Genomic DNA, 57,671 nt, shown 5'->3' on the forward strand with positions numbered 1-57,671 from the left:
CTGGTCAGGGCGGATTACAGAAGTCATGGCCGCGTTATGAGCGTCCATTATCTACAGCGCAAGTACGAAATTTACAGCAGCGTTTGACCAACTCAGGTTACGATACCAAGGGCGCTGACGGTATCGTGGGCACCAATACTCGATTAGCGTTCCAGCGCTGGCAAGCAGACAATGGTCAGACTCCAGACGGCTTTATCACTCAGCGTAGTGCGTCATCGTTGGCCTCGTGGTGAAGCAGATTGATAGGACTATTTTTGACTCGTATTGATTCTAATATTACCGTGTTAAAAGAAATTTTTTAACCATCATTTTTGACCGTAATATTTACTATGATGAGCTTAGTGAATAAAATAAAAAAGCACCTTATTAGGGTGCTTTTTTATTTTACGCTATGATTATTTTGCAACAGACTATAATCTTGTCATGTTTTAATAAATAATATGGGCACAAGAAGACAGATACTGTGAATGATAAACGCTACAATATTTATTTATAAACCGGTTATTCATAAGTGCTTCAATTATATTTGTCTGTTCAATCGTATATCATTAGATACAATATACCCTTTATCCTCATAACCAATGGCAACGAGCAATGACATTATGATAGACCAGTCTCTTATGTCAGACATGCTTAGCCCATTTTGGGTAAGTATCAAGCTTGCCAGTGTCACTACCATCTGTCTATTACTGTTCGCAACGCCTGTGGCTTATTGGCTCGCTAAGCCCAGCCGCAGGAAAGTGGTGGCACGTCTTAAAGTCTTGCTTCTGGGTATCATTGCCATGCCATTGGTTTTGCCCCCTACCGTCATCGGTTTTTATCTGTTATTACTGTTAAGCCCTAGTGTCGGTATTGGTAAATGGCTTAGTGAACATAATATCAGCCCCTTGATATTTACCTTTGAGGGTCTGGTCATTGGTTCTATTATTTACTCCTTGCCGTTTTATATTCAACCTGTTTACGCCCAATTTTTACGTATTCCACAAAGCGTGATGGAAATGGCACATTTATTGGAGCCAAGCCGTTTTAAACGGTTTTTCAGAGTCGCTCTACCACAAGTGCGTGTCGGTATTGTGCTCGGCAGCTTAATCAGCTTTGCCCATACTATTGGTGAGTTTGGTGTGGTTTTGATGATCGGGGGTAGTATATCCGATGAGACTAAAGTGGTCTCGATTGCGATATACGAGCAAGTAGAGGCGCTGAATTACGAGGCAGCACACATGATGTCTGGAATTCTAATTATTATTGGAGTGATTATGGTGGCGTTGATCGCTAGTGTGAGCAGGCTGAATCAACGCTCATAAGATTTCAGTTAATACATACAGATCGAGTTAATGAATCAATAAGCTGATTTATCTATTTTTTAATCATATCTAAGTCATTTGAGTAGGCAAATAAAGCAGGCGCCCCGCCAGTATGCCAAAATAAGACACGATCGGTTTTCTTGATTTTGCCAGAACGAATCATATCTATGAGTCCGCCCATCGCACGACCTGTATAGACAGGATCTAAAAGTATGCCTTCTGTTTGGGCCGTCATCGCAATGGCTTCATTTTCTAATGTACCAACCACGCCATAACCTTCGCCCACATAATCAGAGTTGAGTATTAAATCGGTCTCTGAAAACTGATGATCGGCACCGATGAGGGAGGCAGTGCTATTGGCGAGCGCGAGGGTATGTTGATCAAAAGGCACTTTGTCTGTTTCACCTTTATCGATATTGATACCTACGATTTGTGCGGGCGAGTTAAGCATTTTTTTGCCAAGCATCAAGCCTGCTTGTGTTGCACCAGAGCTAGAAGCAAAAACGATATGAGTAAATGATACGTCCATGCTTTCACGTTGCGATTCCAACTCTTTAAAAGCTTCTACAAAGGCTAAAGCACCCAGCTCATTGGAGCCGCCATAGGGTATGACATATGGTTTTCTACCTTGTTTTATTAACTGCTCAAATATTTTAGGAATGTCTTCTCCTTTGCGATTGGCACCTGCCCAGTAAATATGCGATCCAAAAACTTTGTCTAATAAAAGATTACCACTTGTTTGTTCGGGCTCTTCTCCGCCCAATACTAAATAGCAATCAAGTCCCAAGCTTGCTGCCGCCGCCGCAGTTTGGCGACAATGATTTGATTGTGCGGCACCTGCCGTAATGACGCTATCAGCACCTTGAGCAAGGGCATCACCCATGATAAATTCAAGCTTACGGGTTTTATTGCCACCCAATGCCAGACCCGTGTTGTCATCTCGTTTCATAAAAATAGTAGGGCCATCAAGCGCTTTACTCAATCTGCTGAGCACTATCAATGGAGTAGGGAAGAAGCCCAATGACTGTCTGGGTATGTGGTTATATTCCATATTTTGTCCCTTTTATAATAAGAAAATGTTGAATAAGTTTGAAACATATCCATTGATGAAGTCAGTTAAAGATGATTATTTAGCGGATATGAATAGCCAATAATTATACGTCGTAACAGCCTTACAAACCGTATGGATGCGTATCCAGCTTGAGAATCAGTGGAATTCTAAGTGTTAATCCACCAAGTATAAAATGAAAATCCTCATGCAACCTGTCAAGTTTGCATGAGGGCTATTTGTTTTATTAAGAAATAGTTGAGCGTTATTTTAGAACTATTCGTCAAACCAGTTAAACGGTTAAAAATGAAACTTCACTAGAGCGCTAGGCACATTTTGAGTTGTATCACTGCCATACTTATTTTTCCAGTAGCTATATTCCATACCGACTTCTAAGCGATTATCAATGCCTAATATAGGTTGTAAGTTATACTTTATTTGTGGATTGATATGTAGTTGGTTTTTTAAGTCATCGTTGTTAAAAGAGTAGTCTACATAACCATCTACCACAAAATTGTTTTTCTCCCAACCGTAAGTTAAGGTGATTTGCTGGTCATCATCAGTATTATCATTGAAGACATGATACAAGGAAGCTGAGGCGTACTTCATACCTGCGATAGGGACATTCAAATCTGCCCCTAGCCCTATCATATAGTTGTCTTGGCTAAAGCCTTTGCTGTTCGAGCCAAACTCATATTGACCCGCTAGATTGAGCTGCTTGATAAAGCTATCATCGAACGTTGTAAGCTTAAGCTTGGGTGCAAACTCGCCATACGTTTCTTTAAATCTATTGTTTTCAATATCATTTGCGCCTTGATGACGATCGACGAAGAAAAATATACCGCCCCAACTGTGGGTAGATGCGTGCTCCAAAGTGATGGTCGTTAATTCTCCGTCTTTTACCAGTTCATAGTCATTACCATAAAGTACAGAAAGACTGGTATCGGTGAAAAGTACCTTTGCATGGCTGCTGCTCATCGTCCCCAAGGCAACGAGCGCGGCTAAAGCGGTGGTTAATGAGCTGCTGAAAAATAATTTTCTCTTAATATTGGTGCTACATAATTGGCTAGCCAGTGGCAGGTTTGCAAATAAGTGATAACGCACAGTAATATTCCTTTATATATAGTGGGTCATCCTAGCAGGCTGAGTATATGACAGAGACGCGTTTTAACTTCCTGTCAAATCGGGTCAATGCTGCTAAGGATGAAGCGCGGTCAATTTTTGATAGCAATCTAAAACAATGAAGATAAATGCTACAAATATAAGTATTGTCAAAAGTATAAAAAATGCTCTGTTGGCTATATTATTCGTAATAATTCTTAACACTTTGAAACAGTTAAGCATGTTTTATAATGACTGACAACCATAAGCTGGCGCAGAATAATGGTCTATCAAGCGTTCTAAGTATTTGATATTTCCTAAGTTTATGATTTTATTAAATTAACTGACTAAATGGTCAGCTTTATTTTTTGTAAAGAAGGAGATGTGTTGAAGTAGCTGGTAGGGTGGTTTGGGATAAATAATATGAGAGGAAAATGAGTAGGGGTATGACAGAATCAATAGACACAAAAAAACCCCAAACAATCTAATGTTTGAGGCGAAACTTGCTTAAACTCGAAAGTCTAAATTCGTTTTAAATATGGCGCAGCGGACGGGACTCGAACCCGCGACCCCCGGCGTGACAGGCCGGTATTCTAACCAACTGAACTACCGCTGCTTAGGTCGTACTTAGTTTATTTAACCACTTAGCTTACTACTTGAGAGTAACGCCATACTAAATAGTGGTGGGTGATGACGGATTCGAACCGCCGACATTCTGCGTGTAAGGCAGACGCTCTACCAACTGAGCTAATCACCCTTCGAACAATTGCTATGCAATTTATTCAACATCAACTGAGCTCTAAGTTTGTCACTAAGCTCTGCTGCTGTGGGTGTGTATTATATAGATTTACACATGGCTGTCAAACAGTTTTTTAACTATTTTGAAAAATAATTTAAAATACCGTCTGAAAGTTATTATTGATAGTAGTCTGAGGCACGTGTTTACTAACGTTGCTGCCTAAAAACTTATTATGGTTAGTCATTGTTTGATGGTCAAAAACTACTATACTATTGAGGATGTTTTACGACTCATGCTTTATTTTATATTGATTGTTGGAGGCGAGCATAGAAAATTCCACTGTTGAACAAACTTTTACGACCTGGTCTTGGGGAGACTTTGCAGGCTTGGGTCTGGTATTGCATATTGTTCTCATGATAGTAATGACGCTACGTGTTGTATCGGTGCAGCGCAATATCGGTGTGTCCATTGCTTGGATTGCTGTGCTCTATACCTTACCTATTTTTGGTTTGATCGCTTATATATTATTGGGTGAGCCGATGATAGGAAGGCGCTATCGTCAACGGGTGGATCAAGCAAGCCTATTGATGGATGATATGGCACGGCGTGAGCATTTGGTTTTTGATCAGGGACAAGAGCTGCTACCAGTCAACTATCGCGGTGTCAGTCAAATAGGCACGCGTTGGACAGGGCTAGGCGTATTCCCTAATCATAAGATGCAGTTATTGACCGATCCTCATACTATCTTTCAGAATTTAATCGAAGATATCAATGCCGCTCAGAGTATTATCCTGATGGAGTTTTATATTGTTTATCCTAAAGGACAAGTACTAGAGGTGATAGAGGCGTTGTCAGCGGCAGCGCAGCGAGGCGTTGAGTGTCATATATTGGCCGATAGCGTGGGCAGCTTTAGTTTTTTTAATAGTAGCGCGCACCGTACATTGGAAAAAGCAGGTGTTTTTGTCCATCAGTCACTACCAGTGGGTTTATTTAAAACGCTATTTAAGCGCTCTGACTTACGCAATCATCGTAAGATTGTGGTGATTGATGAGCACATTGGTTATATCGGTAGCTTTAACTTGGTCGATCCGAGGTTTTTTAAACAAAATAAAAACGTTGGACAGTGGATCGATGTGGCCATACGCACGACCAGTCAACACTCTATTAGTATTACGACAGCCATGGCGATCGTGGTGGCCACGGACATTGGTGCGGAAAACAATGACAATCTAGACGCGCTCAATCAGCGAGTAAATGGCTATACTCGTAAACTATATGTGATGAATCCAACCATTAATGATTTAAACAGTCGGGTAAAGGTATTGGCTGGTGAGATCGACTATTATGAGCAGCCAAATATTGGCTCGACATCGATTGTGATACCGAAAATGCCGATGGTAGAAGGGGTGCTGGCGCAGCTAATACCTTCCGCACCACAAGTGACTGCCCATGTGATTTACAATACATTGGTGACGGTTATTCATCGCGCCAATAAACGTATTCGCATTACTACGCCGTATTTTGTACCTGACGAAGCGCTCTCGGGAGCGCTAACGATAGCGGCCAAACGTGGGGTTGAGGTGACACTTATTGTTCCTGAAAAGGTGGATTCGTTTCTTGTACAGCATGCGTCACAAGCCTATTATCAAGAGTTACTCGAGGCAGGTGTGACAATTGCCTTATTTAAAGGTGGTCTGTTGCATACCAAAACAGTGGTTATCGATGATGATTATTGTTTATTTGGCACTGTGAACATCGATATGCGTAGTTTTTATCTAAATATGGAAGTGAGCTTGGCCATTTATACACCAGAGATGGTCGCTCAAGTGGCTGATTGTCAAGAAGTCTACTTACAAAGTTGCCGTTTTCTGAGTTTAGAGCAGTGGCAACAGCGCCATGGTGCAGAGCGTTTATTTGATAATGTGGTACGCTTATTTAGTCCTTTATTGTAGCGTTTTCAATTTTAGGGTAAGGTAAACGACCGATGTTGGCTTAGTGCTATGATGACCTTATTTTTATTACTATTAATTTATCCCGATAAAGGATGCGCTTGTCTATGTCTGTATCACCTCTAACGCCCTTTGATTATATTGCAGCAGGCTATTGGCAAGATTTTCTAGCTGATCGTCCTATCGCTGGTGGTATTGCTTACGAAAGCGAGCTTCGTGATTGTATATTAGATGAGTCATTGGTCAGTCTACAGCGAATCGATACGCTACTGTCGCACATACGCCGTGAGATGGTTAAAACTGGTCGATGGCATGAAGAAACATTATTGATCGATGAACGCTATCGTAATTTTATGGTATTTTTGGCATTTTATGCAGGGCGAGTATTGGCACAGCAATGGCAAAATACGCCGCATTGGTATGGACAATTTGAGCTACATAAGCGCTATCCTGAATTGGCTCTCAAAACCGATGATTTTTATCAACATATGGCGGTTATCTATTGTCAGTCGGCTGATACTAATAGCGCTACGTCATTGTTTTTTGCCCTAGAGCCGATAGGTTTGCGGTTATTTGGTCATATTGATCGGCCGTTTGCAGCCGTACAAGGCGGTCAAGTGGCTAGTGGTTTATATCAAGCGGTTAGTGCAAGGCTGCCAAAGCTGAATGATGACCAAGTGGTTAAGTCAGGTACGTCAGTTTCAGTTACTCAAAGCAGCACACAAAATACAAATACAAGCGCTCATGTAGAGCGTATTAAAACGGTTGATAGTCAGAAACCATTGGAAAAAGAAGCGTTATATCATACGCCGAATGATACGCTAGCTGCTATACCAGAACCTAAAGTACTCGCTCAGCCAGAGATCCAAACTAAGCCTGTGCTGTCTAAAACAGAAACAGTGCGACCTCATACGGCCTCAGAAAATACGGTATTGGAGCAGCCACTACCATCGTTAGTGTCTGCTTCTCAAGAACCGCCAACGCCCGCGATTTTTACGCAACTGCTCGTAGAGCTGGAAAACGTAGAGGTCATTCAAACGGCTGGAAATATTGAGTATCAGCAAGCCCATAAAGTGCTGGAGCAATTTGAGCAACACATTTCCAAGCAAAGTAAGCCACGCGCGCAAATAAACTTTTCAGAGAGTCATTTGGCGGCAAAACAGCAAGCGTTATTAAAATTACAGGAAGCAGCGCATGCGGGTAATAGTGCTGCCATGCTACATTTGGCAATGTATGAGTTACTTGGTGAAGGATTAGCCGTTGATAAGCGTGCTGCTACAGAGTCAGGTGCTGAATGGGTTAAGCAGGCCGCCAGCAAAAACGACAGCCGTGCGCAGCGCCTACTAAGCAAGATGTATTACCAAGGCGTCGGCGTGGCGCAAGATATAGACACTGGCAAATATTGGCTAGAGCAAGCAGCGGAAAATGGACACACGGAAGCGGCGAGCGTAGTAGGGCAATGGCAACAAGCGCAAGCGTTGATAACGACGCAAAAACAAGAGCAACATAGTATGAAGCGCTACCAGCTGCTATTCGCAGCCATACTCGTGGTGGCAATACTGATCCTAATTATTGTCTAAAATATTTTATGGCAACACGCTGTAAAGCATATTGTTAAGCGCTAAATTCAGGTAGAATTGGCGCAATTTTTACCGTCACTTTGTTATAGTCGATTTAATTTAAAGAGGTAAAAGGCAACCGAGTGCAGATGTATAGGTCATACTGCAAGCGAGATTAACGCCATCACTCTTTCATGGTGGATTGACTATATTATTTGAGCCATTACTAATCTGGGCGACTTTATGCCATCTTCTCCTATATCCTCTGATTGTGCTTTAGAAGCGACTGACCCAGAATCGTTGCCCAGCCGCACTATTTATAACGCGCCTTTTTATTATCAGTGTGCCATCGGTTTACTTAAGCCGCTATATAGATTGCAAGTCTGGCGACGCTCACACAATCGTGACAACTATCAGCAAGAAGTGGCACAGCGTTTTGGTAAACAATATCCGCCACGGCCAGTGGCTGAAGCGACTAATACGCAAACCAATAAAGGCGTTATTTGGTGTCATGCGGTGTCATTAGGTGAGACCAATACCGTTGCGCCACTATTAGATACATTATTGGCTGATGGCTATCAAATATGGCTAACCAATACCACGCAGACAGGATTTGCTCGCGGTGCTAGCCGATTCGCCGATGAAATTGCCCAAGGTCGAATGAGCCACAGTTATGTACCTGTTGACAGTCCAGCTGTGATTGAGGCTTTTTTAGCGCATGTAAAGCCCATTGTTGCTCTGTTTGTAGAAACAGAATTATGGGCAAATATCTTAACCAAATTATCCGAACACCATATTCCCAGTATCTTGGTCAACGGTCGACTATCAGCGTCTTCTTTCCAAAGTTATCAAAAAATTGCTGCGGTCAGTGCCAGCATGATGAAAAACCTGACTTTGATTATCGCTCAAGACAGTGAGTCTGCTAAACGCTTTCGGCAATTGGGTGCAAATAGCGCGCAAATTCGTGTCGCAGGTTCACTCAAATGGGTGATTAATACGCCTAAAATTGAAGATAAAGCGACTGATATAGAAGATAACTATACAGAAAATCCTAGCGTACCAAACGGACAGTCTGAATCGCTCAAAGAACCTAAATTAGCAGAAGAGATGACTATAGCTGGTCGACCGATTTGGGTAGCCGCAAGCACCCATAGTGGTGAAGAAGAGACGGCACTGTCATTGCATCAACAGCTATTGTCTCATCCAGCGCTCGCTGATGCGCTGCTTATCATTGTGCCTAGACATCCTGAACGTTTTGATGAAGTAGCAGCGCTCATTCAAGCGTCCGAATTAACAATGGCGCGGCGTAGTGCAGAAGATACCATTCATGTTGACACACAAGTCTATCTGGCTGATAGCATGGGCGAGCTGATGGCATGGTATAAGTTGGCAGATGTGGCATTGGTCGGCGGCTCGTTAGTGGATGTCGGTGGACATAATCCCGTTGAGCCAGCGAGTGTGGCAACGCCTGTGCTCATGGGGTGCTATACTCAGTCTTGTCAAAGCGTGGTGGATAAATTGGCTGAGGTCGGCGCGTTATATCAGCCAAACAATATTTTTTATCGTCCGGTTACTGTTAATGCGGCTGCTACTAATACGAGTCAACAATCCTCTCGTAAGAAGCCTGCCCCTAAAGAGGATGCGGCACTCATTTATCAGCAGCTAGTGTCTTGGCTCAGCGATCTTGAGGTAGCGAAACAAGCAGGGCAAGCTGGCGCGCGAATGACGATACAACAGCAAGCAGTATTGACCCGCCAATTTACCATGATTAAAGAGGTTATTGAGCAGCATGTTATTCAACAACCAAGCCAAGAGCTGCTATGAATTGTCTATTATTACCCATTGAAAAATTCTCGTCGGAAGCGGCACATATTGATGAGTTATCGCAAATAGATCATGTCAATAAAGTGCTGATGGCAAAAGTTGGTGATACGCTAAAAATCGGTCAAATGGGTGGTCGTTTGGGCACTGCTGTTATAGAAAGCATCCGCTCTGATGCTATTCAGCTGCGTGATGTCGAGCTCACCATTGCGCCGCCACCTAAGTTAGATTTGACCGTCGTGTTGGCACTACCGCGTCCTAAAGTGCTGCGCCGCTTAATCATGGATATGACTGCGCTTGGTGTACGCGATATTATCCTAATCAACAGTTATCGCACGCAAAAAAGCTATTGGCAAAGTCCGATGCTTGAGCGCCTTGATGAGTTTGTATTAGAAGGACTGCAACAAGGTGTAGATACGATAGCGCCTCGTATCACTTTACAAAAACGCTTTAAGCCATTTGTGGAAGATGAGCTGGCAGGTTTGATAACCAATCGAGCCATCGTGGCGCACCCGTATAGTGAGCTATCCTTTACGCAATATCTACAACAGCAGCCATCGTTAGGATTGCCAAGTCTGGTTTGTATCGGTGCTGAAGGGGGCTGGATTGATTATGAAATAGCACTGCTCGCCGCTCAAGGTTGCGCGGCAGTCACTATAGGCTCGCGTATTCTACGTACCGAAGCCGCTGTCAATGTTATTTTAGGTCAATGGTTGCTGTCGTGAATCAGCAGATAATTGAAAGATGATTAGGACGTGCCATCACTCAAAAAAGGTATAGATTGACCCGTGAAGATCTATAAATTTATCCTTAGAAAGTGACAGTTGAGCCAAGTAAACAGTACATTTCAGAGTTAAACAAATGTATTGATAATTAATATCATTTCTATTAGTATGTTGTTTCAGAGATTATCGCGTGATTGAGCCTTATTATTAGAGGTCTTTAGCGCCGCCTTATCTTATTGTCATCTCGTCTATTTATCTCACCTTTTCGTAGCATCATTATGGGGAAAACCATGTCATTGAATGCCATTAGCGCTAACCTAACTTCTACTAAGATTATCTTGCCTGTTGCCGTATTTGGCATGATGTTAGGACTGGCTGGTTGTAGCAATTCATCTACAACAGAAGAGAGCGCAGAGGCGGAGACATCAGCGGCGGCTACAGAGCAACCAGCTGCTAATGATGGTGCTACGAGTGAAGATGGTCAAACGATTACTATTTATTCTTCGCGAAATGAGCAGCTGATTAAGCCATTGTTAGACCGTTATACCGAACAGACAGGTGTAAAGATTGAGCTAGTCACGGACAGTACAGGTCCGCTCATGGCGCGCTTGCAAGCCGAAGGTCAGAACACGCCAGCCGATATGCTGCTAACCGTTGATGCGGGCAACTTATGGCAAGCGGCTCAGCAGGGTTTGTTACAACCAGTATCCTCTACTGTGTTAGAGACCAACGTTCCTGCCAAATATCGTGATCCAAAAGGTCAGTGGACGGGTTTATCATTGCGTGCTCGCACAATCTTTTATGACCCAAGTAAAGTCAGTGCCGACCAGTTATCTACTTATGCAGATTTAGCTGATCCGAAGTGGAAAGGTAAGTTATGCCTACGTACCTCTAAAAAGGTCTATAACCAGTCACTTGTGGCTAGCATGATGGAGCACTTGGGAGAAGAAAAAACCGAAGAGATCGTCCGTGGTTGGGTGGCTAACTTAGCCACTGACGTATTCAGCGATGATACCAGTATGCTAGAAGCCATCGCTGCTGGTCAGTGTGAAGTAGGTATTGCAAATAGTTACTACTATGGTCGTCTGCTCGATGAAAAACCTAACTTCCCTGTGAAAATATTTTGGGCCAACCAAGGTACGACTGGTACACACGTAAACATTTCAGGTGCTGGTGTGGTTACGGGCTCAGATAATCCAGATGGTACGCTTAAACTGATGGAATGGTTGTCCTCTGATGAGGCACAAGGTGTTTATGCCAGCTCCGATAAAGAATTCCCAGTAAAAGTAGGGGTTGATGAGTCAGAAATGCTCAGATCATGGGGTGAATTCAAAAAAGACGATATCAATGTGCAAAAGTTTGGTGAGCTACAAACCCAAGCAATTCAGTTGATGGACAAAGCAGGTTATAAATAAGGTATTGACAGTCATACCACTCTCAAAAATGACAATGCCTATCAAGTACAAGTATCACTCTTGATAGGCTACATGATAATGTTTATGTTCAAAGCGGACAGTATTTTTGAGTTTGGTATAACGTTATAAGGTCTTTATGCGTATGACACGGTAATAATGATATGATCAAAACGCCAGACGCGTCTGTAAGTCAAAATGATACAGTCAATGATAGTATTGATGACAATAATGTTGATAATAATAGTATTGCTGACAATCAGACTATCAGCCAAGACCATGCCGTCCGTAAACGTATTATCTCGAAATCAGTCTTAGGACTGATTTCGTCGTTTATGCTTTTGCCGATTTTGATTGTGTTGCTATCATGGACACAGCCAATTGCCGATATTTGGACGCACATGGCAGACTATGTGCTGCCGCAAGTGCTTAAAAATACCGCAATTTTATTGCTGATGGTAACGGTCGTGTCTGGCACTATCGGTACAGCCCTTGCTTGGGTAACCAGCATGTACCGCTTCCCTGGGCAGCGGTTTTTTTCGTGGGCGCTGATGTTACCGCTGGCGATACCTGCTTATGTATTGGCGTTTGTCACCATTGGTATTGTTGATTTTAGCGGGCCATTACAGACAGGTTTGCGCGACCTAGGCTTTGACACGGCGATTCCTTCGGTACGTAATGTCTGGGGAGCAGGTCTGGTATTGTCCCTAGCGTTTTATCCTTATGTCTATTTGCTGGCGCGTCAAGCGTTTTTATCGCAAGGTAGGCGAGCGATTGAAGCGGGACAGATGCTGGGTTTAAGCCGAAGCCGCGTGTTTTTTCGGTTGGCATTACCACAAGCATTGCCGTGGATTATTGGCGGACTATTGCTGGCTAGCATGGAAACCTTGGCAGATTTTGGTGCCGTGTCGGTCTTTAATGTTGATACCTTTACCACGGCTATTTACAAAGCATGGTTTGGCTTCTTTAGTTTGACCACTGCGGCACAATTGGCTGCTTTGCTAATCGGTGTGATCTTTATTGTGGTATTGTTTGAGCAGTATTGGCAAACCAAGCGTGGCAATAACGTGACTCAAGGCAGTAGTCAGCGTTTCGATGCCAGTACGTCTGCGAAATTGGGTATGACATTGCTGTGTACCTTGGTGTTTGCCGTCGCTTTTTTAATCCCATTTCTGCAGCTAATCTATTGGACAGCATTGAATTTTCGCCAAGATTTTGATGCGCGCTATATTGATTTTGTGGTCAATAGTCTCACGATTGCGAGTATGACCACGATTTTTATTGCCTTTTTGGCGGTTATTATTGCGTGGATTAAGCGGCAATATCCTGATAAATTGACCAAGCTCATGACTACTTTGGCAAATTTGGGTTATGTGGTGCCGGGTACGGTATTGGCAGTGGGTATATTCATCCCAATTGCTTGGCTAGACAATCAAATGATTGCCTTTGGTATTACCTCGCAGCAAGTGCTATCAGGCAGTGTTATTGTGATGCTATTAGCATTATCGACGCGCTTTATGACGGTGAGTTTTCAGCCAGTCGATCGGCAGCTACAGCGCCTAACGGTCAATCAAGAAGCAGCCGCCAAATTATTAAGTGACAGTCCTTATCAGCGCTGGCGACAAGTGATGTTACCCGTGATTAGTCCAGGAATATTGACTGGATTACTAATGGGGTTTGTTGAAGTCATGAAAGAGATGCCGATTACGTTAATGACACGGCGCCAAGGTTGGGATACGCTGGCAGTGCGGGTATTTGAGATGACCAGCGAAGGCATGTGGGGACGAGCAGCGTTACCAAGTTTATTGATTGTGCTGGTTGGGCTGCTGCCTGTTTGGATATTATTGCGTCAAAGCGATAAGCAAGGTTAAGGCATTGTTAGAGTAAATCTGCATTATCCGCTAGCGCTCCACTTCTATTTTATGGTTGTTTTCACTGTTTTATCTATGGTTTTTTATTTACTAATAGCTAACTGGTACCGTCTATGTACACTGATTCAATGAAAGGCTCAGCAGACTCTAAATCAATCAATGCCAAGTCAATAAAAGCTAAGGCAAGGCTGGAGCATATAAAAAAATCGCCAGTTGCTCAAGTTAAGACACAGCCCGTTCAGCCTAGAAAATCCCTTGAAAGAGGCAGTGCTCTTAGCCAAGATGTTGAGACAGATACTGAGGCAGCTACGGCTACCAGCCCTTATTTTAGTGTGCAAGATTTGATCGTCGGTTATGACGATACGATTATCGTGAATGGTTTGTCACTGGAATTGAAGCAAGGCGAGATTGGTTGCTTTTTAGGTTATAGCGGCTGCGGTAAGACCACGGCACTAAGAGCAATTGCAGGGTTGGAACAAAGCCGTGATGGTATTGTTTTCTTAAACAATCAGTGTCTTACTAATAAAACTGACCGCAACTCGTATGCAGTAGCACCTGCTAAACGCGGTATGGGTATGGTGTTTCAGGACTATGCGTTATTTGGGCATTTGAGCGTGGCAAAAAACATCGCTTTTGGTCTGAATAAATGGTCTGCCGCTGATAAAAAAGCCCGTGTTGCTGAGATGCTAGAGCTGGTTGAATTGTCTGAGCATGCTGACAAACGTCCAAATGAGCTGTCAGGTGGCCAGCAGCAGCGGGTGGCATTGGCCCGTGCGTTAGCGCCAAAGCCGAAATTATTGCTACTCGATGAGCCATTTTCTAACTTAGATGTGGTGCTACGTGAGTCATTGGCAATGAATGTCCGTGATATTCTTAAACGCACCAATACCACGGCAATATTGGTCACTCATGATCAAAACGAAGCGTTTGCACTGGCTGATAAAGTGGGAGTGATGCATAAAGGTAAGCTGGTACAGTGGGCAACCCCAAGCCAGTTATATCATGAACCAATCAGTCCCTTTGTTGCCGAGTTTGTCGGTGAAGGCGCGATGATAGATGGCATCATCAAAGAAGGTCATGTTGAGACGGCATTAGGCGATATCTATCGACGTATGGAAATTTACGATGAATCAGGGTATCCACAGTATTGCGAGTACGATTATCCTAACGGCACACCGATTAAGGTGTTGGTGCGCCCTGATGATATCATTCATGACGATGAGAGCACACAAACTGCTTTAGTGGTTGGACGCGTATTTCGCGGTGCCAACTATTTATATCGCTTGCAACTCGACGACGGGCAAACGGTATTGTCATTAGTTGCCAGTCACCATAATCACGAGATTGGGTCACAGATTGGTATTTTACCTATCTTAGAGCACGTCGTGGTATTTGATGAAAAAGACATCAATGCGACGACTTGGTCAGAGTATGATAGGTCAGAGAGAGTTGAAGACGCAGAGTAGTCTTTATAGTCGAAGCATTTATAAATTATTAAGGTATTAACCTCGCGAAATGCACAAAGTGTACTATTTACGATAGGCTGCCTTGTGCTTACTTTACACTGCTGCGATTATATCAACTAAAAGTCTCTCCAGAAAACAGGCGCTTGCACTTAAGCTTATCGTGTCGCCAATATGTGCAAATAACGTCCCAACCGTTTATACGGCTCTAATTGCGAGTAGCGCAGCTCCATACGTATCACAGCATCTGGGTCATTGTGACCACCACGCTTAAGCGGGGCATAATCATGAAATACGCGCAGACCGCTGGTACGTATGGTCTGATAGTGATGCGCTGCTAACCAACGTTCGACTTCTTCTTTGGCGACAGGATGGTTGGGTGTGAGGCTTTTTTTGCTATCAGCCTTATATTCTGTATTATCGAGTAAGTTAAAATTTCCCATGATCAGGTTGCGATAATCAAAGCTTGCTGGGTTATAAAAGCATAAAGATAGTGCACCCTTATCCGTTAATTGCTGATCAAAAAAGTCCATCACGGCAGCGGGCTCGGCCAACCATTCAAGCAGCGCATGACACATGATTAAATCAAACTTTTCATGCTTTTCTTTGCCTAATTTTTCTGGCAGCTCCTGATAGGGGCAAACATACCATGTGATATCGAGGTTTTCGTCTATCTGCGCGGCACTCGCTTTCGCCTTTTCTAGCATGTTGCCTGAGATATCATTGATGACCAGTGTATGACCTTGGGCCGCAAGCTCTATGGCAATCTGTGCAAGCCCTGCACCCACATCCAAAATACGTAAAGGTCGCCCAAGGCTTTTGCTCATTTGCGCGCTATATTCAAAGATATCACGGCGCAGCACTGCCAATCGAATATCGCCTTTTAAGCCACCGTAGACCTTTTTTTCGAAATGATCTGCAATCGCATCGAAGCTACGATCGGCACGTATATCGCCTGATGCGTCGATTTGTTGTGTCAGATTAAGCGATTGGTTGTCATGTTCTTTTGTACTTTCACTATTGGTTTGCATAAAGCGCTATCTGTATTAGGGTTGTATTTCGGAACATCGTACAACAAAGACAAAATCTAAGCTAGGTTTGACAATAATACTAATTTTACTATCAGGTTAAAGATGCTGTTAAACGCATGTTTTCCAGTAGCTTTTCATAACATTTTACGGTATAAGTAGTAAGGTTTAAGAAGCAATTATTGAGACGGTTTTATTAGAAATGTTTGATATTGCAAAGTACTCAATAAAAACCATTGGATAACAAGAGTCTGCCACTCTAAAGTTTTCTATTGCAAAGGACTCTCAGCAAACGTCTGATTTACCACTGCTAAGGACAGCAACCATGATCGTATCTAAATCTACTACCGCTATAAGTGACAAGTCATCTATCAATACCCATCAATCAATATCCACTAATACAGGCAAGCCGGTGATGCTGCGCTGCCTATTATCGGTCGCCATTGCCAGTAGCTTGCTGCTCGTCGGTTGTGGCGATGACAATGATAATGTCATAGGCTCTGCGACGTCAGTTAAATCAATCAAGTCATTTAACACCGCGCAAATAAATACCCAGTTCGGTCTTGATGGTACGGCAACCCCTGATGCCAAATGCGATATCAAAATCGAAAAAGTCAGCTATCCGACAGTAGGGGCAGCGGGTGAGCGTACCAACGCGACAGCAGCCTTGATGCTACCAAGCGGAGACAGTGCTGACTGTCAAGGCGATCGACCTATCTTGCTATATGCCCATGGCACAACCACTGACAAAGACTACGATTTTAGCCAAGTAGCCAATCCTCAAAATTCAGCAGCTGGTGAGTCGACATTAATCGCCGCAAACTTTGCAGCTCAAGGTTATATTGTGGTTGCACCAAACTATGCTGGTTATGATGAGTCTGATCTTGATTACCATCCATACCTTGTGGCTGATCAACAAGCCACTGATATGGCCGATGCGCTAGATAGTGCCCGTACAATCATTGCAAGACAACAGCGCGCTAATGATCCTGATTACACCAACCTTGATGACTCTGGTGAGTTATTCATTAGTGGTTACTCACAAGGTGGGCACGTGGCGATGGCCACCGCTAGAATGTTCGAGAAAAACGATGAGCCAGTCACTGCAATTGCACCTTTATCAGGGCCTTATGCACTGGCAGCGTTCGGTGATGCCATATTTAGAGGAAACGTCAATATTGGCGCGACTCGTTTTGCACCGCTACTAGCATCTGGCCTCCAAAACGCGTATGGCAATGTCTATAACAGTACTGCTGATATATTTACTGCCAATTATGCAAACACAGAATTACCAAGTTTATTGAGCTTTGGTGAGTTGGTCGCCGCCAATAAACTGCCTGATAATGCGCTGTTTGAAAAAGACCCTGAAAATAATCCCACTCTCGATCTTTTACCACCACCCACCGTTCCCTTTGCCTCTATTGGCTTCGCGGATGACAATTATCTGATCAGAACGGACTTCCGTACCGCTTATATCGCAGATGCGTTACAGAACCCTGATAGCCTAATCGAGATGACGGGTGCATTGCCAGCAGCCAATCCAAAAAATAACTTACGCAAAGCATTAAAACTCAATGATCTACGTGGTTATGTGCCAAAAATGCCAACACTGCTATGTGGTGGCAATCAGGATCCAACGGTCTTTTATGATCTAAACACCAGTTCAATGGCTGCTATTATTCAAGGTAATGTCGCACAAAACCCAGCCCTTACCGTCAACGTGACAGTATTAGATGTTGATGCGACAACAGCCGCTGCTCGTCCTAATACTCCTAACGTTCAACTTATTGGACAGGCGTCCATGAACCAATGGAATATTAATTCTGTTGTAGCAAGTGTTCAAAGTAACTTTGTGCAAAATCTTCAACGGGTAATAGAGGCAGGAGCACAGCAAGGCATACCTGCAAGTGCTGCTGTATTGGGTAACTATCACGGTGGTCTGGTCAGTACTGCTTGTACACAAGCCACACGTGAGTTCTTTAATCAGGAATTTAAACCCGCTTAATAGAGGTCAGCTTAACCGTAAAAAATAGCTTTGCTATCGAAAAAACTGTGTCCACTGGATGCAGTTTTTTCATGAATACCATTTAATAATTAATAGGAGAGAAGTATGAAGTCAATGATGTTATCACTGGTTACCTGTGTCTTTATGATAGCTTCGATCAGTCAAGCACAGGCTAAGAATACACCTTGTTCGGGTAAAATGGGCGGCGTATCTCACTGCTCAAAAGATGGCAAGTTTGTCTGTAAAAATGGCAAAATCAGTCAATCAAAAAAAGTATGCCGTTAAAGTTGTTTTTACTCTTGTTATTAGAGTAAAAAAATCGCTAATCAGCTGTTTTGCTTAATTTTAATAACAGCCAGACGCCCCTAAATCAGCAAATTTGTGCTAAAATAGCTTCTTTAATTGAACATTATTTTTAACAAAAACCGTATCACTATTTTCCTATTGTTTTGCACGTTTGACGGTGCTTTTTTAGGGTCACTATTTTGATAGTAGCTGCGCATTGATGCAGCTATATTTTTGTATAACCCATGAGTATCTTGAACAAACGTGTCAACATTAGAAAAACAATGTGAGTGAAGGAGTGTATATGAGCGAATCGGTCAGTCCTATTGGCATCGTAGATGAACTAAAGCAATCCTATCTGGATTATGCGATGAGCGTGATTGTCTCGCGTGCGCTGCCTGATGTGCGTGATGGGTTCAAACCTGTACACCGCCGTGTGATGTACGCCATGCACGTGCTATCTAACGACTACAATAAGCCGTATAAGAAGTCTGCACGTGTGGTCGGCGATGTCATTGGTAAATATCACCCACATGGCGATAGTGCGGTCTATGATGCGATTGTGCGGATGGCGCAGGATTTTAGTTTGCGTTATCCGATGGTTGATGGTCAAGGTAACTTTGGTTCGATCGATGATGATCCACCGGCTGCCATGCGTTATACGGAAGTACGTATGACCAAGCTGACACATCAGATGCTTGCTGATTTAGACAAAGATACCGTCGATTGGGAAGACAACTACGATGGCTCTGAGCGCATGCCAAGTGTGATGCCAGCGCGTATTCCTAACTTGCTGGTCAATGGTGCGACTGGTATTGCAGTCGGTATGGCGACCAATATGGCGCCGCATAACCTGACAGAAGTTATTAATGCTTGTTTGGCTTATGCAGAAAACCCACAAGTATCAGCTGAAGAGTTGATGTCACACATCTCAGGTCCAGATTTCCCAACGGGCGGTATTATCTACGGTCGCGCGGGTATTTTAGATGCTTATCGCACGGGTAAAGGTCGCCTGCACATACGTGGTCGCTACCATATCGAAGCCATGAGTGATACGGGTGTCAACCGTGATCGCGAGCGTATTGTATTTACCGAAGTGCCTTATCAAGCCAATAAAGCCAAACTGATTGAGCGTATTGCAGAGCTTGTACGTGATAAAAAAATCGAAGGCATTAGCGAGATTCGTGATGAGTCTGATAAAGACGGTATGCGTATCGCCATTGACTTGCGTCGCGGCGAGACTGCTGAAGTAATTGTCAATAACTTGTTCTTGCAAACGCCGCTAGAATCTAGCTTTAGTATCAATATGGTGGCGCTAGATAATGGTCAGCCAAAATTATTAACCCTGCGTCAGCTCATCGCTGCGTTTGTGCGTCATCGTCAAGAAGTGGTGACCCGCCGTACGATTTATGAGCTGAACAAAGCGCGCGTACGTGGTCATTTGCTCGAAGGTCTAACGGTTGCTCTTGCCAATATCGACGAGATTATTGCGACGATTAAAGCATCTGCAAACCGCGGCTTGGCACGTGAAAGCTTATTAAACAACACCTGGGGTTCAGGTAGCGTGGTGGCGATGCTTACCGCTGCTGGTAGCCAATCTGTGCGTCCTGAGTTTATCGAAGGCGAAGATCCTAAAGCGCCGTTTGGTCTTATCGAAGGTGAAGAACGTTATCGCTTATCACTTGAGCAGGTCAACGCGATTTTAGATATGCAGTTGCATCGTTTAACGGGTCTTGAGCAAGACAAATTGACCGAAGAATATCAGGACTTACTACGCGAAATCGCGCATTTAGAGTCTATTCTTGGTGATTTTGATAAGCTAATGACCATTATCTCTAATGAGATGATTGAGATTCGTGATAACTTTGGTGACGACCGCCGTACCGATATTATTGACTCGCGTACTGACTTTAACCGTGAAGATTTGATTCCTGAACAAACGGTCGTCATGACGGTTTCGCGTACTGGTTATGCAAAAACTCAGCCGATTGATGATTATGTCGCGCAAAAACGTGGCGGTAAGGGCAAGTCTGCAACGGCAATGAAAGAAGATGATGTGATTGATCACTTGGTGGTCACCTCAACGCATGCTACTGTATTGTGCTTCACAGATAGTGGTCGTGTCTTCAGCTTACGTGGTTTTGAAGTGCCGATCGCCAGTCGCGGTGCTCGCGGTCGTCCATTAGTAAATTTAATTGGCTTAAATCCTGATGAAACCGTCACCACGATACTGCCAATTCCAAAAATAGTGGAAGATCTATCAATAAAAGGTGAAGCGTCAACAGATGCTCTAATAGATGGGGATGATGATTTATTAGACGACAGCACGCAAGCAGAGCCACCTTTTGTGTTCTTTGCAACTGCCAATGGTACGGTGAAGCGGGTAGAGCTTAAACAGTTTGCTAATATTCGCTCGAACGGTTTAATTGCAGTTGGATTAGAAGAAGGCGATAAGCTAGTAAGCGCTCGTATTACCAATGGTAACCAAGAAGTGATGTTGTTTGCTTCAAGTGGTAAAGCCATTCGTTTTGATGAGAATGATGCTCGCGTGATGGGCCGTACGGCTAAAGGTGTCCGTGGTATGCGTTTGGCGACTAATGAATCTATCAAATCATTGGTTGTGATCGAAGATGATGTACGCGAAATCCTCATTGCTTGTGAAAACGGCTTTGGTAAGCGTACCTTGATCGATGAGTTCAATACCCAAAATCGTGGTGGTGGCGGTGTGATTGCCATCAAGACCAGTAAGCGTAATGGTGCACTGGTACGTGCCACCAAGGTTGACTCTACAGATGATATTATCTTAATTTCTGATAAAGGTACGTTGGTTCGTACGCCCGTTGAGCATGTCGCTAGCTCTGGTCGTAATACGCAAGGTGTTACACTGATTCGTCTGTCAAAAGACGAGAAGCTAGTTGCTATGGCACGTGTTGAGCACGAAGAAGGTGACGATGAGTTAGTCGATGCCATGAGAGAAGACGGTACATTTGATGTGGAAGGTCAAGAGCAGAGAGAGATTGATGCGGCGACTGGCAACACAGCAATGAATGACGTTATGGATATTTCTACTGACAATGAATTAGATATTGACAGTGCAGACGGTGAAAACACAGACGACGAATAAATGTCTCAGTAGTTAGCTTTTTGATCTAGTCTGATATGATTGTTCTAAAAAAAGCCTCTGACGTTATCGTCGGAGGCTTTTATTTTTTCTGTATCTTCTCTATTGTTAGGGTCTGCCTATAAGTTTCTGCTGCTCTAATTTTTTATAAATAATGTACACAGGGTTTTACTTTTAAGGCTGTTGTTATGCTTACGACCAATCAAACCTTTCAGGGAACTGTCGCAGCGGTATCGTCGAGCTTTTTATTCTCGATGATGTTTTTGTTTGGGCTATTTATGCTGCCCTTAACGGGGACGCAGGTGGCCTCGTGGCGAGTGTTGATGATGCTGTTAAGTTTGATCATCTTGCTCAGTTTGACCAAGCAATGGCAGCATGTCTTTGATTATATTAAGACACTTAAGACCTTAAAAGAATGGCTGATATTTATACTACCTGCACCGATCTTGGGCGGACAGATTTGGCTATTTATGTGGGCACCAGTCAATGGCTTTGGTCTGGATGTCACCTTGGGCTATTTTTTATTACCGCTGGTGATGATTGTACTTGGTCGATTTTTTTACCATGAGCATATGAGTGTATTACAGTGGGTAGCCGCGATATTTGCGGCGCTAGGCATTGGTTACGATGTCATTCAGTATGGCTCAGTGTCTTGGGTGACGTTGTTTGTGTGCTTGGGCTATCCGCCGTACTATCTGCTTCGTCGCACACTTTCCGTCCCGCCGATTACAGGTTTGCTGTTTGATTTGACATTGCTAACGCCAGTAGTGCTTATCATGCTTTATGTGACTGGTGGTTTTAGTGTGGCGGCAGAGGACATGAAATTTTGGTATTTATTGCCGCTGCTTGGTGCCTTTAGTGCACTTGCGATGTCTCTGACGATGATTGCCAGTAGCAAGCTGCCAGTGTCTCTGTTTGGCGCGCTAAGCTACATAGAGCCGATGTTGTTATTTGTGCTGTCTATCACAGTTCTGAGTCAGAGCCTTGATGAAGGCGGCTCGCTCTTTATGTATGGGATGATTACGCTTGCGCTACTGGTGATGATGGTTGATAGTGTGACAGGCTATTTTGTCCGTCGCCGTAACGATCATCTGCATGGGTATAGAGAGCTTCAGATTGGCGGCTTCCCTCCGCGCCGCCATTTTATCAATCAGCGTATCGATGGTGTGCTAAAAGCGCATCGTTTTCGCAAAATTCGTCGTTATCAAAAAAAGATGGATAAGATACAGCAAAAAATCGAACAACTTGATTTAAAGTAAGTACTTACATGCATTAAACTTACTCAATGCAGAAGTTGGCAGACTAGATGAACAGTAGCATTGCTTATCTATTCTGACTTTGACATAATGCTGCCATGATGTAAGCACGATACATTAAAAGCGTTTATCTTAGATCGCGCGACGACCTTATATGCAAAAGCCTCAGACGTTCTCGTCTGAGGCTTTTGTTTTTTTTTAAAATTGCCAAGGATGTGCCCCAATCTATAAAGGCTGTTGTAATGCTGACTACTAACCAAACCTCGCAGGGTACAATCACTGCTGTGGCTGCAAATTTTTTATACTCATTGCTGTTCCTATTTGGTTTGCTGCTGCAACCATTATCAGGTACGCAAGTCGCTTCGTGGCGTGTGCTGACGATGTTTTTTAGTCTGGTGCTGCTAGTCAGTTTGCTAAAGCAATGGCAGCATATTTTTGACTATTTAAAAACATTAAAAAATGCAAAAGAGTGGTTTTTATTTATATTACCCACACCGATTTTGGGCGCGCAAATCTGGATATTTATGTGGGCGCCAGTCAATGGCTTGGGGCTTGAGGTGACGTTGGGCTACTTCTTATACCCAATGATCATGATCGTGGTCGGTCGCTTCTTTTATAATGAAGACATGAGCTTGCTACAGTGGGCTGCGATCATATGTGCAGGTCTCGGTATTGCTTACGATATCTTTGAATATGGTGCGATCTCTTGGGCGACTTTGTTTGTGTGCTTGGGTTATCCTCCTTATTATCTGTTACGTCGTAAATTGGCCGTACCGCCTATCACAGGCTTGATCTCTGATCTTGTGTTGTTATTGCCAGTGGTATTGATCGCGCTGTATATGAATGGGGGCTTTGAGGTAGCAATAACCAACCATAAGCTTTGGTATCTGTTGCCGTTATTGGGCATTATCAGTACCGCTGCGATGTCACTGACGATGGTAGCGAGCCAAAAGCTGCCTGTCTCATTATTTGGGACTTTGTGCTACCTTGAACCAATATTCTTATTCGTGTTTTCGATTGCGATTTTGGATCGTAACTTACATGATGGTGGATCCATGCTGATGTACAGCATGATTTTTGTCGCATTGCTTATTATGATTGCTGATAGTGCACTGGGTTACATGGCACGCAAACGTGACGACCGTTTGCATGGCTACAATGAGCCACAAGTAGGCAGTTTTCCGCCACGACGTCGCCTGAAAAATCGCCGTATTAAAGGCGTGCTAATGGCGCACCGATTCCGCCAAATTAAAAAGTATCAGCAAAAGATAAATAAGATGACACGCAAAATTGAAGAGTTACATGCTAAATAACACTTGCTAGTTAAGTCAGATGAGTTGGACTTGGCAGGCAGTGTTTTTCGTCATCGTTCTACAAACTTGCAGTGTTAAAGGAGCGCAAATTACGCTATCATCGAGGGCAGTGCTGTCACTCTTAATTGGAAGCGTGGCACTGTATCAAAGAGATTATGGCTGATTTAAAACAATATATAACTAGGACGGTTTATGTTAACTCTGCATCATTTAAACAATTCGCGCTCGTTTCGTATTTTATGGTTACTAGAAGAGTTGGGGCTCGATTATGAGCTGATCACCTATGAGCGTACTAAGGCGCATCTTGCACCTGAGAGCTTAAAGAAAGTGCATCCGTTAGGACACACGCCGGTGCTTGAAGTCGGTGATCGCGCGTTGGCTGAGTCAGGTTTTATTATTGAATACTTGCTGAGACACTACGATAAGGAACATCAGTTTAAGCCTTCTGATGATAACGAGTCGGCGTGGGAAGCCTATACTTTTTGGCTGCATTTTGCTGAAGCTTCGGCGATGCCACCATTGGTCATGCGTCTGGTATTTAACAAAGTGGTTGAACGATCACCCATGCTGATCAAGCCGATAAGTAAAGGAATTCGCAAACAAGTTGAAGATGGAATGATCAATAATAATATAGTGAATAACTTAAATCTGATGGAGAAGCAGCTACAAGATAGTCACTGGTTCGCTGGTGAAGCATTCAGTGCCGCTGATATCCAAATGCATCTTGCAGTTGTGGGTGCCAATGCTGGTACAGGATTAGATAGCAGTAAATATGCTAATATCTTAATCTGGCTAAAACGCTGTGAAGAGCGCGATGCCTTTAAGCGTGCAGAAGAAAAGGGCGGTCGTTTGCAGTTCTAAACGAGGCGCATTTAATCGTTAATAAATGACTAATTTGATATTAAAACGAAAGGTTTTGTTTATTTATAGACAAAACCTTTTTTAGGATAAAAAATGACAGAGCTGAATAAATCAAATAACAAAAATACCGATACTGGTATTGCTGCTGACGGTAATGTGCATAGCCAGCAAGTATCCATTAAAGCATGGTCACAAAAATTGCTCGTAGTGATTCTATGCATTGCCAGCTTTTATGGCGGCTGGAAATCTTATGAGTCTAATATGGTCAGTGAATGTACGGCCAATGGCGGGAAAATGATTGAAGGTCAAAGAACCATGCTATGTCAGTCGTCATAGAAAATAAGGAATTAGCTAAAAGAGTTTGTCTATGTTAAAGCTAACCTTCTTGGGCACCTCCGCAGGTGTGCCAACCAAACAACGTAATGTGACCGCCTTGGCGATCGAATGCTTGAATCCTAATACTTCTGGGTCACAGCAAGGCAGTCAAAATAAAAAGTCGCGCCCATGGCTATTGATTGATTGCGGGGAAGGCACACAGCAGCAGCTATTGTATACCAAGCTCTCCTTACGTCAATTAACGGCTATTTGTATTACGCACGTCCATGGCGACCATTGTTATGGTCTGCCAGGATTGCTGGCGAGTGCCGCGATGTCAGGTCGCAGTGAGCCACTGACGCTCATTGCACCAAAAGCCATCTCGGCGCTGCTTGATGCCTTTATCCTACATACTGAATTATATCTGCCCTTTACTCTCAATTTTGCGTCGATAGAGGATTTGTTATCGCAAGAAGATAATAAGGGTAAAGTAAAAATCGACTTGGATAATCAACATCAGCTTATGATAGACGTCTATCCCTTATCACATCGTGTGCCATCTCATGGATTCGGTATCACGCAAACCATCAGCCGTCGCACTCTTAACACGGACAAGCTCATAGCAAATGGTATCCCAGCAAGTGCGCTGTGGGGCAAGCTACAACAAGGCGAAGACGTCATCACTAAAGATGGTCAGCACTTGCAGTCAGCAGACTATGTCAATAATAAGACGCAGCGGACAAAAGTGGTGGTAGCAGGGGACAATGATACGCCAGACTGTTTGAGCACAGCGGTTATGGATGCGGATTTGTTGGTGCATGAGGCCACTTATACGCACGAGGTCATGATGGCTATTCAAGCCAGAAACCCTGACTTTGACCCCATGCATAGCAGCGCTCATGTGGTGGGTACATTCGCGCAAAAAATGAACCTGAAAAATATCATTTTGACCCACTTTAGCGCTCGTTATCAGGGCTTTGATAATCCAGATAGCGAAACGCCAAATATGGCATATATTCGCTTAGATGCGCAAAGTGTCTATCAAGGCAATCTATGGCTGGCAGTCGATTTTGACCAATATATGGTAAATGGTGCAGTTGATTTGGAAGACGGTACGAAGAGTAGCCGCGTACAATATTTAGGGTCTGCACGCGGTCGTTAAGCGCTGAGCGCCGTCATAAAAATAACTTTTCATTAAGTTTTACGACTGACTGTCTTCAGCTGCTAATCGTGTCTGTCCTATCCAGTAGCGGCTAAACTGATATGCCACTCGTCCTGAACGTCCACCGCGCTCTGATGCCCAGCGCAATGCTGCTGCTCTGATATTATCAGGTAGTGTATTGTTGGTTGTTTCGACACCAACTTTTTGAGTGTCACTTGCTGTATTATCATTTACTTTAGCGTCATTTGCTTTAACGTCATTCGTATTATCTATACTACGGTTTGGCGAAAGTGATAAATAATGGTGCACGATGTGTAAATAGGTGTTTTGATCCATTGGATGAAATGACAGCCATAAACCAAAGCGATCAGACAGCGATACTGTCTCATCAATAGTTTCATAAGGATTGACTTCATCGGTTTGACCGTTATAAATATTGACATTGTCTTTCATCAGCTGAGGCAACAGATGACGGCGGTTACTGGTAGCATAAACCAATAACTTGTCTTGCTCCGAATCTAGCGAGCCGTCCAATACGCTCTTTAACGTCCGATAACTCTCGTCTTGACCGTTAAATGCTAAGTCATCACAGTAGACCACATAGTGACAACCACAATCCGCTGGTAGCGCATTAATGGCGGCGCGTATTTTATCAAGCACTCGCAGGTCATCACGGGCAATTTCAATAATGCGCAGTCCTTCGCTATGATAGGCTTGTAGCAATGCCCGAATCAGCGATGATTTGCCTGCACCACGTGTCCCTGTCATTAAGACATGATTGGCAGGATGACCCTTTAGAAACTGGCGCGTGTTTTGTACCAGTTTTGCCTTTTGGATATCGATACCATGTAGGTCGTCTAAACTTAAAAATAAGTTAACTGCCAATGGCTCTAAATGTCCATTATGACCACTGACCCAGCGATAGGCTAGTTGAGCAGGATCAATCTCGATAATGGGTGTGACTTGCTCTTGTAAATACTGTCCGAGTAAATCCAATAAATGGTCAGGCAGGGCGTAATTCGTAACAGGCTTAGTGGATTGGGGCATAATACTCAGTCGCTCATAAAAATTAAAATGACGTTCGGCATACTAGCTATATAGAGGTATCACTTTACCATGAAACATAGTGCCAGTAATTCTTCTAATGCAAAAGCGGGTGCAAAACACACAGGTACAGAACGAGCGTTTTTGAAACAAGCATTACAAATGCAAGCTCAGCAAATTCTGCCAACATTGACTACATTATTCTCAAGCTTGAATTATAGCGAGATATCACATCAGCGCATCAGCCAGCAAAGTAACAATAACGAGAATGACTACCAAGGCTTGACGCGTGCCCAGCATCCACAGTTTGGTCGAGTGATGATTAAATGGCAGTTAACGGCTGCTACCAATCAAAATTTGGCTAGCTTAACCCTTGAAGCTAATGTTCTAAAATCTATCAATAATTTATCAACCAATCAAAAGAGATTTCAAGACAGTCATTCTGCTATCGCTCCACCAATACTAGCTTATGAAAGTCTAACAGTTCAAGTATTAGCGCAGTTTTCGCAGCTGATTATATTTACTATGCCGTATTATCTGAATGGTAGCTTGGCAACTCAGCTTAACGCTCGAAATTACTCGTCATTGACCACTCTACGAAAGCATCATTTTATTATGCAGTCTGCGCACCGCATAGCCAATCTACATAGCGCCGATTGGTTACATAATGATATTAAGCCCAGTAATATTTTGCTAGATGATTTTTTGCCAAATCATGCGGATGATAGCAGTATCAAGGCTGATTTATGGTTAACCGATTTTGCCTTAGCAGAATGTCTTAACACCCCTAGTTTGGCAAGTCCTGCTGGTACACCAGCGTATCTTGCCCCTGAGCGCTGGCAGGGACAGAGTGCAACAGTACAAAGCGATATTTATGCGTTTGGCATCATGATGTATGAGATATTAGTAGGTGAGCGACCATTTAATATAGACCCTCAAAGTAATCAGTCCATGACAGATTGGGCCATTCAGCACTGCCAGCAGCCTATTCCAAAATTACCGATAGAATATAGTCACTATCAAGGTATCATTGATAAAGCATTAGCAAAGCAGGTGGAGAGAAGGTATCAAAATATGGAGCAGATACTTTTAGATTTAGAAAGTATTGATAGGTAATGAATCAGAAAATATAAATCCGTAAAACTCTAAATACAAAAAGAACAGACACAAAAAAACCTGCTCAAAGGCAGGTTTTAATATTTGATCTAAGATGTACTATCCGAAAATGGTGGGGCTGGAGAGACTCGAACTCTCACACCTTGCGGCGCCAGAACCTAAATCTGGTGCGTCTACCAATTCCGCCACAGCCCCATTTTCGTTACTCTATCATCAAAAGCGATTAAATTCAAACGCTATCTAGATAGTTAACTGATTCGGTAGTGCGTCTCAGTGGTTGGCTATTATATAGATTTTGAAAAGTTTGGCAACCCCTATTTGCATTTATTTTTAAATATTTATCATTTATTTTCACTTATTTTTATAAGCTATTGATATTAATGGTATTTAATTTTATGGGTTTGCAGTTTTAATAATGATTCTTTTGTCCTTCTTCTGAAGAAATATCTAATTGCTGTAATTTGCGTGTTAGGGTGTTGCGTCCCCAACCGAGTAAATTGGCGGCTGCTATCTTTTTGCCACCACTATGGTTGAGCGCTGCTGTCAATAAAACGCGTTCAAACTCAGGGGTTGCCGTTTGCAAAATATCGGTTTCTCCTGTTTGTAGAGATTGCTCAGCCCAAGCAGCCAATGCTTGTTGCCAACTTAAACGATGGGAATGAGAGCGTATTTGGTCATTTTGAATCATAGCTTGTGAGGGTAGACTTTGCTCTTGATACGCTTCTAAATCAGATGAGAGGTTAGCAAGTAGCTCTGGTGGCAAGTCATCCACCATCACTGTGTCGCCTGTGGCCATCACGGTCAACCAAAGGCAGACATTCTCAAGCTGGCGAACATTACCACGCCACTCAAAAGCCTGCATGATATGTAGCGCCGTCGGATGTAGCTGTTTCTCTGCACTATTCATCTGCTCAGCCGCGCGCTGCATAAAGTAGTTGGCTAATGCTGGAATGTCTTCAGGTCGTGTCCGTAATGGTGGTAACGGCAAACGAATAACGTTAAGGCGATAAAACAGATCTTCACGAAATTTGCCTTGTTTGACCAGTTCTTCTAAGTTTTGATGGGTAGCGGCAATGATGCGTACATTCACTTTGACCGGCTGCTGTCCACCTACGCGAAAAAACTCACCATTGGCCAGTACTCGTAGCAGCCGAGTTTGGGTGCTATAAGGCATATCGCCAATTTCATCTAAAAACAATGTCCCACCATCCGCTTGCTCAAAACGACCTTGTCGCGTCGTCGTCGCACCAGTAAATGCTCCTTTTTCATGACCGAATAATTCAGATTCAATCAAATCATGTGGAATGGCGGCCATATTGAGGGCAATAAAAGGTTGCTGGTGACGCGGTGAATGCTGGTGCAAAGCACTGGCGACTAATTCTTTACCAGTTCCTGATTCACCAGTAATCAAGACGGTAATGGGTGAGTGCGCCAATCTGCCAATGGCACGAAACACCGTCTGCATCGCTTGTGATTGCCCAATGATGCCGCTTGGATTGTCATTGGCGCTGATGGTAGTTTTAACGTTGGTTTTATGGTTGGATGTTTTATTGGTTTTGCTGACCAGAGTAGCCTTGCTAGCAAGCTTGGGTCTGGTATCGGTATAGGGTTTTACCTGTATATTGGATAAAGTATCTGATGAATTTGTAGTGATGGTCTTCGGAGCAGGTTCAGCTGTAGAGTTTGCTACCGCCATATTGGGCTGATAATTAATGGCTTTATAAATCGTTACGACGGCATCATCCAAGTCAAAAGGTTTTGGCAGGTATTCAAAAGCACCTGTTTGATAGCTGTTAATAGCAGAAGTGAGGTCGGAATGCGCCGTCATAATGACAATGGGCAGCTTAGGGAAGTGCTCATGTACCCAATCGCTAAAAGACAAACCATCCATCATGGGCATACGAATATCGGTCAATATCACATCGGGCAACTGAGCGGCTGATTCCTGCTGTTGTAAAATATCGTTGAGGCGTGTCCACGCTGCTTGCGCTTGGGTAAAGCTGATAACGTTTAGACCTGCATCCTCAAAAGTATCTGCCAACACCAAGCGCAATGCTGCATCGTCATCGATGAGCCATAAAGTTGCAGGGTTATCCTCAGGCGCATTATTGACCGTGACTTTTATAGCGTGGTTATCAGATTCTCGTATAGCTGGATTATCTGATGTTTGGGCAGAGCCTTGATTGTCGCTGTTAGGTGTGGCTTTGTCATTATATGCAGTCATTTATCAGGCCTAATAAGCAAGTGATTCAGGGTTATTGTTTCATAGGTTGGTTCAAGGTTTTTAAGTATTGGGCGCTGGCTGATTGAAAGGCAAGTACAGCGTAAAACTGGTGTGTTGATGGTTATGGTCATTTTTAAGGCTGTCGTTCAGGCTTTTTGATTGCTGAGAACTCACATCAATCATACCACGGTGATGACTGATGATATCTTGCACGATAGACAATCCTAGCCCCGTCCCTGCGGCACGGCTGGTCACCATCGGGAAAAATATTTGCCCGATCAGTGCAGGATCGATGCCTGAGCCGTTATCGGTAATGTTGATTTGGAGGACTTGCTTGTGCTGTTGCCCAGCAATGGTATGTTGAAAAGCAATTCGGGTTTGAATATGCAGCGTAGGCTTATAACTGATGCTGTCGTTATTGCTCGTTTGTGAGGTGACAGGTTGTCGAGCTTTAGGCTCGGACAATTCTCTTTGCTGCAGCGTTTGCTCAAACTCCGTCATCGATTCACAGGCATTATTAATCAAATTTAAAAATACCTGTATCAGCTGATCTTTATCCGCGCATAACTCGGGCAATGACAAATCATAATCGCGCTGTAGGGTCACTTGTGGATATTGATTAACGACCAAAGATAAAACATGCTCCAGTGGCTCATGGATATTTAGCGTTTGCCAATTTGGTAATTGATTGGAGCCAAGGAATTTCCCGATAAGATGGGTTAGACGGTCCGTCTCTGAGATGATGATATCGGTATAATTACGCAGTTTTACAGCGGTTTTTTGTAGGTTTTGATCATTATTTAATATAGAGTTTGGATAGGCGGTAACAGCAGAAGGTTGATAGTTAGAAGTAGCCGTGTCACTGAATTTGATAAATTTTCGCTGTAATAATTGTGCAGCACCGCGGATACCAGCAAGCGGATTTTTAATTTCGTGAGCAACCGAGCGTAGCATATGACGGGCGACGCTATATTGTTGCTGCTGGCGTTGCTCTTCTGAGATGCGACTTTGGCGATCCTTGCCCCACATCTCAATAATAAAATAAGGTTGCTGCTCATAAATGACAGGGGTCACGCTATAATCGACTGAGAATAATAAATTACCATTCAGTGGTGTGTTGATAAGGTGATCATGATCGATAAAGGGTTGTTGATATTGCTTTGCTTGCTGAAATCTTTCCTTCAAAGAGCAAGTTTGTTCATGGATATCTGCACCACTACTTTTATCGACAGTTATATTGTTATCACTGTAATGCTTGCTATCGGCTGATTTCAATTCTTCGGATGCAAGCAGTGTCAATATAGACTGACCCAGTAAGCGTCCACTGCTAATAGCGAGGAGTTGTTCGGCTTGGGCATTTAGCCAAGTGATAGATAAGTCATCATTGATCCATAAAATAGCTGTGAACAAATGCTGTGACATAAATGCTAAGTCAGGTGTTGGTTTTGTAGGTATCAAATGGGTTGTCATGGCTATTGCCTAGAATAAAAGAATATGCGATATAATATTTAACCATAAATCAACACTATAGAGCGGCAAAACTGGCGATTTTTGCAAAAAAAACGTACAATGCGCACAGCCAATTTATCTCTAGCAAGGTCAGCCATGCCCAACACTTCTACCGAGTCGGTTAATACGACTGTTACTACCTCACCGTCAACTTCTACGCCAACAGATTCTATGTTAAAAGACACTGCCACCGTTTTTAATCCTGCTAAGCCAAATATAGCGCAAGATAATCAGGCAGATGTCAGTCAAGCAAACACTGCCCAACCTTACCATCATAAAGCCAATCACAATCAAAACCGCAGCATTGAGCAAAGCAGCGATGCAACGTTAGCGACTATTAATGCGCCAGTGAACTCAGCACCAAAGATTGGGTTTGTGTCACTAGGTTGCCCAAAAGCGCTGGTAGATAGTGAGCGCATTATCACGGAACTCAGCCGTGATGGTTATCAGGTCGCCAGTGATTATGAGGGTGCAGACCTAGTCGTGGTCAATACCTGCGGTTTTATTGAATCCGCGGTACAAGAGTCGCTTGATGCCATCGGCGAAGCGATTAGCAAAAACGGTAAAGTGATCGTCACAGGTTGCTTGGGCAAAGAAGCGGACAAAATCCGTGAAATGCATCCAGCCGTGTTAGCCGTGACTGGCGCGCATGCGTATGACGAAGTGATCACGGCGGTGGCGCAGCATGTACCTAGACCCAACCGCAGTCTGGACGCCAACTATGATCCAAAAATAGATTTGATTAATGAGGCGGGTATCAAATTGACCCCAAGCCATTATGCTTATCTAAAAATATCAGAAGGTTGCAACCATCGTTGTACTTTCTGCATCATTCCAAGCTTACGTGGAGACTTGGTTTCACGTCCGATTGACAGTGTGATGAATGAAGCGCTGGCACTGAAAAATGCTGGCGTGAAAGAACTGCTTATTATCTCGCAAGATACTTCTGCTTATGGACTGGACTTAAAGTATAAGACCAGTTTTTGGAACGGTATGCCGCTGAAGTCGAAGTTTTATGACTTGTGCCAAGCCTTAAATGACTTAGGCATTTGGGTGCGCTTGCATTATGTCTATCCGTATCCGCATGTCGATAAAGTGGTTGAGCTAATGGGCGAGAAGAAGCTATTGCCTTATCTCGACATTCCGTTTCAACATGCCAGCCATCGCATTCTAAAAGCGATGAAACGCCCAGCGCATAGCGAAAACACCTTAGCGCGTATTAAAGCGTGGCGTGAGATTTGCCCTGATATCGTCATTCGCTCAACCTTCGTTGTGGGCTTCCCTGGTGAGACCGAAGAAGATTTCCAATGCTTGCTTGATTGGTTAGTAGAAGCTCGCCTTGATCGTGTTGGTGCCTTTACCTATTCAGAAGTCGAAGGTGCAGTGGCTAATGATCTGCCAAATCATGTGCCAGAAGAGATTAAGCAAGAGCGCTATGAGCGTTTGATGACGCTACAACAAGACATCTCAGCGCAAAAGCTACAAGAGAAAGTTGGTAAAACTTTGATGGTATTGGTCGATGAAATCGATAGTGAAGAGGGCATTGCGATTTGCCGTAGCTACGCTGACGCACCAGAGATTGACGGTCACGTCTACGTTGATGAGATTACCACTCAAGTTAAAGTCGGGCAATTCTTAACGGTCACTATTGACGACGCTAGCGAGTATGATTTGTTTGCCAGTTACAAAGGCTAAGCAGTCACTGTAATAGGCGCATGAAAATTGCCCAATCGCGGGCAGTTTTTGCTACAATTAGCGCAATTTAGCCTTTTTACACGTTTGTCATTAGTTGCGGTGTTTCTTATAGCACCTCGGTGATGACACTTCGGGTAAATTCGAAGGCAAACTCTATTTGTGTTTTACCGCTCATTTTAATTATAATTTAATGCTAACAAGGTGACCTCATGTCTGACAAAAACCCGCGTTACTCTCGTATCTTGTTGAAACTCTCTGGTGAAGCCTTAGCTGGTGGCAAAGAGATGGGGATTGATACCGAAGTGCTCGATAAGATGAGCTTGTCTATCGCCCATTTACGCGGTCTTGGCGTTCAAGTGGGTATCGTGGTCGGCGGTGGTAACTTATATCGCGGCGCGCAGTTGCAACAAGAAGGCCTAGTCGGCCGCGTCACAGGCGATCAGATGGGTATGCTGGCAACGGTCATGAACGGTCTTGCCATGCGTGATGCGCTTGAGCGCCGTAATATCAAAACCCGCTTGATGTCAGCCTTGCCGATAGGTGAGGTGACCGAAAGCTATAGCAGTCGCAATGCCATTCGCTATCTCAAAAATGGCGAAGTATGTATTTTTGTTGCTGGTACGGGCAATCCTTTCTTTACCACTGATACGGCTGCTTGCTTACGTGGTATTGAAATCGAAGCTGGCTTAATTCTAAAAGCCACTAAAGTTGATGGCGTTTATGACAAAGACCCAAGCTTACATGACGACGCGGTCAAGTACGACGGTTTGACCTTTGATGAAGTGTTAGAGCAAAAGCTTGGCGTTATGGATTTAACCGCCATTGCATTATGCCGTGAGCACAACGTGCCGCTACAAGTGTTTGATATGACCAAGCCTAATGCGTTATTAAACGTCATCATGGGCGAAAATGAAGGCACACGCGTTTATCACTGATTTGCCTGAATACCCTAAATATTAATACGAGAATGCCAGTCATTAAAATTAGGCCAGTTGCTAACAACTGCCAGTCGTTAATAATTAGTAGTGAACACCCGTATATTTACTAACAAATGAATGATTTATCGACAGCGATAAATAAGGATATCTAATGATCAAAGAGATTAAGCAAGACGGCGAAGCGCGTATGCAAAAAACCTTGGAAGCGCTTGAAAGCACCTTTAGTAAAGTCCGTACAGGTCGTGCGCATCCAGGTATGCTATCAGGTGTGATGGTCAGCTATTATGGCTCTGATACCCCGCTTAACCAAGTGGCTAGTGTCAACGTTGAAGACTCACGTACGCTGATGGTTCAGCCGTTTGACCGTACCATGGTACAAGCGATTGACAAAGCCATTCGCGAAGCAGATTTGGGTCTCAACCCAGTGACCGCTGATGTGATTCGTGTGCCGATGCCTGCATTGACAGAAGAAACACGTCGTGACATGCAAAAACTTGCGCGTGGAGAAGCAGAAAGTAGCCGTGTTTCTATCCGTAATATTCGCCGTGATATGATGAATGACATCAAAGAATTGGCAAAAGAAAAAGAGATCTCAGAAGACGACGAGCGCCGTGCCAGTGACGAGATTCAAAAAATCACTGACAAGTATATCGAGACGATTGATAGCCGTTTGAGCAAAAAAGAAACCGATTTGATGGACGTTTAAAACACTGGTTTTTCGATCGTGTAAGACAAAAACCCGTTACGTCATATCCTTATAATAAGCAGCCAATCTGTCAGTACTATTGGCTGCTTATTATTGTGTAGATGGTACCGATAATAGTGTCAATGTTATATTAATCGGATACGGTCTGTATTTTATAAGCGCTATCTTGCAAACTAAATCACGCCTATAGACGGGTTTATGATAAGTTTGTGAATTGTGGTTATGACGCTTTCTAATCGTTATCGCACCCGTTATTATTATTTTACCTTAACAATAAGCACTTTCGCCTATGTCCACTTCAGCCGTTTTGGCTCCTGATCTTCTTCCACGCCATATCGCTATCATCATGGATGGCAATAATCGTTATGGTAAAGCCAATGATTTGGGCAAAGGCCAAGGGCATGTAGCTGGCAAAGATGCACTCGATCCTATCGTCGAGTATTGCGTTAATACGGGTATCGAAGTATTAACGGTATTTGCATTTTCTAGTGAGAATTGGCAACGCCCGCCCAGTGAGGTGGCACTACTCATGCAACTGTTAACCTCAACCATTCATGAGCAAATACCACGCATGAATGAGTATCGTATTCGTCTGCGTTTTATTGGTGACCGCAGTCAGCTGAGTGATGATTTGCAAGCATTAATGGCGGACGCTGAAGCAAAAACAGCAGACTTTGAAGCTATGACTCTGGTCATCGCTATCAGTTATGGTGGGCAATGGGATATTACCCATGCAGCAAAACAGCTGGCGCAGCAAGTAGAGGCTGGTCAGTTGCGTGCTGATGATATTAATAAAGAATTGCTCGGTAACTATGTACAATTAGCAGATGCACCAGCAGTAGATATGCTGATACGCACGGGCGGTGAGTACCGAATATCTAACTTTTTATTGTGGCAGTCAGCCTATGCCGAGCTATTTTTTACCCAGACATTATGGCCGAATTTTGCAGCAGATGAGCTGGCAGCAATGGTAACAGAGTTCGCTCAGCGGCAGCGCCGTTTTGGTAAAACCAGTGAGCAGATAGTGATAGAGCAAGCCTGTCGTTAATACGTTCATTGTGTTAAGTGTTTGCCGATTATTTTGTAAAGGAAAGAGCTCTTACAAAGCCGCTATCGTATAAGTAGTTAATATTGCTTGTTTGTGAAATAATAAACCGCATTAATGAGTGTCAATTGCTATTAATAGGCTATTGTAGATTAGCTGCTATAATGCACTTTTTGACCATGCGTTTTTCATTATTATAAGGCTCAATAATTATGTGGCAACGAATTAAGACGGCAGTTGTTCTCGTTATTATCGTTGGTATTGCAATGTTTGCGAGCCAAACCCCTATTTTATTTGCACCGCTGTTAGCGATTGGTGTCATTATCGCCGCTCATGAATGGACTAAGCTGATGCCTAAGTGGCGTCAGCCTGCGCTGTTTGTGCTATTGGTTTTGGTATTGACCCTAGTATCACTCATGTTTAAAGTGACATGGCTGTTTTGGTGGGTGGCTTCACTGGCTATATGGCTAATGGCGCTGTCTTGGGTGCGAGTTTTCCCGACTCATACCAACTGGTATGGTAAAAAATTGGCATTGATGGGTGCGGTGATATTGACCGCATCGATTACGGCTATGTTTTATTTGTGGCAACTGTCAGCATGGTGGTTGCTCTATGTGTTCCTATTGGTCTGGTGCGCAGATAGTGGCGCTTATTTTGTAGGGCGTAAGTTTGGTCGTCGCAAAATGGCACCAAATGTCTCACCCAATAAAAGCATGGAGGGGCTGGCCGGTGGCCTTGTCACGGGTTTGCTCGTGGTCATTGCCATCAGTGTGTTTAAGCTACAACTGACTGGTGTGCCGTTAGTCGTATTTGTAGGACTATCAGCGTTAACCATTTTAGCATCGGTACTTGGTGATTTATTTGAGTCGATGCTTAAGCGCCGCGCTGATGTCAAAGACTCAGGTACTATTTTGCCAGGGCATGGCGGAGTGCTTGACCGTATCGACTCGCTGCTATCTGCCACACCGATATTTGCGCTTGGGTTTTGGGCGATACAGCAGTTAGGTTTGATAGTGGTTTAGGACTGAAAAAATGATTCATATATTAAGGTCTGTTGAACATTCAAATATTAGGGCTGCTGATCGCTAAAATCGCACCAAACTAGGCGTAAATCGACGATAATGTCGAGACATTAGTTAGGTTGGCAACAACGTTTGGAGGGGTTTTAGCATCAGCCTTTCAGGGCAGGACTATTTTTTGCTAATACATGGCGAAATTGTCTAACCTAGAATGACTAGGCGTCAAAAATTTCACTGCGTATTGTCTAAAAAATAGCCTCTGCCAGTACCATATTTGAATGTTCAACAGACCCTAATTACAGTAGTTAAGATGAATGACTAATTTGAGTAAGTATTTTACTCTGATTGATCGCTGCTTATAGTCAATACACTTGATATCGTTCACCTCTTATTTATCAGACGTTTTATCGATTTCTTATTTAATTTTTTAGAGTATCATTTACAGGCACCGATGGTTATGACGCAACGCATCGCCGTACTAGGCGCGACAGGTTCGATTGGCGATAGCACGTTAGCAATATTAGCGGCGCAACCACAGCTTTACACCGTCTACGCTCTGTCAGGCTATCACCGTTTAGACAAACTATTTGCACTCTGCCATCAGTTTTTGCCCAAACGCGTTAGCGTACCGACCGCTGCAGTCGATGATTTTGCCCAGCGACTCCGTGCAGCAAATCTTGATATCGATGTGGTAGGTGGCGAAGCAGGGCTAGTCGATATTGCAACTGATTCGCAGACGGATACTGTCGTTGCTGCCATCGTAGGCGCGGCAGGACTGCCTTCTACCTTAGCAGCAGCACGCGCAGGTAAGCGTATTTTGCTCGCCAATAAAGAAGCGCTGGTGATGGCAGGGCAGGTAATGATCAATGCGGTCAAAACACATAACGCAACTTTGTTGCCTCTCGACTCTGAGCACAATGCCATTTTTCAGTGTTTACCACTGGCTATTCAGCAGGATAATACCCAAATTCATCAATCAGATTATGGTGTACGCAAGCTATGGTTAACGGCCTCTGGTGGACCATTTTTGCAAAAATCGTTTGAGCAGATGCAGCAAGCGAGCGTCGCTGAAGCGGTCAAACATCCAAATTGGTCAATGGGTCAAAAGATATCCGTCGATTCAGCAACGATGATGAATAAGGGTTTAGAGTTAATCGAGGCTTGCCATTTATTTGATTTGTCTGAAGATAAAATAAATGTGGTCATTCATCCACAAAGTATCATTCACTCAATGGTAGAATATAGCGATGGTAGCTATTTAGCGCAGCTTGGCAGTCCAGATATGAAAACGCCCATTGCTCATGCGCTCAGTTACCCTGACCGTATCGATAGCGGCTCGCAGCCACTGGATTTATATGCGCTCAGCGGCTTGGAGTTTATTGAGCCTGATTTGCAAAAATTTGCGTGTTTGCGTTTGGCAAGACAGGCGATGCAAGCGGGCACACAAGCGACGATTGTTTTAAATGCGGCCAACGAAATTGCCGTGGCGGCGTTTTTGGCTGGGAAAATTCGCCTGACTGACATTGCTGATATCAACGAGCATGCTTTGAATGATATACAGCTACCACCATTAAATGAAACGGCTGATATAGAAGATATTCTAGCAATTGATAAGATAGCGCGTCACCTTACGGGCAAACTTGTGGCAAAGTTGATGTAAATGTATCAACAGCTGCGTCGTTAAAAAATGATGTTAATAAAAGATGCTAAGAAACCATACTGAGAAAAGATCATGACGTTTTTATTAACGCTCCTTGCGGCAATATTTGTCTTAGGTCCGCTCATTGCCTTACATGAGTGGGGGCACTATATCGTCGCTCGTCTTTGCGGCGTTAAAGTATTGACCTATTCTATTGGTTTTGGTCCCAAACTCTTTGGCTGGACGAGCAAAAAAAGCGGTATTGATTATCGTATTTCGGCCCTGCCACTTGGTGGTTATGTCAAAATGCTCGATGAGCGTGAAGGCGAGGTAGCAAAAGCTGAGCAACATCTGGCATTTAATCGTCAGCATCCGCTCAAAAAGATTGCGATTGTTGCGGCTGGCCCTATCATGAATTTTGTCATTGCTATTGCGCTGTTTTGGGTGTTGTTTATGACGCCATCGGAGCAGCTGGCGACCAAGATTGGGCAGGTATTACCTGATACGCCTGCTGCCATGGCACAGCTGCCAGTTGGCGACAAAATCGTTGCGATTGACGGTCATGAGGTACAAACATGGGAAGGCATCAACTATCGCCTTGCTGGACGGATGGGTGAGACAGATAATGTTAGTATTACTCTGCAATCAGAGACACAAGATGATAATGCGATCAAAACTTATCAAGCGCCCGTAACTCAGTTTATGCAAGGCAGCGCGCAAGGTAAAGATGCATTGACCAGCTTTGGTATGCTGCCATGGCAACCAGATATTGCACCGATAGTAGGTGATTTGACCCCTGATGGTGCCGCCAGTCGCCAAGGTCTAAAAGTAGGCGATCGTATTATTGCTATCAATGATCAACAAATTAAAGATTGGATCAGTGCCACTCGTATCATCCGCGATAGTTCTGAAACCCTGCTTAATTTCACGGTATTGCGTGATGGTAAGCCCGTTCAGCTTCAGATTATGCCGCAAGGCAAAAAAGACAATTTGGGTAATGATTATGGGCAAATTGGTGCTATGGTGGCACAGTCCGAAATAGTTATTCCTGACGCTTATAAGACTACCATGGTTTATGGCCCTGGTGAGTCACTGGTAAAGTCATTTGAAAAGACAGAACAGTTAGCCGTCATGACGGTAAGCTCGATGGGCAAGATGCTGTCTGGCATGATTGGTTTGGACAATTTGTCAGGGCCGATTACAATCGCCAAAGTGGCCAAACAGAGTTTTGATATTAGTTGGCAGATGGTATTATCGACGGCAGCTTTGATTAGTTTGAGTCTTGCTGTACTAAATCTTTTGCCCATTCCTGTATTGGATGGCGGTCATATTGTATATTATCTTATTGAATTGATTCGTGGTAAGCCACTTTCAGAAGGAGTGCAAATGATTGGACTAAATATCGGTTTACTCTTGCTGGCAGGTTTCATGGTGTTAGCAATTGGTAATGATATCAGTCGGCTGTTTTGACTATTGAATCGCTAATATGATCGATAAGGCACGAGATACTAATGGTTTTACGCCTATCATGGACTGATTATTGCCATAATAGGTAGCATGCTTTGTATCTTGGCCTCTGTACTAATCGTAATTTTTAGTTTATTTTGTGATGCATTTTATATAAAGTGTTCTGAGTCTCCCGCGTGTGAGCTTAAATTTCATGCGAAATGGGCTAGACAATATGGGCTTTTTAACTTAACTTAAGCAAGTTTTTTATTGACGGATAGTGTTTATGCGTACGCCTTTATTTATGAGCGCGGCAGGGTTGCCGTTAGTTGTAGCGATGATGAGTATGCCAGTGCAGGCTGCAGAATTTGTAGTCACTGACATCGGTTTCAATGGTTTGCAACGTCTAACCCCCGATAGCCTCTATCCGGTTCTGCCTATTTCGGTAGGGGATACGGTGAATGACAGTAGTTTGGCAGCCAGTATTAAGGCGCTCTATGCGACCGAAAATTTTGCTGATATTCAAAGCCGTGTTGAAGGTGGACAGCTACGGTTTGATGTCGTTGAGCGCCCAACGATTGCTGAAGTCAATTTTGAGGGCAATAAGCTCATTCCAAAAGAAGGGCTAGAGCAAGGGCTAGACAATGCTGGTCTGTCTGTCGGTAATGTGCTGAAACAAGCCACGCTACAAGGCGTCGCCAATGAACTACAGCAGCAATATATCAGCCAAGGCTATTACAACAGCAATATCGAGGTTGATCAAACGTTACTTGATGGCAATCGTGTCAAGCTCGATGTGCGTTTTGTTGAAGGCAAACCTGCCAAAGTGGTCGATATTAATATCATTGGCAATAAACACTTCAGTGATGAAGAAATCAAAGACGTTTTCGCGGTAAAAGAGTCGTCTTGGACACGTCTGCTGTCAAAGTCTGATCGTTATGCCAAAGAAAAGCTGGCCGCCAGTCTAGAAAATCTAAAAGCACTTTATCAAAACGATGGTTATGTGCGTTTTGCAGTAGATAATGCGGTGCTCAATATCAGTGAAGATAAGAGCAGTGTATTTATCGAAGTAAGCCTGAGCGAAGGCGAACAATACCAGTTTGGCGAAGTGAATTTCTTAGGCAAGCCGACTTTTGAGAATAATGAGCTAAAAGAGTTGGTGACTTTTGCACCCAATGAAAAATACTCGCAAGCCAAGCTAGATGAAACCACCGCGGCACTTAAGAGTCGTTATGGTAATGAAGGCTATTATTTGGCACAGGTTAGACCAGTACCACGTATCAATGATGATACCAAAGTAGTGGATGTCGACTATTTCATCGACCCTGCACGTCCTATTTATGTTCGTCGTATCAACTTTACTGGCAACATCAAAACTCAAGATGAAGTACTGCGCCGTGAGATGCGTCAATTAGAAGGTGCTTTGGCGACTAGTGACAAAATACAGTTATCACGCACACGTCTAATGCGTACTGGCTTCTTTAAAGCCGTCAACGTTGATGTGAAACCAGTACCGAACCAGCCAGACCAAGTAGATATTAACTATACGGTTGAAGAACAGCCTTCTGGTAGTTCAACTATTGCGGCGGGTTACTCGCAAAGCGGCGGTGTGACTTTCCAGTTAGATCTAACACAAAACAACTTTATGGGTACGGGTAACCGTGTGAAAGCGGCACTATCGCGCTCAGAAACCCGTGATTCTTATAGCTTGGGTTATACTGATCCGTACTTTACCGAGAATGGCGTCTCACAAGGTCTTAGTGCCTATTATCGTGAAACGAAATATGATGATAGAAACGTCAGTAACTATGTCACCGATTCTTATGGTGCCACGCTCAACTATAGCTATCCTGTTGATGAAACCAAGCGCGTGAGTGCGGGTTTGAACGTCGATAATACCTCAGTTCGAGGCGGTCGCTTCTTAGGCATATCAAACGTACAGCAAATTATTGACGATGGCGGCACGTTTGAAAACTTTGTCAATGATGAAAATGAGGCTTCTGGACGCACAGGCTTCAAAAATGATTACAATACTTATAATCTGCTATTTGGCTGGGACTATAGTACTTTAGATCGCCCAGTGTTTCCGACCAAAGGCATGAGCCATACGGTCGATGGCACCATTGGTCTGGGTGATGCTAGCTATCAAAAACTCGTTTATCGCGGCAATATCTATTATCCTTTCTACAAAGACTGGGTCGCACGTGGTTATACCAAGCTTGGTTATGGTAACGATTTGCCATTTTATGAAAACTTCTACGCTGGGGGCTATGGCTCCGTACGTGGTTATGAAGCCTCAACACTTGGGCCAAAATCACAAACATATTATGATGCCATAAATGATGACGTGCGTTACAAAGACGAAGACATTGGTGGTAATGCGCTAGTCAGCTTCGGTAGTGAGCTAATATTGCCAATGCCGTTTAAGGGTGATTGGGCGGATCAAGTGCGTCCAGTATTGTTCGCTGAAGGTGGTCAAGTATTTGATACTACCGATAAAGAAGATCGTACTTTTATCAATCCTAATGACGGTACTGATACGGGTGTGCCCCTGCTGACACAAGACAATAGTATGCGCTTTAGTGCGGGTGCAGGTATAACATGGTATACGCCAATTGGTCCAATTTCACTAAGTTATGCTATACCTATTGGTGATAAAGAAGGCGATGAAACTGAAAAAGTTCAGTTCCAGATTGGTAATACGTTCTAACTTAGCATGATTGTTTGCGTTCATCTCATTCCCGATAGCAGTTACTTAGATGAACGTAGCATCTGTTAAATATCAGTAGATCGCCAAGGTGATTGTTCAGCTTGGCGATTGTCTTATTCATAATAATAGTCATAATAATAGTCACTATGATAACGATTGAGCAACTTATCACTCGGATTGAGCAGCGTCAGCCTATTACCAATAAGGCTGAAATTAACGCTGAACAGTTACGTCAAAAATTCAGTAGTATTGGTAGCTTGACCACGGCTGATCATAATCAGCTAAGTTTTTTGGCTGATCCCCATTATATTTCTAGTCTGGCAATAAGTAACGCAGGGGCTGTATTGGTCACTGCAGAATATCGCGACCAAGTGCCCGCCACAGCGATAGCGTTAGTCGTCGCAAGCCCATACTTAGCTTATGCTGGTGCCAGCCAGTTGTTTGCTCGTGAGTCACTGTCTGGTGGCATTCATCCTAGTGCTGTGATTGCTGATAGTGCAGTCATCGGTGAGCAGGTGAATATCGGACCTTTTTGTGTGATCGCTGATTATGTACAAATTGGTGCGCGTAGCTCACTTGCTGCACATGTAGTGATCGACGCAAATACGACTATTGGTACTGATGGCGTCATTAAATCACAAGTGGTGATCGGGCATGATTGTGTCATCGGTGACCATGTGAGGTTACACGCAGGTGTGAGTGTGGGTGCAGAAGGTTTTGGTTTTGCACCAACCAAAGATCCTAGTGCCACTGGTTGGGAACGTATTGCTCAGTTAGGGCGAGTAGTGATTGGCAACCATGTACGAATTGGTAGTCAAACTTGCATTGACCGAGGAGCCATCGATGATACGGTCATTGGCAATCATGTTATTATTGATAATTTGGTACAAATTGCTCATAACGTGCGTATCGGTGATGGCACGGCCATCGCTGCCCAAACGGGTATCGCAGGCAGTACCAGTATAGGCAAGCGCTGTATTATTGGCGGTGCGGTCGGTATCACAGGTCATATTGAGATTACCGATGATGTCACTTTATCTGGGATGACCATGGTAACCAAATCTATCAAAAACGCCGGTTCATACTCATCTGGAACGGCTGCGATGCCGACAGCTAACTGGCGACGGGCAGCTGTACGCTTTCGCCAGCTTGGGCGTGATTAGCGCAAATATCAATCCATATACAAACACAGTAAAATCATAGCGATTTAAAACATAGCAAGGAAGCACCATTATGAGCGGCACCGATATCGATATTTTAAATGACAAAGAAATGAAAAGCTTAGCTGAACAAGGTCTTACGCTGCCATTAACTTACCATACTTTAAAGCATTATTTGCCACACCGTTATCCTTTCTTATTGGTCGACAGGATTATTGATTGCACACCTGGTGAGTGCATTACGGGTATTAAGAATGTGACGATCAATGAAGAATTCTTCAATGGTCATTTTCCTGATGAGCCGATTATGCCAGGGGTACTCATGGTTGAGTGCATGGCTCAGGTTTCAGGTGTGCTCGGATTTATTAGTGCCGGTCTAACCGCAGAAGATGGTTATCTATATCTGTTTGCAGGTGTTGATAAAGTTCGTTTTAAGCGTCGAGTGATTCCTGGTGATCAGCTGACTATTCGTGCCAAAACAGTAATGCAGAAGCGTGGTATTTATAAATTTGACTGCACTGTACATGTTGATGATGAGTTAGCCGCCAGTGCACAAATAATGATTGCCCGCCAAGAACAATAACGCTTATTAATCGCCATTATCTCCATAGTTGACCTAAATCTTTAAAGAAAGTATCTAAAGAATTAGGTCAAAATGGGTCATAAGCATTATAATTGACCCTCGTATTTAACAGCAGAGCCATGCTTAGGTTTTTTCATAAAACTAAATTGGCTGTATTTGTTTTACCATTTACTCGCATCAGATCATACAAAGGCCCACATTATGAGTCAGATCCATCCAACAGCACTCATCTCACCGTCCGCCCAGATTGATGAGACTGCTATCATTGGTCCGTATTGTATCGTCGGTGATGAGGTAACGATTGGCGCTCACACGGTTTTGCATCGCCATGTAGTTGTCACCAAATTGACGCGTATTGGTCAACACAATGAGTTTTATCAGTTTGCGAGCATTGGCGAGGATCCTCAGGATTTAAAGTATGCTGGTGAGCGTACGTGGCTTGAGATTGGCGATCATAATACCATTCGAGAAGCCTGTAGCTTACACCGAGGCACCGCACAAGATAGTGAGCTAACTAAAATAGGCAGCCATAATCTTCTGATGGTAAACACTCATGTGGCTCATGACTGTGTGATTGGCGATCATAATGTATTGGCCAATAATGTTGGCGTTGCAGGTCATGTGACTATCGGTAACCACACGATCATTGGTGGTAATTCAGGTATCCATCAGTTTTGTACTGTCGATGATTATAGCTTGATTGGTGGCGCGAGTCTGATCCTAAAAGATGTAGCTGCTTTTACTATGGTATCTGGTAATCCAGCAACGACTCATGGTCTCAATGTGGAGGGAATGCGCCGCAAAGACTGGTCAAAAGAGACTATTGATGTGTTACGCCAAGCGTATCGTACGATTTTTAGATCCGGTTTGACGACCGTGCAAGCACTTGAAATTTTGAATAATGAGCTGCTACCAAAAGAGCCAAAAATTCAATTGCTCATTGACTCACTACAAAAAAGCCGCCGTGGTGTGGTGCGCTAAAACTGTGGTTAGTGTTTGCTGAAAAGTATATTGGGTAAAACTATTTTAATCGACCAAACTCTTGTTAGTTATACATAAAATGACTAAAAGTCATAACTAATTGTTATGGCTTTTTATGTTTATGAGCGCTTGACTTTTTTGGTGGCTTAGCAGAAACTGAGCCTTTACGATATTGTAAACAATTCTTTCTTAATGTTGCTGGATGCCTCACATTGAGGCGTTTATTGAATAGCCCGATATTTTGAATGGCTATTTATGATAATCAAGGAAGATTATCAGTGATATTAATTGAAGCACGAGGACGGAAAAAATGGCTATTAATAAACAAGAACATGCACAGTGGAGCTCAAGTTTTGGCTTCGTATTGGCAGCGGTTGGTTCAGCAGTTGGTTTGGGAAACATATGGAAGTTTCCCTATATGGTCGGTGAAAGTGGTGGTTCAGCTTTCGTTATCGCTTATTTATTCTGTATCGCGCTGGTAGGTTTTCCGATTCTAGTCGCTGAATGGCTGATTGGTCGCCGTGGACAAAAGAACCCAGTCAACACGTTTGCGGATGTTGCAGCAAGTGAAGGTAAGTCGCGCAATTGGGGCATTGTTGGCGCGTCAGGTATTTTAGGTGGTTTCTTAATCCTATCGTTTTATAGTGTGATTGGCGGTTGGGCACTCAACTACATTACTAAAGCAGGTACAGGCAGTTTTATTGGTCAAGACAGTGATTCTATTGCTGCGACCTTTGATGCTATGTTAGCTTCAGCAGGTACGTTAACGATTTGGCATACCGTGTTTATGGCTATTACTGCTTTGATTGTCGGTATTGGTGTGACCAAAGGTATCGAGACCACGGCTAAAGTTTTAATGCCATTACTAGGCGTGATTTTGTTCGTCATCGTTGGTTATAACGTGATAAATGGTGGTTTTGGCGAAGCAGTAGCCTATCTATTCACACCCGATCTTAGCAAGTTGACTGCGGATGTGATGCTTGCAGCATTGGGTCATGCCTTCTTCACCCTATCTATTGGTATGGGTATCATGATTGCTTATGGCTCATATTTGGGTCGTGAAGTGAACTTACTAAAAACCGCCCGTACCGTTGTGATTTTAGATACGGTTATTGCTTTGGCTGCTGGTCTAGCAATTTTCCCCATCATCTTTAGCAATGGTCTAGACCCTGCTTCAGGCCCTGGCCTTATCTTTGTCAGCTTACCGATTGCTTTTGGTAGCATGGGTGCTGGGACTATTATTGGTACGTTGTTCTTCTTACTTATTACTTTTGCTGCTATTACTTCATCAATCTCATTGCTTGAGCCAACGGTTGAGTTTTTAGAAGAGCGTACGCCGATGAGTCGTACAGTATCAACCATCGTTGCAAGTACGGTTATTTGGCTATTAGGCATCGCAGCACTACTATCATTTAACCTATGGTCTGACTTTACTATTATGGGTAATGGTATCTTTGATGCATTGGATAAAATTACGAGTAAGTTCCTTTTACCTCTAACCGGTCTTGCCGCAATTGTATTCGTTGGTTGGAAAATGGATCAACGCAGTATCCAGCAAGAGCTTAATCTGTCTAATGGTGAATGGCAATTATGGCAAATCGTTGCTAAGTTTGTAGCACCAGTTGCCGTTATCGTGGTATTTGTAACCTCGTTAATGGGCTAGTTTTGATGAAATAGTGTTGAGAGCATAATATTGATAGTGACGTAGATAATTTAAATCATTAGACAATAAAAGCAATACACCAAAAAGGGCTTAAGATAATTCTTAAGCCCTTTTTGTACGTGTAACAATTTCAAAAATATGATTAGCGTAGATTTAACTCAGGAACCGTTTGTCCACGTTTGTTATAAAATTCGCTCACAAACTCATCAAATTTGTCTTGCTCAATGGCGTCACGAATACCTTGCATCAGACGCTGATAATAGCGCAAGTTATGAATAGTCGCTAATTGAGCACCTAGCATCTCTTTACACTTATTAAGATGGTAGAGATAAGCACGGCTAAAGTTTTGGCAAGTATAGCAGTCACATTCAGGGTCTAATGGGCCTTCGTCATTGCGATACTGGCTATTACGGATACGTACCACACCAGCATTGTCCGTATCGCCTGTGACGAAGTAGTGACCATTACGGGCGTTACGCGTTGGCATGACGCAATCAAACATATCGACGCCACGACGCACCGCTTCAACAATATCTTCAGGCTTACCAACACCCATCAGATAGCGCGGCTTGTCTGCTGGCATCGCATCTGGGATGTAGTCTAAGACATCCATCATCTCATCTTTTGGCTCACCAACTGATAGACCGCCGATGGCATAACCATCAAAGCCGATATTGAGCAACCCTTCGAGTGATTGTTGGCGCAAATCCGCATACATGCTGCCTTGAATAATGCCAAATAATGCATTAGTGCTACCCAGTCTTTTATGCTCATCAACACAGCGCTGCCCCCAACGTAGTGACAACTCTAATGATTTTTTGGCTTCGTCATGAGTGGCAGGATAGGGCGTACACTCATCAAATTGCATGACGATGTCTGAGTTCAAGCTATACTGAATCTGCATAGATTTTTCTGGTGATAAAAACACCTTAGCGCCATCGATAGGAGATTTAAAGTCAACCCCTTCTTCGGTGATTTTACGCATTGCACCCAGACTGAATACTTGAAAGCCGCCTGAATCGGTCAGGATAGGCTTATCCCAATGCATAAATTTATGCAAACCGCCGAATTTATCGATGACCTCAGTACCTGGACGCAACCATAAATGAAAAGTATTGCCTAACACGATATCAGCCCCAATGGCTTCAATATCACGTGGCAGCATACCCTTGACCGTACCATAAGTACCAACAGGCATAAATGCTGGCGTTTGTACGTCGCCATGATTGAGATGAACCGTACCACGGCGCGCGCGCGTTTCGCCGCTGGCCGTTTTATGTAAGACAAATTGCATATGATAACCGCTATGTAAGCTATGAAAATGGTGCTAATTATAGCATTGTTGGCGGTTTTTTTGGACATGGATGTTTATGAGACGCTGATATATCTGGCCAATGTTGCTTGGCTATAACCAAAAGATACAGACAGCGTTATCGAGTCATTGGTAAAGTATTAGCTGGTGAGGTAGCAAAAATCGCCAGACCTTGCTTTTAGATGCTGGAGACACGATATGAAAAAGGCAACCTACTTATTACTGAGTGGTTTACTACTAACATCAGGAGCAGCTATGGCTACCGAAGAGCCGAATTATACAGTATTGTCACAAATGGATGACTTTGAGCTGCGTCGTTATGACAAGCAGCTAGTGGCGCAAACATGGGTGAGTGGTGACCAAGACTCAGCGAGTCGCGAAGGGTTTAAAGTGTTAGCCGACTATATATTTGGCAATAATACAGCGCCAACGGGCGGCAGTAGTAAAATTAGCATGACAGCACCTGTGACAATGCAGCCTGAAAATAAAAAAGGTGTTGATGAGTCACAAAAAATCGCGATGACAGCTCCAGTAAGTATGCAGCAAGACGATGGGAAGTGGCGTGTACAATTTACTATGCCCAGTAAATACACGATGCAAACACTGCCCAAACCCAATAATCCAAACATTACAATCACAGAATTACCTGCACAAACGTACGGTGTGATTAAGTTCTCAGGGTTAGCAGGCAGTAAAAAAGTAGCGACTAAAACGGAAGAGCTACAATCTTGGATGCAAACACAAAATTTGACTATAACGGGCGAGCCTGAACTGGCACGCTATAATCCACCTTGGACGCTGCCGTTTTTGCGTCGTAATGAAGTGATGATTGCTTATCAGCCAAAATAGTATCATATATAAAAAGAGATAATTGGCAGACCTAATTCACTTAGTATCAATGGATACTGCCTTTATACTTATTATTCAAATTTTTGGGAAGTGGTGTACCCATAAAAAAGACAGCATTTGCTGTCTTTTTTGTACTGACTTTTTAAGAAAATAAACTTAGTTTTTTTGCTCACGAATAATATTCAGCATACGACGTAATGGTTCAGCTGCGCCCCATAACAGTTGATCGCCAACGGTAAATGCGCCTAGATACTCAGGGCCCATATTGAGCTTACGCAAGCGACCTAGTGCGACTGTCAACGTACCAGTTACTGCCACTGGCGTTAAGCGATTCATGGTGGCTTCTTTGTCGTCTTCGACCAAATCTAACCATTCATTGCCACTGTTTTTTAGTGCGGCTTCAATTTCCTCTAAAGGAATGTCTTTTTTGAGCTTGATGGTTAAGCCTTGAGCATGACAGCGCATCGCGCCCACGCGGACACACATACCGTCGATAGCAATCTTATCGGCTTCAGAATTACCAAGGATTTTATTGGTTTCAACACCACCTTTCCATTCTTCTTTTGACTGTTTGTTCTCTAGTTGAACATCAATATATGGGATTAAGCTACCAGCCAATGGCACACCAAAGTACTGTTTAGGAAAATCGTCTGAGCGTTGAGTTTGGGCGATTTTTTTATCAATCTCAAGGATGGCACTTGCAGGATCAGCCAATTCATCTTTGACCGCATCGTGTAGCACGCCCATGCCAGCGATTAATTCGCGCATGTTGTTAGCACCAGAACCACTAGCTGCCTGATAAGTCATGGCGCTGACCCATTCTACCCAGCCTTTATTAAACAGCTCACCAATCGCCATCAACATCAGTGACACCGTACAGTTACCACCGATAAAGTCTTTTTTGCCAGTGGCTAGGGCGCTATCAATGACAGTGCGATTGACTGGATCAAGAATGATGATGCTGTCATCTTCCATTCGCAAGGTGCTTGCTGCATCAATCCAGTAGCCGTTCCAGCCACCATCACGTAGCGGTTGATGGACTTGTGAGGTGTAGTCGCCGCCTTGGCAGGTAATGATGACATCACAAGCTGCTAGTGCGTCAATATCATGAGCATCTTTTAATTGGCCGGTCTGAATACCATCAAGGCTTGGTGCATCACCACCTGCGTTGCTAGTTGAGAAAAACACGGGTGTAATACCGTCAAAGTCTTTTTCCTCAGTCATACGTTGTATTAATACTGAACCGACCATGCCGCGCCAGCCTACCAAGCCTACTGTTAAATTACTCATGACACTCAATCCTATTTACAATTATTTGTTGCATTGCCAGCCGATAACAATGCCGTGATTATCCATAAAAAGCAAGGCGTTTTGGCCGTTTTTAGTGGTTTTTCATACACTATTAATGATGTTCAGTATAACTTTAAGTTATTAACCTAACGGCGATAGTGGCGATGCCTCACTCGCCACAAGTAGATATCCTTAAAAAATAAAATTCGTCCGTAGTCCTGTTTATGATGGGCGGATTAAAAGTGTAATATTTTATGGCGGTTAACGAATAATCCATAGTCATTAGTAGGCGATATCCTCCTGAAATGCTAAAGTAATCAGCTAATACCAAAACTACAAAGTACAATGAGCTGTGTCAAACTCGTTTAGCTTATGCGGTGTGGTACTTACACTTTTTTCTTGCGCCTTTAATTTTTGTCAATGTCATGACATCAGTTCAAACCATGCAAACCTTTATCATCCAATTAACAATAAGCAGAGTGATTGGTTTAATCATCCTCTTAATAGACGGCTAATACATACTATGGATCTCTCACTATTATATTACAGCATACAGTGGCTAGCAGGATTCATTGCATTTGTGACGATTTGGGGCTGGATACCACTGGATAATTGGTGGGTGCGCGGTGTGGAATTTCCGCGTATTCAGATCATGGTACTGGGTGTCATTGCTTGGATTGGTATGCTGATGTTTTGGTCAGAGTGGCAGCTAGGGCAGTGGCTATTATTTATTGTCTTAAGCATTACGTTGGCCTTTCAGCTGAGAATGATATTGCCGTATACCAAGCTATGGAAAAAAGAAGTCCAAAAGGCAAAAGATAAGCCAGAAGGACAGGCGTATCAACTAAAAATAATGGTATCAAACGTACTAACGCCAAATGATGACACCCAAAAATTGGTGGATTTGGTGAAGCAAAGACAGCCTGATATTTTAATTACGCTAGAAAGCGATGAAAAATGGGAAAAAGCGCTCCATCAAATCGAACCTGATTATCCTTACACCGTAAAAGTGCCACTAGACAATCTGTATGGGATGCATCTTTATTCTAAGCTTGAGTTGATTGATCCTGAAGTCAAGTACTTGATGATCGATGACATACCTTCTATTCATGCCCAGCTGCGTCTGCAAAGTGGTCGCGTGATTTGGTTGTATTGCTTGCATCCTATGCCGCCGAGTCCGACGGAAGCGGATAAATCTACCACCCGCGATGCTGAGCTATTGATGGTTGGCAAGCACATCAAAGAAAACGAGCAAACGGCGATATTGGCAGGCGATCTCAACGATGTGGCATGGTCAAAGACGACTCGACGTTTTCAACGTATATCAGGATTATTAGACCCGCGTATTGGTCGACATTTTATTAATACGTTTCATGTCAGCTATCCATTTTTACGCTGGGCACTGGATCATATTTTCCATAGTGCTTGCTTTACAGTAGTAGATATTCGACGTATGCCTTCTATAGGCTCGGATCACTTCCCTGTTATGACGACTTTACAATACGAACCAGAAGCGGAGAGTAATCAAGAGAAAAATGCCCCTACTGCAGAAGCGGAAGATATCAAAGAGACAGATAATACAATAGTAGAAGGCAAGAAAGAAGGCAAAAAAGTCTCACAGGAACATGCAGAAGAGCAGAGAAGTCTGGGTTAATAGCTTGCCAATGTCGTAATCATCGTATGATGCAATTTAAAAAAGGCTGTAAGCATATGCTTACGTTAAATAAGGTCTTTAGCCTCTAGTCGCATTAAACTGATTACCCTACAATACCACCATCAACACAAGGATACGCATGGATGCAGTGTTGAGACAGTATCAATAAAAGCACAGGTCAGCCCGCTGTCTTATATGATACTGTTCATGACTTAGGATGAGTCAGCATGGAAGAAATAATAACAACAATATGAAGCGCCATAGCCCCGAACCAATCGCCCTAGGTTCGGGGCTTTTCTTTGTGTGTAATTTTCTTAATCTATACCATCTTATATCAGTCCAAAAAGCGAATAGTGATGTCAAACTTACTTGGCTTATAAAATAGATAATATTTATATTGATTTTATTCGGTATTCTTATGAGTGCTGCTACATATTTGAGATTACATTCCGATTATTTTTAAAGCCTAAATAAACGTCAATAAAAAAAGGGTACATGCATTAGCATATACCCTTTTTTGACAAAGCATTATTATATTTGACTTATCGATGCCTACAGCAATTAGCCAAGTACTTGAATGTACGCACCTGCGCGTAGCTCTTGTAGCCAGTCTTCTTTGGCTTGCGGTGCTAAGCGCTGGTAAAGCGCTTGACGTGCCATGTTGCGGCGATATTGATCGCTAACATCTTGTTGGCGTTTGCCTTCGACTTTCAATATATGCCAGCCAAACTGGGTTTTGAAAGGAGCAGAGTAGTCACCAACTGCCGTGTTTTTCATTATGGCTTCGAATGGACCAATCATGTCTTCTTCGCTCACCCAATCAAGGTCGCCACCGCGGCCAGCTGAACCGGGATCATCTGAATAGGTCGATGCTAAACCAGCAAAATCAGCACCGTTGCGTAGCTGCTCATACAAATCATTAATTTTTTGCTCAGCAAGTGCGTCTGTCTGTAATTCATCAACTTTTACCAATATGTGACGCGTATGCCACTGCGGTATCAGCATGGTATCGCTGGCTTTTTTGTCAGCAAGTTTAATGATGTCGATGCCTTCAGGTGTTATTAATGGTGCACTGACCTCGCCAACCTCAAGTTTGGTAATCTCACTTGAAAGCTCTGTAGGTAGAGAAGCGGCTTTATGAAAGCCCATATCACCACCTTGTAGCGGAATAGGATAGTTGCCTTGGCTGGCAGCGACCGCTTCAGCGACATCAACGTTTGGTGCCAGCAAGCGCGTACGCAAGGCTTCTGCTACCTTTAGCGCCTCATTGCGTTGGTCTTCTGATAGTCGGCTGTAATCATCCATGTAAGGCACTCGTACATGAATCGTTTGATATTCACTCTGGTTTAAGCGCTTGGCTTCAGGTGAGGCCAAAAATGCATCAATATCCTGTTCGCTAATGCGTACACGGCTACCGATTTGGCGCTGTTGTAAGGCTTGAATGGCTGCGTCTTCGATCAATTGCGCACGTAGCGCCGCATAGCTACCAGGTTTTGCTGCGTCCAAACGCTGCTGCAATGCTGAGATGCTAGTCAGTCCTTCTGCTTGCGCGATTTGCCCAAGGCGTTGATTGATAGTGGCTTCATCAGGGTTAAGGCCGACGCGCTTGACCATGGATAGCTGTAGCTCACGTAAGATGAGTGCATTTAATACTTCAGACTGTAGCTGTGCTGAGTTTGCAATAGGTTCTCCAGCCGCTTGCGCGCGTGCTTGAGCTTGCGTGATAGCATCGACCAATTCGCTCTTTAAGATAGCATTTTCATTGACTAAAGCAATGATACCGTCTGTGCTATTGGCTGGCGTCAAACGATTGACGTTATTCTGCGCAGCCGCGGTATTTGCTTGAGGCGCTTGTGCAGGTTTAACGGTGGCAGCTTGGGCACTCAATGTAAGCGCTAGGCTGGCACTCATAGGTAGCAGTACAGCACGGCTGGTTTGACGTAAAGAAAAAAATCTCATGATGCTCCTCATCAATGTCATCGCATCGGATGGTAGTTGGTCAACGCTATCTAATGCTTTTAACAGTCAAATATTAAACAGCGTTGCCTATAATAGGGTTACAAGCGGGGTTATGAAATATATAGTACAAATATTTATACAAGAACGGTCTTAGTCTTTCCAAGCAGTTTGGACAGGTTCAAAGCCCAAGATTTTATCAGAGAGTAAGCGGGTCAGGCGGCTGCTACCACTACCAAGACCATTCAATCTAATCTCTGCCATTATGGCTTGCGTTGGTTTGTCTTTGACATTTAAGTCATTATAGTAACGACGACCATAAACTGCAAAACCAAAGCAGCAATCTTCGTAATCAACGCCGACCAACGAATCCAGGACTTTATCACGATTGTAATCGTATTGACCTTGAGCCAAGATTCGCCAGCTGTTATTGATAGGAAAGACCGCCGATGCAGTAAAAGCAGAGAGCGGCAGCTGATCGGTGTTTTCATCACGTTGGCGTTTGACATAGCCCACATTGAACAAGCTGTTGTCAGACGGCTGATAACGTAATTCAGTCGTAATATAATTTAAATCGTAGTCGTTGGTCAGTGCTCCGCTGACATCAACCCAAAAATTGTTATAAGGTTGAGTGCTAGTATCCCATACCATGCCTGATGATGATGAAGTAAATACCGGCTGCTGATCATCAAGCGTTACACGCCCATCATCTAAATAGAACTGCTCTGCAATGCTACCATCAAAACGTGTCACACCCGTTGCATCGATGTAACGATAATTAATGCCAGGAGTGATAGAGTGCAAATCTTGCAAGCGATCATGTCCTAAAAACCAGCTATCTGAAAATAGCTGCTCATAGTTAATAGAGGCGATACGAGTATTGAAGTTGGGAATATCATTTTGGTTTTTGTACGGTGAGTAGGTGTATTTTAATCGAGGGCTTAGCAAGCGATATCCACCCATGGTATCGTCGAATGCGCCAAAAGGCGAGCCTGCTTGGTAGAAATGCAGACCTGCATCAATACTGGCTTGCGGTACAAATACCGACTGGCTACCGTCTTTCTCACTCAGCTGATTGTCGGCTAAGCTATCCTCATCATAAGAGGTATAGAGATGTTGCAAGCTTAGTTTAGGCTTGATATAACCCCAAGATTTTTCCATTGGATAAACGGCACTGAGTTTATTATAAATTCGCCCGCCACTTTTTTCATTCTCAGAGCCATCGTCGATGGATTTTTTGAAGTAAGCAGAATCGCTCACACCCGTGATATCGAAGTTTTTTGCCCACGGCAGTCGATAATCGAGTTTGAGCTGCGGCAATCTTGAATAAGGCTTATCTTTGTCTTCTAAGGGTTTACCATTACTGGTAAAAGCGTCTAAAGTTTGAAAGGTTTCTACCTTCAATTCACCATCAACATAGTCATTATAGTAATTGACACGCGCACGGCGTGGTAAGTTTATGGTGCTGCCTGATAGACCCAGCGTATCGAAATCATTGAGGTAGTCTGAATCTGACACATAACTGTATTTTGCATCACCACTTAAGCGTGGAATACTCTTAGATGACCAATAATGATCATAAAAGAAGCTAGAGCGGTTTTCGTCATTATATTCTTTGTCATTAGGCAAATATGAACCATTAAAAATACCTTCGCCATAACTTTCGGTCAGATAGCGAAACTCGCCTGACACCATAGGATTGCGATCGGTATAAATGTGGGTATTCAGCGTAGCATCATAATTGGGTGCCAAATTGAAATAGTAGGGCACATCAATCTCAAGACCGCTTTCACTACTGATACTGGCATTCGGCAATAAAAAACCACTACTGCGACGATTATCAATCGGGAAGTTGAAATAAGGCAAATAGAACACAGGCACGTCAGCGATACGGAAAGTGGTATTATAGGCTTCGCCGCGACCCGTATCCGTATCTAAATCAATGCTTTTGGCATCAAACTGCCATTTGCGATTGGTTGGTGGACAGGTACTGAACATGACATCATCTAGCTCATATTGATTGTCATTCGGTCTGTTCAAGCGCTTGGCATAACCATGAGCTTGCAGTTCTACACTGGCAAAAGCCACATCATTGGCTGTTGACTGTCCAGTTTCAGTATTATAATTTAAGCTATCAGCGACCCCAATAAGACCACCTTTTGATGCTTTTTCAGTGAAATTGGCTTGGGCGTTATTCGATGAGCGGTTTAGTGCGTTGCTACGTGGCACTTGTTGGCCTGTCGCTTGGTCAGTAAACATGACTTTGCCTTGAGCGGCGGCAATGCCATTGCTCAAATCTAACAAGACTTTTTCTGCTTCTATCTGCTGGGTACCCTGATTGATGATGACATTGCCCGACAGCTCTGCATAGTCGACATTATCGTAATAACCGTAATCTGATTCTGAAAACAGCGGCGCTTGATTATTCGGGAGACCATTTAAGTTTGGTGCAGGCTGACCATTGGTTGCTCCCGCCTCATTGACAGCACGTTGATAGTTGGGGTTGCTCTTTGGATAAACCCATTGACCTTCGCAGCGTTGGGCGCTATCTACGGTATTCGGTAATAACTGTAGGTTTCTACCCACTTTTGGAATGGTTTGCGGGGTAGGTGTTAGCTCGTTTTGAATGACATCTTGGTTAGCATTATCACTATTGTTTAACGTTGAGGCGTCTGTATCGGGTGTCAGCTCATAAAACTCTGCTAAACGCAGCAGACTATCTTGAATACTTTCATCACTCACATCAACTTTACTAGTTTTCTGTGCGGCTTTAGGTACAGTGGTTTCAGCAAGC

General features: G+C 43.5%; 42 protein-coding genes and 3 tRNA genes (2 of these 45 cut by a window edge). 32 read left to right on the top strand and 13 right to left on the bottom strand.

Annotated features, from left to right (window positions below; translation table 11 throughout):
- Both JMX93_RS09110 and modB read left to right on the top strand, forming a co-directional pair.
- Positions 1-233, top strand: the 3' portion of a protein-coding gene (locus JMX93_RS09110) for a lytic murein transglycosylase (protein ID WP_443556866.1). 1,072 nt of this gene lie to the left of the window's left edge; the window shows 233 of its 1,305 coding nt (coding positions 1,073-1,305); its start codon lies off the left edge, out of view; its stop codon occupies positions 231-233.
- A gap of 369 nt (positions 234-602) precedes the next feature.
- On the top strand, positions 603-1,304 hold the full coding sequence (modB, locus tag JMX93_RS09115; protein ID WP_499204504.1) for a molybdate ABC transporter permease subunit: 702 nt from the start codon (positions 603-605) through the stop codon (positions 1,302-1,304).
- Between the two features lie 52 nt (positions 1,305-1,356).
- Here the strand turns inward: modB and JMX93_RS09120 are convergent, their stop codons facing one another.
- The 4 genes from JMX93_RS09120 to JMX93_RS09135 form a co-directional block, all read right to left on the bottom strand.
- The gene (locus tag JMX93_RS09120) at positions 1,357-2,355 is read right to left on the bottom strand and encodes a D-cysteine desulfhydrase family protein (RefSeq protein ID WP_499204505.1); all 999 of its coding nucleotides are present in this window, start codon (positions 2,353-2,355) and stop codon (positions 1,357-1,359) included.
- A gap of 297 nt (positions 2,356-2,652) precedes the next feature.
- On the bottom strand, positions 2,653-3,456 hold the full coding sequence (locus tag JMX93_RS09125) for a DUF5020 family protein (RefSeq protein ID WP_499204506.1): 804 nt from the start codon (positions 3,454-3,456) through the stop codon (positions 2,653-2,655).
- A gap of 536 nt (positions 3,457-3,992) precedes the next feature.
- A tRNA-Asp gene (locus tag JMX93_RS09130) sits at positions 3,993-4,069 on the bottom strand.
- A gap of 65 nt (positions 4,070-4,134) precedes the next feature.
- Positions 4,135-4,210: transfer RNA gene (locus JMX93_RS09135), tRNA-Val, on the bottom strand.
- Between the two features lie 296 nt (positions 4,211-4,506).
- Between JMX93_RS09135 and JMX93_RS09140 the strand changes: the two genes are divergently transcribed.
- The 7 genes from JMX93_RS09140 to JMX93_RS09170 all read left to right on the top strand — a co-directional run bounded on the left by JMX93_RS09140 (position 4,507) and on the right by JMX93_RS09170 (position 14,995).
- A complete protein-coding gene (locus JMX93_RS09140; protein WP_499204592.1) occupies positions 4,507-6,144 on the top strand; it encodes a cardiolipin synthase in 1,638 nt (545 codons plus the stop codon).
- A gap of 104 nt (positions 6,145-6,248) precedes the next feature.
- A complete protein-coding gene (locus JMX93_RS09145) occupies positions 6,249-7,721 on the top strand; it encodes a tetratricopeptide repeat protein (protein ID WP_499204507.1) in 1,473 nt (490 codons plus the stop codon).
- Positions 7,722-7,943: 222 nt separating this feature from the next.
- Positions 7,944-9,524: a 3-deoxy-D-manno-octulosonic acid transferase gene (locus JMX93_RS09150; protein ID WP_499204508.1), complete on the top strand. Its 1,581-nt coding sequence runs from the start codon at positions 7,944-7,946 to the stop codon at positions 9,522-9,524.
- Entirely contained in the window at positions 9,521-10,246 is a 726-nt protein-coding gene (locus tag JMX93_RS09155) for a 16S rRNA (uracil(1498)-N(3))-methyltransferase (RefSeq protein WP_499204509.1), read from the top strand. Before JMX93_RS09150 ends, JMX93_RS09155 begins: the two co-directional genes overlap by 4 nt.
- 290 nt (positions 10,247-10,536) lie before the next feature.
- Positions 10,537-11,661 (top strand): Fe(3+) ABC transporter substrate-binding protein, encoded by a 1,125-nt coding sequence (locus tag JMX93_RS09160; protein WP_499204510.1) that lies wholly within the window; start codon positions 10,537-10,539, stop codon positions 11,659-11,661.
- A gap of 161 nt (positions 11,662-11,822) precedes the next feature.
- Positions 11,823-13,529: an ABC transporter permease gene (locus JMX93_RS09165; protein WP_499204511.1), complete on the top strand. Its 1,707-nt coding sequence runs from the start codon at positions 11,823-11,825 to the stop codon at positions 13,527-13,529.
- 113 nt (positions 13,530-13,642) lie between these two features.
- On the top strand, positions 13,643-14,995 hold the full coding sequence (locus tag JMX93_RS09170) for an ABC transporter ATP-binding protein (RefSeq protein ID WP_443556874.1): 1,353 nt from the start codon (positions 13,643-13,645) through the stop codon (positions 14,993-14,995).
- Positions 14,996-15,150: 155 nt separating this feature from the next.
- Here JMX93_RS09170 and JMX93_RS09175 read toward each other — a convergent pair whose 3' ends face one another.
- Positions 15,151-16,023, bottom strand: a complete 873-nt coding sequence (locus JMX93_RS09175) for a methyltransferase domain-containing protein (protein ID WP_499204512.1) — start codon at positions 16,021-16,023, stop codon at positions 15,151-15,153.
- A gap of 322 nt (positions 16,024-16,345) precedes the next feature.
- Between JMX93_RS09175 and JMX93_RS09180 the strand changes: the two genes are divergently transcribed.
- The 8 genes from JMX93_RS09180 to JMX93_RS09215 all read left to right on the top strand — a co-directional run bounded on the left by JMX93_RS09180 (position 16,346) and on the right by JMX93_RS09215 (position 26,338).
- On the top strand, positions 16,346-18,025 hold the full coding sequence (locus JMX93_RS09180; protein WP_499204513.1) for an alpha/beta hydrolase family protein: 1,680 nt from the start codon (positions 16,346-16,348) through the stop codon (positions 18,023-18,025).
- Between the two features lie 105 nt (positions 18,026-18,130).
- A complete protein-coding gene (locus tag JMX93_RS09185) occupies positions 18,131-18,310 on the top strand; it encodes a YdcA family protein (RefSeq protein WP_499204514.1) in 180 nt (59 codons plus the stop codon).
- A 304-nt stretch (positions 18,311-18,614) separates the two neighbouring features.
- Complete coding sequence (gene gyrA, locus JMX93_RS09190; RefSeq protein WP_499204515.1) at positions 18,615-21,434, top strand: DNA gyrase subunit A; 2,820 nt, start codon at positions 18,615-18,617, stop codon at positions 21,432-21,434.
- A gap of 185 nt (positions 21,435-21,619) precedes the next feature.
- Entirely contained in the window at positions 21,620-22,690 is a 1,071-nt protein-coding gene (gene rarD / locus JMX93_RS09195; RefSeq protein ID WP_499204516.1) for an EamA family transporter RarD, read from the top strand.
- A 239-nt stretch (positions 22,691-22,929) separates the two neighbouring features.
- Positions 22,930-24,000, top strand: coding sequence for an EamA family transporter RarD (gene rarD / locus JMX93_RS09200; protein WP_499204517.1), 1,071 nt, complete (start codon positions 22,930-22,932; stop codon positions 23,998-24,000).
- 192 nt (positions 24,001-24,192) lie between these two features.
- On the top strand, positions 24,193-24,861 hold the full coding sequence (locus JMX93_RS09205; RefSeq protein WP_193013021.1) for a glutathione S-transferase family protein: 669 nt from the start codon (positions 24,193-24,195) through the stop codon (positions 24,859-24,861).
- A gap of 93 nt (positions 24,862-24,954) precedes the next feature.
- Positions 24,955-25,197, top strand: a complete 243-nt coding sequence (locus JMX93_RS09210) for a hypothetical protein (RefSeq protein WP_193013020.1) — start codon at positions 24,955-24,957, stop codon at positions 25,195-25,197.
- Positions 25,198-25,228: 31 nt separating this feature from the next.
- Complete coding sequence (locus JMX93_RS09215; RefSeq protein ID WP_443556880.1) at positions 25,229-26,338, top strand: ribonuclease Z; 1,110 nt, start codon at positions 25,229-25,231, stop codon at positions 26,336-26,338.
- A 39-nt stretch (positions 26,339-26,377) separates the two neighbouring features.
- Here the strand turns inward: JMX93_RS09215 and JMX93_RS09220 are convergent, their stop codons facing one another.
- Entirely contained in the window at positions 26,378-27,385 is a 1,008-nt protein-coding gene (locus JMX93_RS09220; protein ID WP_443556881.1) for an ATP-binding protein, read from the bottom strand.
- Between the two features lie 69 nt (positions 27,386-27,454).
- On the opposite strand from JMX93_RS09220, the gene JMX93_RS09225 reads away from it, so the two are divergent.
- Positions 27,455-28,498 carry a serine/threonine-protein kinase gene (locus tag JMX93_RS09225; protein ID WP_499204518.1) on the top strand — a complete coding sequence of 348 codons (1,044 nt, stop codon included), beginning with the start codon at positions 27,455-27,457 and terminating at the stop codon, positions 28,496-28,498.
- A gap of 110 nt (positions 28,499-28,608) precedes the next feature.
- On the opposite strand, the gene JMX93_RS09230 is transcribed toward JMX93_RS09225, so the two are convergent.
- The 3 genes from JMX93_RS09230 to JMX93_RS09240 all read right to left on the bottom strand — a co-directional run bounded on the left by JMX93_RS09230 (position 28,609) and on the right by JMX93_RS09240 (position 32,192).
- Positions 28,609-28,693 (bottom strand) — tRNA-Leu (locus tag JMX93_RS09230).
- A gap of 214 nt (positions 28,694-28,907) precedes the next feature.
- Positions 28,908-30,722 carry a sigma 54-interacting transcriptional regulator gene (locus JMX93_RS09235; protein ID WP_499204519.1) on the bottom strand — a complete coding sequence of 605 codons (1,815 nt, stop codon included), beginning with the start codon at positions 30,720-30,722 and terminating at the stop codon, positions 28,908-28,910.
- Positions 30,723-30,782: 60 nt separating this feature from the next.
- Complete coding sequence (locus JMX93_RS09240; protein WP_499204520.1) at positions 30,783-32,192, bottom strand: two-component system sensor histidine kinase NtrB; 1,410 nt, start codon at positions 32,190-32,192, stop codon at positions 30,783-30,785.
- 135 nt (positions 32,193-32,327) lie between these two features.
- Here JMX93_RS09240 and rimO point away from each other — a divergent pair, with 135 nt between their 5' ends.
- The 12 genes from rimO to JMX93_RS09300 all read left to right on the top strand — a co-directional run bounded on the left by rimO (position 32,328) and on the right by JMX93_RS09300 (position 47,816).
- Positions 32,328-33,926, top strand: a complete 1,599-nt coding sequence (gene rimO / locus JMX93_RS09245; protein WP_443556893.1) for a 30S ribosomal protein S12 methylthiotransferase RimO — start codon at positions 32,328-32,330, stop codon at positions 33,924-33,926.
- A gap of 209 nt (positions 33,927-34,135) precedes the next feature.
- Complete coding sequence (gene pyrH, locus JMX93_RS09250) at positions 34,136-34,861, top strand: UMP kinase (protein WP_193013011.1); 726 nt, start codon at positions 34,136-34,138, stop codon at positions 34,859-34,861.
- Positions 34,862-35,015: 154 nt separating this feature from the next.
- Positions 35,016-35,570, top strand: coding sequence for a ribosome recycling factor (frr, locus tag JMX93_RS09255; protein WP_193013010.1), 555 nt, complete (start codon positions 35,016-35,018; stop codon positions 35,568-35,570).
- Positions 35,571-35,859: 289 nt separating this feature from the next.
- Positions 35,860-36,618, top strand: coding sequence for a polyprenyl diphosphate synthase (gene uppS, locus JMX93_RS09260; protein WP_499204521.1), 759 nt, complete (start codon positions 35,860-35,862; stop codon positions 36,616-36,618).
- A 209-nt stretch (positions 36,619-36,827) separates the two neighbouring features.
- The gene (locus JMX93_RS09265) at positions 36,828-37,637 is read left to right on the top strand and encodes a phosphatidate cytidylyltransferase (protein ID WP_499204522.1); all 810 of its coding nucleotides are present in this window, start codon (positions 36,828-36,830) and stop codon (positions 37,635-37,637) included.
- A gap of 448 nt (positions 37,638-38,085) precedes the next feature.
- Positions 38,086-39,294, top strand: a complete 1,209-nt coding sequence (ispC, locus tag JMX93_RS09270) for a 1-deoxy-D-xylulose-5-phosphate reductoisomerase (protein WP_499204523.1) — start codon at positions 38,086-38,088, stop codon at positions 39,292-39,294.
- A gap of 72 nt (positions 39,295-39,366) precedes the next feature.
- Positions 39,367-40,743 carry an RIP metalloprotease RseP gene (rseP, locus tag JMX93_RS09275; RefSeq protein ID WP_499204524.1) on the top strand — a complete coding sequence of 459 codons (1,377 nt, stop codon included), beginning with the start codon at positions 39,367-39,369 and terminating at the stop codon, positions 40,741-40,743.
- A gap of 262 nt (positions 40,744-41,005) precedes the next feature.
- Positions 41,006-43,429 carry an outer membrane protein assembly factor BamA gene (bamA, locus tag JMX93_RS09280; protein WP_499204525.1) on the top strand — a complete coding sequence of 808 codons (2,424 nt, stop codon included), beginning with the start codon at positions 41,006-41,008 and terminating at the stop codon, positions 43,427-43,429.
- Between the two features lie 146 nt (positions 43,430-43,575).
- Positions 43,576-44,592, top strand: coding sequence for a UDP-3-O-(3-hydroxymyristoyl)glucosamine N-acyltransferase (gene lpxD / locus JMX93_RS09285; protein WP_499204526.1), 1,017 nt, complete (start codon positions 43,576-43,578; stop codon positions 44,590-44,592).
- Positions 44,593-44,662: 70 nt separating this feature from the next.
- Positions 44,663-45,172: a 3-hydroxyacyl-ACP dehydratase FabZ gene (gene fabZ, locus JMX93_RS09290; RefSeq protein ID WP_193013003.1), complete on the top strand. Its 510-nt coding sequence runs from the start codon at positions 44,663-44,665 to the stop codon at positions 45,170-45,172.
- A 201-nt stretch (positions 45,173-45,373) separates the two neighbouring features.
- A complete protein-coding gene (gene lpxA / locus JMX93_RS09295) occupies positions 45,374-46,153 on the top strand; it encodes an acyl-ACP--UDP-N-acetylglucosamine O-acyltransferase (protein ID WP_443517840.1) in 780 nt (259 codons plus the stop codon).
- 310 nt (positions 46,154-46,463) lie between these two features.
- Positions 46,464-47,816 (top strand): sodium-dependent transporter, encoded by a 1,353-nt coding sequence (locus JMX93_RS09300; RefSeq protein WP_193013001.1) that lies wholly within the window; start codon positions 46,464-46,466, stop codon positions 47,814-47,816.
- 142 nt (positions 47,817-47,958) lie between these two features.
- Here the strand turns inward: JMX93_RS09300 and tgt are convergent, their stop codons facing one another.
- Entirely contained in the window at positions 47,959-49,110 is a 1,152-nt protein-coding gene (gene tgt, locus JMX93_RS09305) for a tRNA guanosine(34) transglycosylase Tgt (RefSeq protein WP_193013000.1), read from the bottom strand.
- A gap of 216 nt (positions 49,111-49,326) precedes the next feature.
- Between tgt and JMX93_RS09310 the strand changes: the two genes are divergently transcribed.
- Positions 49,327-49,977 carry an SOUL family heme-binding protein gene (locus JMX93_RS09310; RefSeq protein ID WP_443510264.1) on the top strand — a complete coding sequence of 217 codons (651 nt, stop codon included), beginning with the start codon at positions 49,327-49,329 and terminating at the stop codon, positions 49,975-49,977.
- A 156-nt stretch (positions 49,978-50,133) separates the two neighbouring features.
- On the opposite strand, the gene asd is transcribed toward JMX93_RS09310, so the two are convergent.
- Positions 50,134-51,267, bottom strand: a complete 1,134-nt coding sequence (asd, locus tag JMX93_RS09315) for an aspartate-semialdehyde dehydrogenase (protein ID WP_443510265.1) — start codon at positions 51,265-51,267, stop codon at positions 50,134-50,136.
- Positions 51,268-51,790: 523 nt separating this feature from the next.
- On the opposite strand from asd, the gene JMX93_RS09320 reads away from it, so the two are divergent.
- Positions 51,791-52,921, top strand: a complete 1,131-nt coding sequence (locus tag JMX93_RS09320; protein ID WP_443510266.1) for an endonuclease/exonuclease/phosphatase family protein — start codon at positions 51,791-51,793, stop codon at positions 52,919-52,921.
- Positions 52,922-53,482: 561 nt separating this feature from the next.
- On the opposite strand, the gene JMX93_RS09325 is transcribed toward JMX93_RS09320, so the two are convergent.
- Together JMX93_RS09325 and JMX93_RS09330 are read right to left on the bottom strand one after the other, a co-directional pair.
- Positions 53,483-54,880 (bottom strand): peptidylprolyl isomerase, encoded by a 1,398-nt coding sequence (locus JMX93_RS09325; protein ID WP_499204527.1) that lies wholly within the window; start codon positions 54,878-54,880, stop codon positions 53,483-53,485.
- Between the two features lie 150 nt (positions 54,881-55,030).
- A protein-coding gene (locus tag JMX93_RS09330) for an LPS-assembly protein LptD (protein WP_443556902.1) crosses the window boundary here: on the bottom strand, positions 55,031-57,671 show its 3' portion. It continues 494 nt past the right edge of the window; only the last 2,641 of its 3,135 coding nucleotides appear in the window; its start codon lies off the right edge, out of view; its stop codon occupies positions 55,031-55,033.

Origin of the sequence: Psychrobacter muriicola 2pS (assembly GCF_904846535.1) — a bacterium.
GTDB classification, from domain to species: Bacteria; Pseudomonadota; Gammaproteobacteria; order Pseudomonadales; family Moraxellaceae; genus Psychrobacter; species Psychrobacter aquimaris.

What these genes read in the sequence shown, in the direction of transcription:
- modB (WP_499204504.1), top strand. Translation starts at nt 603, where the DNA reads ATGATAGACCAGTCTCTTATGTCAGACATGCTTAGCCCATTTTGGGTA.
- JMX93_RS09120 (WP_499204505.1), bottom strand. Translation starts at nt 2,355, where the DNA reads ATGGAATATAACCACATACCCAGACAGTCATTGGGCTTCTTCCCTACT.
- JMX93_RS09145 (WP_499204507.1), top strand. Translation starts at nt 6,249, where the DNA reads ATGTCTGTATCACCTCTAACGCCCTTTGATTATATTGCAGCAGGCTAT.
- JMX93_RS09150 (WP_499204508.1), top strand. Translation starts at nt 7,944, where the DNA reads ATGCCATCTTCTCCTATATCCTCTGATTGTGCTTTAGAAGCGACTGAC.
- JMX93_RS09155 (WP_499204509.1), top strand. Translation starts at nt 9,521, where the DNA reads ATGAATTGTCTATTATTACCCATTGAAAAATTCTCGTCGGAAGCGGCA.
- JMX93_RS09160 (WP_499204510.1), top strand. Translation starts at nt 10,537, where the DNA reads ATGTCATTGAATGCCATTAGCGCTAACCTAACTTCTACTAAGATTATC.
- JMX93_RS09165 (WP_499204511.1), top strand. Translation starts at nt 11,823, where the DNA reads ATGATCAAAACGCCAGACGCGTCTGTAAGTCAAAATGATACAGTCAAT.
- JMX93_RS09170 (WP_443556874.1), top strand. Translation starts at nt 13,643, where the DNA reads ATGTACACTGATTCAATGAAAGGCTCAGCAGACTCTAAATCAATCAAT.
- JMX93_RS09175 (WP_499204512.1), bottom strand. Translation starts at nt 16,023, where the DNA reads ATGCAAACCAATAGTGAAAGTACAAAAGAACATGACAACCAATCGCTT.
- JMX93_RS09180 (WP_499204513.1), top strand. Translation starts at nt 16,346, where the DNA reads ATGATCGTATCTAAATCTACTACCGCTATAAGTGACAAGTCATCTATC.
- JMX93_RS09185 (WP_499204514.1), top strand. Translation starts at nt 18,131, where the DNA reads ATGAAGTCAATGATGTTATCACTGGTTACCTGTGTCTTTATGATAGCT.
- gyrA (WP_499204515.1), top strand. Translation starts at nt 18,615, where the DNA reads ATGAGCGAATCGGTCAGTCCTATTGGCATCGTAGATGAACTAAAGCAA.
- rarD (WP_499204516.1), top strand. Translation starts at nt 21,620, where the DNA reads ATGCTTACGACCAATCAAACCTTTCAGGGAACTGTCGCAGCGGTATCG.
- rarD (WP_499204517.1), top strand. Translation starts at nt 22,930, where the DNA reads ATGCTGACTACTAACCAAACCTCGCAGGGTACAATCACTGCTGTGGCT.
- JMX93_RS09205 (WP_193013021.1), top strand. Translation starts at nt 24,193, where the DNA reads ATGTTAACTCTGCATCATTTAAACAATTCGCGCTCGTTTCGTATTTTA.
- JMX93_RS09210 (WP_193013020.1), top strand. Translation starts at nt 24,955, where the DNA reads ATGACAGAGCTGAATAAATCAAATAACAAAAATACCGATACTGGTATT.
- JMX93_RS09215 (WP_443556880.1), top strand. Translation starts at nt 25,229, where the DNA reads ATGTTAAAGCTAACCTTCTTGGGCACCTCCGCAGGTGTGCCAACCAAA.
- JMX93_RS09220 (WP_443556881.1), bottom strand. Translation starts at nt 27,385, where the DNA reads ATGCCCCAATCCACTAAGCCTGTTACGAATTACGCCCTGCCTGACCAT.
- JMX93_RS09225 (WP_499204518.1), top strand. Translation starts at nt 27,455, where the DNA reads ATGAAACATAGTGCCAGTAATTCTTCTAATGCAAAAGCGGGTGCAAAA.
- JMX93_RS09235 (WP_499204519.1), bottom strand. Translation starts at nt 30,722, where the DNA reads ATGACTGCATATAATGACAAAGCCACACCTAACAGCGACAATCAAGGC.
- JMX93_RS09240 (WP_499204520.1), bottom strand. Translation starts at nt 32,192, where the DNA reads ATGACAACCCATTTGATACCTACAAAACCAACACCTGACTTAGCATTT.
- rimO (WP_443556893.1), top strand. Translation starts at nt 32,328, where the DNA reads ATGCCCAACACTTCTACCGAGTCGGTTAATACGACTGTTACTACCTCA.
- pyrH (WP_193013011.1), top strand. Translation starts at nt 34,136, where the DNA reads ATGTCTGACAAAAACCCGCGTTACTCTCGTATCTTGTTGAAACTCTCT.
- frr (WP_193013010.1), top strand. Translation starts at nt 35,016, where the DNA reads ATGATCAAAGAGATTAAGCAAGACGGCGAAGCGCGTATGCAAAAAACC.
- uppS (WP_499204521.1), top strand. Translation starts at nt 35,860, where the DNA reads ATGTCCACTTCAGCCGTTTTGGCTCCTGATCTTCTTCCACGCCATATC.
- JMX93_RS09265 (WP_499204522.1), top strand. Translation starts at nt 36,828, where the DNA reads ATGTGGCAACGAATTAAGACGGCAGTTGTTCTCGTTATTATCGTTGGT.
- ispC (WP_499204523.1), top strand. Translation starts at nt 38,086, where the DNA reads ATGGTTATGACGCAACGCATCGCCGTACTAGGCGCGACAGGTTCGATT.
- rseP (WP_499204524.1), top strand. Translation starts at nt 39,367, where the DNA reads ATGACGTTTTTATTAACGCTCCTTGCGGCAATATTTGTCTTAGGTCCG.
- bamA (WP_499204525.1), top strand. Translation starts at nt 41,006, where the DNA reads ATGCGTACGCCTTTATTTATGAGCGCGGCAGGGTTGCCGTTAGTTGTA.
- lpxD (WP_499204526.1), top strand. Translation starts at nt 43,576, where the DNA reads ATGATAACGATTGAGCAACTTATCACTCGGATTGAGCAGCGTCAGCCT.
- fabZ (WP_193013003.1), top strand. Translation starts at nt 44,663, where the DNA reads ATGAGCGGCACCGATATCGATATTTTAAATGACAAAGAAATGAAAAGC.
- lpxA (WP_443517840.1), top strand. Translation starts at nt 45,374, where the DNA reads ATGAGTCAGATCCATCCAACAGCACTCATCTCACCGTCCGCCCAGATT.
- JMX93_RS09300 (WP_193013001.1), top strand. Translation starts at nt 46,464, where the DNA reads ATGGCTATTAATAAACAAGAACATGCACAGTGGAGCTCAAGTTTTGGC.
- tgt (WP_193013000.1), bottom strand. Translation starts at nt 49,110, where the DNA reads ATGCAATTTGTCTTACATAAAACGGCCAGCGGCGAAACGCGCGCGCGC.
- JMX93_RS09310 (WP_443510264.1), top strand. Translation starts at nt 49,327, where the DNA reads ATGAAAAAGGCAACCTACTTATTACTGAGTGGTTTACTACTAACATCA.
- asd (WP_443510265.1), bottom strand. Translation starts at nt 51,267, where the DNA reads ATGAGTAATTTAACAGTAGGCTTGGTAGGCTGGCGCGGCATGGTCGGT.
- JMX93_RS09320 (WP_443510266.1), top strand. Translation starts at nt 51,791, where the DNA reads ATGGATCTCTCACTATTATATTACAGCATACAGTGGCTAGCAGGATTC.
- JMX93_RS09325 (WP_499204527.1), bottom strand. Translation starts at nt 54,880, where the DNA reads ATGAGATTTTTTTCTTTACGTCAAACCAGCCGTGCTGTACTGCTACCT.